The sequence below is a fragment of the Rhizobacter sp. genome (genome assembly GCF_046595475.1).
Lineage (GTDB): Bacteria > Pseudomonadota > Gammaproteobacteria > Burkholderiales > Burkholderiaceae_C > Rhizobacter.
Genome location: NZ_JBKJOQ010000113.1, coordinates 1 through 55445, shown reverse-complemented (window position 1 = coordinate 55445; position 55445 = coordinate 1). Strand labels below are relative to the sequence as shown.

Here is a 55445-nt window from a genome sequence, read left to right as displayed (position 1 = left end):
CGCATGGTGCGGCAGGTGGAAAAGCTGTTTCAAGTCAGTGTGAGCTTCTTCGAATGAACGGCCAGTTGGCGGTCATTGCGCTCGTCGGGCGCCTGGTGGTGCTGTTTTCCTTGCTGATGGGCGTGCCGCTGGCCTTCGCGGCCTGGCACCACGACTCGGCGCAGACGGCCTTTGCGGAGGCCATTGCATTCAGTGTGGTGCTGGGGCTGGTCATGAGCCTCGCGATGCGGCGTTTTCGCCATGAATTGCAGCTGCGCGACGGCTTTCTGCTGGTGGCGTTGACCTGGGTGATGCTGCCCGGCATAGGCTCGTTGCCGCTGTGGCTGGCCATTCCCGACCTGTCGTTCACCGATGCCTACTTCGAGGCCATGTCGGGCTTCACCACCACAGGCGCCACCGTGCTGAGCGGGCTTGACGCGCTGCCGGTGTCGATCAACGTATGGCGCTGCTTCATGTCTTTCATGGGGGCTGGGCATCATCGTGCTGGCCGTGGCCGTGTTGCCGCTGCTGGGCGTGGGCGGCACGCAGCTGTTCAACGCCGAATCTGCCGGGCCGATGAAAGACACCAAGCTGACGCCGCGCATTGCCGACACGGCGCGCGGGTTGTGGGGCGTGTATTTCGGCGCGGCGCTGCTGTGCTTTCTGGCTTACCGCGCTGCGGGCATGAGCTGGGACGACGCCTTCATGCACATGTGCACCACGCTCAGCGCGGGCGGCTTCTCGCCCTACGACGCCAACTTCGCGCACTGGGATTCGCCCTTGATCGAGGCGATCGCAATCGTCTTCATGATGGTGGCCGGGGCCAGCTGGGCGATCTACTTCGTGGCCCTGCGCCGTCGTTCGACGGCGGTGCTGTGGAAGAACATCGAGCTGCGTGGCTATGTGCTGACCGTCTTGGCCACGGTGCTGGTCGTGGCCGTCTACCTGCAGGTCAACGGCGTGTACCCATACTTCCCCACCGCGTTGCGCAAGGCGGCCTTCCACGTGGTGTCACTCGCCACCACGACAGGCTTTGCCACCACCGACTATGCGCAGTGGCCGGTGTTTGCACCGTGGGTCATGTTGCTGGTGGGCTGCTTTGCCACCTGTGCGGGCTCTACCGGGGGCGGCATCAAGATGGTCAGAATGCTTTTGCTGCTGAAGCAGTCGCGGCGCGAGATGGTGCGCATCTTGCACCCGAGCGTGGTCAACCCGGTCGTGATGTCTGGCGCGGTCGTGCCACCGCGCGTCATGCAGAGCGTCATCGCCTTCATGATGATGTACGGCGCTGCGCTGGTGGGGCTCACCATGCTGCTGCTGTTCAGCGGGCTAGACCCGGTGACGGCATTCACCGCGCTCTTGGCTTGCCTGAACAACATCGGCCCAGGGCTCGGCGGTGTAGGCCCGGCTGGCAACTTCCAGGGTTTGAGCGACTTTCAGACCTGGGTCTGCACGGCGGCGATGCTGCTGGGGCGGCTTGAGTTGTTGTCGATTTTGGTGCTGTTCACACCGCAGTTTTGGCGGCGGTAGGCGGCGGCGGTTTGGGCGCTTCAGTGCGCGTGAACTTCTCCGCCAGGGGCGATTCGGCTGGCACTGAAAGCGACCGCGATTGCAGGCAAAACGGCAAGGCCCACAAACGTAGGCCGTCCGACTTTGGAAACTCGAATACCGAGAGGGGCTCATTGAATGCGGCTGTCTTCGGGTAGATCAAAATCACGTCCCCCTTGCCGTCCAGGTAGCCTTGTCCGTAGGCTTGCAGCTGGTAAAAATCGTCTTGCGATAGACCGTACTTGTCTGTGCCATTCGATTTGAGCCCATCCAGCAGCTTCCATTTGGTGTCAAGCACCAGAACATCTCGCTCGGCATCTCGAACTAGCAGATCTGGCTTCAAGCGAAACCAATTCTGTTCGCGGTGGCGAACCAGGTGATGGCTGCGGGCCTGGGTCTTCAGCATCAGCGGCTGTGCCAGTTGTTTGGCCAGATGTTTGGCGACGAATGCCTCGAACACCGCCTCCATGGGGAACAGCAGCGACGGTGCGGCGTGGCTGCCCATGCCCGTCAGGGGTGATTCATCGCTCAGGATCAACTTCGCCCACGCCAAGACATCGCCGTAGTGGCCCATGCCTCGGTCCAGCCTCACGCGCTGGAAGTCGATCCGGGCTTGTCTGGAAACAGGGACGTCGGCGAACACGAAGTTCAGCTCGCGCGCCAGTTGCTGATTGGCCTGTGAGGCTGACAAGATCAAGACGCGCCGCAGCGCGGCACGAAGCAAGCGGTTCTCCGGTCGATCAATCGAAAACTCGTCGTGCTCGGTGAAAAATCGGTCTGCCCGAAAGAGGTTTTGCCGCAGGTGAGGCGCCACCAGAAGCTTGCCTCGCAGGGCAAACAGGTTGTCTTGCTTTTGGGTGTAGTCGCTGCGCAGCCCGCGTTTGACGATGTGCTCAACGGTGCGCAAGAACTCCGCAACAAACACCTCCAGCAAAGGCATGCGCGCCGCTGAAAGCTTGGCGCTTTCGGTCTGAACGTGTCGAAAGCCCTGAAGGCAGCAAAGCATCTCGATCAGAAGCTCTCGCGCCTCGACCGCACCGCCGCTTTGTCGTTTGCCGATCTTGGGCAGCACCTCGATCTGGTATCCGTCTGGCGCACGGATCACGCCTACATAGCTGGTGACTTGCACCACACGGCGCCCACGGCGCTGGGCGAGGCGCAGCCACGCGGCATCACCTTGCTCGCTCGCCCTTAGGCACTGAGTCTCCAGCCACGCACAAACGTGCTCAGGGATGGCGTGCAAGCCCTCTGCGCTCACGAAACCCGACCCCGCTGCCGCCAGCGCGTCGAACTCGTAGACCGTGATGCCGCTCATGGGCCGCGCTGCCGATCAGGCTGGCAGCGTTTGGTAGATGCCGATGTAGGCATCCGGGTTGGAGAACGCCGCCTCTTGAACAGCGTAGCGGCGCTGGGTGGCATAGGTGTCCAGACCGTGGCCGCTGCCGAACAGGCGCGCCAGATCATTCTCGTGATCCTGGCTTTCGACGACGAACTGCGCTGCTTCAGGCTTCTGGTTGTCCGCCAGCACGAGACGGATCTTCTGCCAGTCCTCGAAAAAGTATTCCTCCAGCAAGGGCAGGATGCGGGTGCTGAATACCTGTTGCAGCGCCACCATGCGCTCGTCACCGTCGGGCACCTTTGCCAAGGCGGTGAAGTAGGCGTGGCCGATGCAATGGTCACGGTCGTAGAGCGCTTCCACACGCTGGTTGATGGCACTCAGCAAGCGGGGGATGTCCACCACCTGTTCGCCCAGCGTGATGCGCAGGCCGGAGAGCGGGGCGCCCGCTTCGTTGCGCGCATCGGGCATCACCGGCACAAACTCGAAACGCCGGCGCAGCGCGGTATCGAGCAGCGCCAGAGACCGGTCTGCGGTGTTCATGGTGCCGATGATGTCGATGTTGGCCGGCACCGAAAAAGGCTCGCCCGAATACGGCAGCATCACAGACACCGCGTTCTCTGCCCCTTCGCGCTTGTCGGCCTCGATCAAGGTGATCAGCTCGCCGAAGATCTTGCTGATGTTGCCGCGGTTGATCTCGTCGATCACCATCGCAAAGCGCTGATCCGGCGCCAGGCGCGCCCTGCGGCACAGATCCTTGAACACACCCGAGCGGATCTCGTACTGGATGTCACCGGATTCGGTGTCACCTCCGAGGACAGGGCGCAGACCTTCAACAAGCTCCTCGTAGCCATACGACTGGTGGAAGGTGACAAAGCTGTAGCGGCTCACGGTTCCTGAAGCGGGAGCGCCCGCTCGATACGCTGCCGCTGTGTCGATCAAGTCTGCGCAGGATTCTTTCCAGTCACCAGCGAAGTGCCAAACCGAATCGGCCGTTTTGTCGAACACAGCCGGTGCCAGCCGAAGCTTGATGTTGACGGTGCTTGAGTCCTCCACGGCGTGATGCTGCAAAGTCCCCCAAAGTGTTTGCTTCACGTTCTGTGTGCGTCCCTTTGTCGCAGAGATCGCCTGGATGAACGGATGCTCGTAGAGCTGTGTGACCTTGGCCCTTCCGCCCAGGTCATGAAGCGCGGCGGCGGCACCTTCCCACCAAGTCAGGTTGGCAATGCGGGTGGCGATCAGCTGTTCGCGCCATTCCGCGTCAGAGACCGAGGTCATCGCTTGCTCGTACTCGCGCTTGAGCAGCTTCGACAACTCGTAGGTCTTCCCTGTGCCGGGTGGTCCGTAATAAATGCGATTGATTGGTTGCTTCACCGAATCTGAATCCATGGGTTCCTCGTTGTCGTCGTCGGCATCGTCTCCGGGTTCAACCGGGTCATCCCGCAACTCATCCGGCCACAAACCCGATCGCGGGGTGTCGAGCGTCAGCCAGTCGTCCAGGGAATCCCGCTCTGCGGCCAGTGCCGATTCAATTTGCGCTACCAGATCGTTCGTCAGTGGCTCCCGATTCAACTGGGGCACAGCGCCCACGGCACGAGCCCAGGTGATCTTGCGCGTGCGCGTGCCGCGGATGACACCGAGCACACCCACCGCTCGCTCGCTGCCGGGGTTCTTGCGCCCAAAGCGAACCTGAATACTTTTGCCCATGTGCCACCAATCGAGCCCGGCGGCGTGAACGGCCCGCGCCAGGCGGCAGAACACCGCGTTGTCTTGCGGCGACCACGCGGCCCTGAACGTCTTGAACGCAGGCTTGCCATCGAAATGCCTGAGCAGGTCTTCGTCGCTCAAGATCTTGCCCAGCTTGAGCTGCGCCACCACGTCGTCGTAGCGCAGCGTGAAGTGGCGAATGGCCTCCACGCTCCACGCCACCAACTCGGCGAATGACTTGGTCAACCCCTCGGCCGTTGGAAGGATGGCAACGATGGGCGACTGGTTGTTGGCGCCCCCGCGCACTGCCTCGTACCTGGCCCGCAGCGCCGGGTCAGCCTGCACCGTGTCGATCTTGACGACGAAGCCCGCCTCGGCGTCGATGCCCACCGTGTAGGCCAGTTCTTCGGGCGATTCGGCCGATGGGTAGATACGTGCCCAGTTGTAGGGCAAAAACGCGTTGGCTTGGCTTGTCGGTCGCTTGCGAATCTTCACCGTGCCGGTCGGGAACAGCCTCGCCTTGACTTCGCCCGCCCACGCCTCAGTTGCCTCGTAAGCCTTCTTCAGATCGTCGTACGCGCGGTTCTGTTCCGGGTTGGATTCATCGCGCTTCTGACCCTTCCACTTATTGAGCAGCTTGAAGTGGTCACTTGAAAAGTAGTCAGCCATTGCTCTCAGATCCCTTCGACATCCATGCCGTGCTCGGCCAGCCACGCCTTGCGTTGCGCAAAGTCAGGCATGGCGCGCTCCACCCGCAGCCAAAACGCCGGGGTGTGGTGCGGCTCGTGCAAGTGGGCCATCTCGTGCACCACCACGTACTCGGCAATGCGCGCGGGCAGCAGTACCGCCTTCCAGTGGAAGTACAGCCAGTCGCCCTTGCCACAAGACCCCCAGCGGTAGCCCAGGTCTTGTACTTTCACGCCAGCAGGCCGCACCTCCATGCGCGATTCGTACTCGGCCACGCGGCCAGAGAACCACACACGCGCCCGCTCGCTGTACCAGCGGATGAAATGCTCGCGTGCTGCGGCCACGCCGTCGTGGCGCAAGGCAAAGCGGCCATTCGCGAGCTTGAGCGGCGCATCTTGCTCATCCACCAACTTCAGCCGGTGGCTGCGCCCCAGGTACAGAAAACCCTCGCCACCCACAAACTCCTTGCGCAGCACCTTGCGCTGCAGCCTGTCTTTCTCGGCCAGCTTGGTGTAGATCCAGAAGCGCTTCGCTTGCACGAAGGCCCGCAGCTGCGCTTCGCCCGCCTCGGGCGGCACCGACAACACCAGCTCGCCCGAGCGCTCCACCGTGATCTGCATCGTGCGGCGCCGCGGGCTGCGGCGCACGCTCAACTGCAGCTCGTCTACCGCCAGCATGGCTGTCACACCTGCACCAGCTTGTCGTGGCTGGCGCGCGCCTGCTCGATCAGTTTGTCGGCCAGCGCGCCGGCCGTGTCGGCATCTACCAGCGGCGGGCGCAGGCGCATCAGGTGGTCAAACAACTGCCCGTTGAGTTCATCTTGTGCCGCGCGCTTGTGGGGGCTCCAGATGCTGCGGTTGCTTTGCAGCTCTTGCACCAGCAAGGCCACCAGCTCTAGCGTCACGTCTTTCAGGCGCAGCAACTCGGCAGGCGTTGGCGTTTGCCCGGCGCTCACCACATCGAGCACGGTGCGTAGAAACGGCGCGCAGTGTTCAGGCAGGTCATCGGGCAAAGCCTCATCGGCCGCCTGGCCTGCCAGCATCTCGCCGGCCAAGCCACGCAGCTGCTTGCAGATCTCGCCCCACTGCTCGCCCAGCGACTGGAGGATCTCGCGCAGCCGCTCCGAGAGCTTGCGGTACAGAACAGGGTCTTCATCCGTGTGCTGGCGGATGTGGGAGCGTATGGCGTGCTCCATCTCCGAAGCCTTGGCCCGGTCGTTCACGCTGCGGGCGAGATGGGTTTCAAACTCGGTGTCGGTCAGCTGGATCGGCGCCACCTTGGGGTCGATGCCCAGCGAGATCACGTGGTCGTCGATCAGCTTGCGCACCTTGGCGCCCACATCCTTGCCCAGCACCGGCGTGTCTTTGTAGCGGTTGCGTGCCCGGGCGTAGAGGTAGGCCAGGCGCTTCGCGTCGGCAGAGTAGGGCAGCCCCTCGGCGCGTGGCAGCACGGTGTCCAGCGAGGCCAAGAAGGCCTTCAACTTCACGGCAAATTCGGCACGCAGCTTCTCGCTGGCGAGCAGCCCGACACAGGCTTCCGTGTCGTCCAGCGATTCAATGCCCTGCCGGCGGAACAAATCCACCACGCGCAGGTGCCGGTCGCGCAGCACCGGCACTTCATCCTTCAGGCTGGCCAGCGCGCCTTGCACGTCTTCGTCGGCGTAGGCCGCGAGTGCTTCTTGCAAGTGATGCGCCACGCCGTAGTAATCGACCACGATGCCGCACCGCTTGCCGAAGCCGGTGCGGTTGACCCGCGCAATGGCCTGCAGCAGTTCGGCCTCGCGGATCGGCCGGTCGAGGTACATCACACCTTCGATGGGTGCATCGAAGCCGGTCAGCAGCATTGATTTCACGACCAGAAACGCCAGCGGGTCGGCCTTCTCGGGCTTCGCATGAAACAAGGGCTTCTTGAAGCGCTTGATCAGCTGCTCTTGCGCCGCGCTGTCGGTCCAAGGTTTCCAGGCCGGGTCGTCGTTGTTGCTGCCCGAGATGATGGGCGCGAACTCAAGGCGCGCCAGCAGCTCGCGGTAGCGCCAGGCTTGCACCACTGCCTGCACCTGTGGGTGCCGCTGGCACAGGGCCTCGTCGTCCAGCGCCTTGTCTTGTGCAGGCAGGGCTTGCGCCTCGGTCAGCAACTCATCACGGGCCACTCGCAGCGCGTCGAAGTAGCGTATGGCCGCCAAACGGCTGTAGGCCACCACCTGCGCCTTGTAGCCATTGGGCAAGATGTGCGTGACGTAGTGGCGCAGCATGTCGCGCGCCTTGTCGGCTATCAGCGCGGGCGCATCAAAAATGTGGCCCTTGGTGGCGTACTTTTGCTTGATCGCCTCCAGCTCTTCGGGCGAGTGCTGGCGGAACAGGTCTTCAAACAGCGCGTCGAGGCTGGCACCGTCTTTGATGGCCCCGTGGGCCGTGCGTCCCTCGTACAGCACCGGCACCGTGGCGCCATCGGCCTCTGATTGCCGGATGGTGTAGCGGTCAATGAACTCGCCAAAGATCTCATGCGTGCGCTTCTTGTCGCCCATGAGGATCGGCGTGCCCGTGAAGCCGATCTTGGCCGCATTGGGCATGCCCGCCATCAGCGCGGCGTGCGAGTCTTTGGTGTGGCTGCGGTGCGCCTCGTCTACGAGCACCAAGATGCTGTCGTCTTCGTTCAGCACCTCAAACTTTTCATCGGCCGCCTTGTAAGCGGCCTTAGGCTCTTCAACCCCCGCCGGAGCCGATGCAGGCAGGTCATCGGCCGTCAGCGGGGCATCGCCCGCGGTATCGGCATCACGGTATTTCTGGATGGTGGCGAAGATCAGCCCCGGCCCCTTGCGCCGCGCCAAGGCTTTCACGCCCAGCGTGCTGTCTGCTACCTCCACCACCTCGCCGGTGAGCGTGGCGGTCACGGAGAGCTGGCGTTGCAGGTCTTTGCGGTCGGTGACGACGATCACCTTGAAGCGCCGCAGCTGGGCATCAGCGCGCATTTTGCGCACCAGAAACACCATCGTCAGGCTCTTGCCCGAGCCCTGGGTGTGCCAGATGATGCCGCCGCGCTGGTCGTGCTCGCCATGCTGCAAGCGCGTGTGGCCTGTCTTCAAGCGCCGGATGGCCGCGTTCACCGCCCGGTACTGCTGGTAGCGGCACACCGTTTTGATGGTCTGGCCGCCCGTTTGCATGAAGAGCATGAAGTTCTTCACCACGTCGAGCAAATGCGCCGGCGTGAGCAGCCCCGCAATCAGGCGCTCTTGTTCCGAGAGCGTGGCCTTGCCCAGCGCCTGCGCCACCTCGATCTCGCTGCCCGTGCCCTCTGGGCCGGCCAGCGTTTTCCACTGCGCGTAGTGCTCAAAGGCCGCCCCCACACAGCCCACCCGCGCTTCATCGAAGCTGGTGGCCACCAGCAGTTGGTTGGTGGCAAACAGGGCCTCGTTGCCTTCGTTGTCGGCCACCTCAAAGGCGGCCTTGCGCTGGTTGCTGTAGCGGCGCAGTTGGTCTACAGCCGCGGCCAGCGGCTCGGGCACCGAGGGGCTTTTGCACTCCACCACCACCAGCGGCAGGCCGTTCACCAGCAGCACCAGGTCGGGCACGATGAAAGCCTTGCCCGAGTTGAAGCCCGGCGGGCAATCCACCCGGTACTGGCTCACCACGGTGTAGCGGTTGTTGGCCGGTGTCTCCCAGTCGATGTAGCGCAGCGTCTGGCCGCGCCCGCCATCCCAGCCCGGCAGGCCATCAACGGTGAGGCCGCGCACCAAGAGGGCCGTGGCTTTCTCATTGGCCTCCATCAGCTTGTGCGTGCCCAGCCGCGTGATGGCGGCCACGGCCTCAGACAGGCGGGCATCGTCTAGCCAGGCCTGGCCGTTGGGGCCGGGGTTGAGCGCGCTCAGGCGCTCGCGCAGCACACCTTCTTGTATGACTTCGGCAAAGCCCGTGCGGCCGGTGGCGGCGGGGGTGTCTAGGCCGCCTGCCGTGCTGCCGTCTAGGTAGTGCCAGCCCAGCGCTTGCAGCTGGGTGACGAAGGGCCGTTCAACGTCATCCAGCTCCCAACCCATCAGCCTTCTCCCTCTTCAGAGGCGCCCGCCCCGTTTGCCAGCTCTTGCTCGATCTGCGCGATGCTGGGCAGGCTGGTTTGCAGCTTGGCCGGCAGCGATTCGAGCAGCTTGTATTCGGCAATGCCCATGGGCTGGGTTTTGTCGCCCAGCGCGTATTCGGCCACCACCTTGTTCTTGCTCTTGCACAGCAGCAGGCCGATGGTGGGGCCGTCGTGTTCGTTTTTCAGCTGCTTGTCTACAGCAGTCAGGTAGAAGCCCAGCTGCCCCAGGTGCTCGGGTTTGAACTTGCCGCCTTTGAGCTCGATCACCACATAGCAGCGCAGCTTCAGGTGATAGAACAGCAGATCAATGAAGAACTCGTCGCCGCCCACGTCGAGCAGCACCTGGCGGCCCACAAAGGCGAAGCCAGCGCCCAGCTCTAGCAAGAACTGCGTCACGTGCTGCACCAGCGCGTCTTCGACCGCGCGCTCTTGAGCGTCATCTGCCAAGCCGAGAAAATCAAAACGATAGGGGTCTTTCAGCGACTCTCGCGCCAGATCCGAGTTGGGTTGCGGCAGTTGCTGCTCAAAGTTGGTCACCGCCTGCCCGGTGCGGCCTTGCAGATTCGATTCGATCTGCATCTCGAGCACATTGCGCGACCAGTTGTGTTCGGCTGCGCGGGCCAGGTACCAATCACGGGCCTCGCGGGTCTTGAGCTTGTCGATCAAGGTGCACAGGTGGAACCAGGGCAATCGTGCAGCAGCCTGCTGCACAAATTCAGCTTCCGGCCAGGCCAGGGCAAAAGCCCGCATGTATTTCAGGTTGCGCGGCGAGAAGCCCTTCATCGCCGGGAAGGCCACCCGCAGGTCATGTGCCAGCCGGTCTACCACCTTGGTGCCCCAGCCTTCGCGGCCTTGGCGCTCCAAGATGTCTCGCCCGATCTGCCAGTACAGCAGCACCAGCTCGCGGTTCAGCGCCAGCGTGGCGCTCTGCTGGGTGCTGTGGATGCGCGCCTTCAGCTCGGCCAGCCAATCGGCGTAACCGCTGGGGGCGGGGGTGAGGGAGGCTGGGCGCTGAGTGGTCATGCGGCGGCAGATTCCAGCAAGGGGGTGACGCGGACGCGGCCGGTGAGGAGGTCGTCTATGAGGCCGGATTTCAACGCTCTCAACTGCGCGAGATAGAAGGATTCGTCCTCGGACCGATGATCTATCGCTGCCTGCCGCTCAATGATCGCGTGTTGCTCCGTAAGCGAAGGCACACCGATCGGCATACCGACCAAGGCGCCCATATCTAGCTTCTTCGTCCCGTGGGTGGCTTCAGTTACCTTGCGTAGGAAGCGGTTTGAATTCGCGACGAACCAATGCGCTAAGAACCGACCGCTTAGCAATGGGCCTCCTGTCACTGCCTTGATATCTTGATTGAATGCCATAGGCTGGCTGCAGAGAACAACGGGAAACGAGTGGGCCAGGATCATGCCTCGCACCACGATAAAGACCGTTCCTGCGGGCATCTCCCGAGATCCGGTTTGGGCTGCCTTCACACTCATGTACTCAGACGTATCGCTGATCTCAAAAACCTTCATGTCTTTTGGCGTCAACAGCGGAACAGGCCCCACCCAATTGCTTGGAACCGCTCTGCTCGGGGTGCCTCCGCTCGCCCATTTGGTTACGGCGCCAAGGTTCGTGTCCTCCCACTCCTTCGGAATCCACCCCAGCGGCGACTGCTTGTAGAGATGCGGCGCCTCGGCCTGGGGCGGGCGCAGTTCGCCGTGGGTGTCGATGCCGCGCGTCAGCAGGTCGTGCAGCAGGCCCTGCTTGACGGCCTTGAGCTTGGCGATGACCGCCTCGGTTTCGTGGATGGCGGTGTCGAGGGTGTCGAGGATTCGCCCGACCGATGCTTGCTCTTTCGCACCGATAGACGGCATCGGAATGACGTACAGATCTTTTGTTGAGAGATGGCGCACCGTGGTTTGTGGTGTGCGTCGGTGAATCGCAGCGACCTGCGGCTTCAGGTACCAATACAGGAACCCAGAATCAACTTCATGCGTTGCAGCTTCGATCTTGCAAACACGCTGATTCAATAGTGCGTCGCTACCGCTCCAACGATGCACCTCAAAGTCGCCGTCCATCCCGATCAGGATGTCCCCGGTGTTGATCAGATATGCGGGGTCAAACGAGCCTCTGAAGCGCACCTCGGTCGTTGCGCCTGCCAGATCTCGAATTCGGATCAGCGGCATTCCTTCAAGCTGATTGAAGCCAGTCGATGAAAACGCAAATCCTGACAAGACCTTGATGTTTGGGCCAATTGAACGGGGCGCGGTGGCATCAGACATACCGCAACCCCTTCAAGAACCCCCGCAGCGCCAGCGCCGCCGCATCCCGCTTGACCTCGATCTCGGTCAAGGTCACCCGGTACTTGCTCCACCAGTTCTCGAACGCGGCCACCACCTGCTTGCGCTGCGCGGCCATGTAGCGCTCGACGATGGCGCTCATGTCGTTGTGCAGAATCGTCAGCAGCAGCTCGGCAGCGCTCTCGGGCGTGAGCCCTTCGACGGCGGCGTTGATGTGTTGCTTGAAGCTGTCGTGCCGGGCCTTGAGCTGCTTCTTGGTGGCGGTGAGCTCCGTCTTCCAGGCTTTGAGCTGGGCTTCGTCAACGGTGTTTTCTTCGTCGGCTTCTTCGCCCGCAGCGTCTCCTTCTTCAGGGCTTGACTTCGGGTCAGCCGCCTTGATCTGGCTGTCTAGCTCGGCCTTCTTGGCTTCTAGCTCGGTGATGGCTTCGACAAAGTCGCTCATCAAAAACTTGACCAGCTTGTGCTCCAGTGGGCTCTCTTTGCTGGCTTTGTCTTCGAGTGCGGTGACGATGCTGGTGCGCCAGGCGTCGGCCACGCCCTTGGCGCCGCGCGCCATGAGGGTCAGGAACTCGTACTTGGTCTGGTACCAGAAGCCGGCCACGATGCCACGCACCTGAAAGGGGTCGAGCAGGCCAATGGCCTCCAGGCTCTGGCTGAAGCTGGCCAGCAGATCGGTGCGCAGCGCCACCAAGCCGGTGGCGCCGTCTTGGCCCGCCTGCATTTGCCCGGCCAGCGCAGTGATGCGAGCGCTGTGCGCTGCCCACCACGCCTCGAAGGCGTTGCGAATAGAGGCTTCTTTGGCGAGCAGGCCAGGGTTGGTTTCGATGGCGGGCTTGAGGGCCTGCCGTGTGTTGAGGGCCGGCCCGAAATCGAAGTACTTGGCGTCTTTTTCAACCAGCAGATCCATCGGGTTCAGGCCGTGAGCGTTGAACAGTGCGGCCTGGGCCTGCACCTCGGCCTTGGGGATGCCTCCGACCAGATGCGCGCGCACATCGTGAGGCTCGGGCGGGGGCGCGTTGTCAGCGTAGCGGCGGATGTTGAGGTTGTAGTCGTTGGCCTTGAGCGTGGCGTTGTCCACGATGGCCGAGAAGCTGTTGATGGCGCGAAACTCGTCGAAGGTGGTCGAGATCTTTTCCATGTGCTCGGGCAGCAGGTGGTTTTGCGCGCGGCCCTCGAAGAACTCGCGATCGGCGTTGATGAACAGCACCTTACCCTGGCGTTTGGCGGGCTTGCCGCTCACACGCTTGGCGCCTTTTTGCACCCGCTGGCGCAGCACCAAGATGCAGGCCGGGATGCCGGTGCCGTAAAACAGGTTGGGCGCCACGCCGATCACGGCTTCGAGCAAGTCGTCTTGAATGATGCCGGCGCGTATGGCGCGCTCTTCACCGCCACGAAACAGCACGCCGTGCGGCATGACTGTTGCGACCATGCCGCCGTCTCGGGTGACGGCCAGCATGTGCTGCAAGAACATCAGGTCGGCCTTCTTGGCGCCCAGAGGCACCTGGCCGTAGGGGAAGCGCACGTCGGCTAGCTTGGGCTGCCAGGCCGGTGTTTTGCCGTCGGCCTGCTTGTCGGTGGTGCCCCAGTTGATGGAGAAGGGCGGGTTGGTCAGCACCCGGTCGAAGCGCCTCAGCTCGCCGCCTTCAATGTGCTGCGGCTCGGCCAGGGTGTCGTCGTTCTGGAGGTCGGCGCTGCTGATGCCGTGCAGCAGCATGTTCATCTTGGCGATCGACCACACGGTGCCGTTGAACTCTTGCCCGAAGAGGTTGGCTTTGCGGCCGTCTTCGCCGTGCTCGTCGATGTATTCCTTGGCGGCGATCAGCATGCCGCCCGAGCCGCAGCAGGGGTCGTAGATGTCATGCTTGAGCTCGGGCTTGATCAGCCGCACCATCATGCGCACCACCGAGCGCGGGGTGTAGAACTCGCCGCCTTTCTTGCCGGCCGAGTCGGCAAACTCCCCGATCAGGTATTCATAGGCGGCACCGAGCAGGTCGGGGAACTCAAAGTCTGCATCGCGCAGGCGGTGCACGCCAAAGTGCGTGATGAGCTGGCGCAGCTTGATGTCGGGGATCTTGCTCTGGCCCACCTTGCGCGTGAAGTCGATGTGCTCCAGCACGTCGTACAGCTTGGTGTTGGCGGTTTCGATGCCGGTGAGCGCCTTGTTGAGAAAGTCGCCCACGTTCTGGTGCGCGTCGTTCAGCAAGAAGGTGTAGCGCGATTGCGGGGGCACCCAGAAGGAGCCGTCTATCTTGTACCAGCGCGCGTTCTCGGCAGACAGCTTGGCTTGGGCTTGTGTCTTGCCTGCGCCGATCTCCAGTTGAATCACTTCTTCTCGGCGCTGGTCGAACACGTCGGAGCAGCGCTTGAGGAACAGCATCCCGAAGATGTATTCCTTGAATTCGGAGGCGTCCATCTTGCCGCGCAAGATGTCGGCGGCTTTGAACAGGTGGCGTTCGAGTTGGGGCAGGGTCAGTGGCATAGGTGCGATAGGTATGGAGCGAGTCTGGCCTGCTGTGTGTCGAGATGCCGCAAGAAGAAAGCCCATCGAGGACCTCGATGGGCTTTGCATTGGTGGAGAGGAGGAGGATCGAACTCCCGACCTTCGCATTGCGAACGCGACGGTCTCCCAGCTGAGCTACCCCGCCAACGCGGGTCAGTCTAGCAAAGGATGGGGCCGCGATATACCCCTGGTGCGCAAGCGCTGGGCAGGGTAGAAAGCAGCCTCGCCCACTTCACTGCGCAAGGCCCCCGATGAGCGCTCACGACCCTGCCTGGCTCGATCTTCAATACAACAACCGTGCCCGTGTGCCTGAGCACACCGAGCTCTTCGAGCGCTGGGCGCTTGCCTCGGCGCGGGTGCGTGAAGGCATGACGACTGTGCTCGATGTGCCCTATGGCGAGGGCCCAAACGAAACGCTCGATGTCTTTCCGGCCGCGCAAGGTGGCTCGCCGGTGTTCGTGTTCATCCATGGCGGTTGGTGGCGCAGCTCGGACAAGCGCGACGTGTCTTTCCTTGCCGCGAGCCTGGTGGTCGCGGGCGCGATGGTGGTCATGCCCAACTACGCCCTGTGCCCGGGCACCGGCGCGCAGCCGGTGAGCATAGAGACGATCACGCTGCAACTGGCGCGCGCCCTCGCCTGGACGTACCGCAACGCCGCGCGCTACGGCGGCCGCCCGGGGCGCATCGTGGTGGCAGGCCACTCGGCCGGCGGCCACCTGGCCGCGATGATGCTGTGCTGCGATTGGCAGGACGTGGCCTCTGACCTGCCGGCGCGCGTGGTGCACTCGGCGCTCGCCATCTCGGGTGTGTTCGACCTTGAGCCCATCCTGCACACGCCCTTCCTGCAGCGCGACCTGCGGCTCACGCCGGAGGCCGTCGACAAGCTCAGCCCCGCCTACTTCCGCGCGCCGCTGTACAAGCTGCATGCGGCCGTGGGCGCGCAAGAGAGCGAAGAGTTTCTGCGCCAGAACCAGCTGATCCTGCAGGCCTGGGGCGCTGAGGCCGTGCCGGTGTGCGAGGCCATAGCCAACGCCAACCACTTCACCGTGCTGCACGACCTCGCCGACCCCGACGGCCGGCTGCACAAGATCGCGCTCAGCTTGCTCGACCTGCCCCTCGTTAACCCTGAAAAATAGCGGAGCGCTATGGAGTCGAATTGATTCTTTGTATTGGCGCCACCCGCCGCACTGGGGTACGGTCGGTGGCGTTGGCTGGTTCCCCCAGCCATCACATCCACGCAACCCGAGGAGAGCGACATGGGCTTGAAAGGATCGAAGACCGAGCAGAACCTGAAGGACGCCTTTGCGGGCGAATCCCAGGCCAATCGCCGGTATCTGTATTTCGCAAACAAGGCCGACATCGAAGGCCAGAACGATGTGGCAGCGCTGTTTCGCTCCACGGCCGAAGGCGAGACCGGCCATGCGCACGGTCACTTGGAGTTTCTTGAAACCGTGGGCGACCCGGCCACCGGCCTGCCCATAGGCTCCAGCCGCCTGAACCTGCAGGCCGCCGTGGCTGGCGAGACGCACGAGTACACCGACATGTACCCGGGCATGGCCAAGCAAGCGCGCACCGAAGGTTTCGACGAGATTGCCGACTGGTTCGAGACGCTGGCCAAGGCCGAGCGCTCGCATGCCAACCGGTATCAGAAGGCGCTAGACGCGCTGGTGGACTGAGCGGCTCAGTTCTCTCTCGGCCCCGTGTTCTGCGGGGCCGATTTCTTTGCGAGCCACGCGGGCCGCGAGCGCCACGCAACCAGGAGTTGACATGACGACTCGAGAGGGCAACCTCGAAGCGCCCACGCGCCACCCGATCGCCTGGAAGATCCCCGACTTCTACGACGAAGACAAATGCCTTCACGAAATGGAGCGCATCTTCGACATCTGCCACGGCTGCCGCCGCTGCGTGAGCTTGTGCCAGTCGTTCCCCACTCTTTTTGATCTGGTCGACGAGAGCAGCACACAAGAGGTCGACGGCGTGGCCAAGGCCGACTACTGGAAGGTGGTTGACCAGTGCTACCTGTGCGACCTTTGCTACATGACCAAGTGCCCCTACGTGCCACCGCACCCGTGGAACCTGGACTTCCCGCACACCATGCTGCGCGCCAAGGCCATCAAGTTTAAAAAGGGCGAGGTGGGCGCGGGTGAGCAGCTGCTGGCGTCGACCGATGTGCATGGCCAGTTCGCCGGCATCCCGGTCGTGGTGCAGGTGGCCAATGCACTGAACAAGACCAAGCCCATGCGCAAGGTACTCGACAAGGCACTCGGTGTGCACCCTGACGCGTGGTTGCCTGATCTTGCGAGCAAGCGCTTTCGCTGGAGTGCAAACAAAACGGGCAGCGCCAGCGAGGTGAAGAACGGCGAGCGCACGCCGGGCAAGGTGGCGATCTATTCCACCTGCTATGTCAACTACAACGAGCCCGGCATAGGCCACGACTTGATCAAGGTGCTGGAGCACAACGCCATTCCCTACGAAATCGTGGAGAAGGAAAGCTGCTGCGGCATGCCCAAGCTGGAGCTGGGTGATCTTGATGCTGTGGCCAAGCACAAGGAAGCCAATATTCCCGTGCTCGCGCGCTATGCGAAAGAAGGCTGGGCCATCGTGAGCGCCATCCCGAGCTGCACGCTGATGTTCAAGCAAGAGTTGCCGCTCATGTTCCCGGGCGATGCTGACGTGGCCGCGGTGCAAGAGGCCATGTACGACCCTTTCGAGTACCTTGTGGCGCGCCACAAAGATGGCTTGCTCAAGACAGACTTCAAGCAAGGCCTGGGCAAGGTGAGTTACCACATCCCCTGCCACGGCCGCGTGCAGAAGATCGGCAAGAAGACCGAAGAGATGCTCAAGCTCATAGGCCAGGCTGTGAGCGTGCAGCTCAACACGGTAGAACGCTGCTCGGGCCATGCCGGCACCTATGGCGTGAAGACGCGCACACACCCGGTGGCCATGAAGATCGGCAAACCGGTGTTCAAGGCGATGGCGAAAGACGAGCCCGACTACATCAGCTCTGATTGCCAGCTGGCTGGGCACCACATTGCGCAGGGCATGGCGCAGCAAGGCGCGCCGGCTGCAAAACTCGCGCATCCGCTGAGCCTGGTGCGCATTGCGTACGGGCTTTGATATACATCCCGTGCGGGGCTCAGGGCGCACGGAGCTTGCTTGGAAGGAGAAACACAGACCATGACCCTCATCACCCGAGACAGCTTGATGACCCTTGAGGCCTACGCCAAGGTGCGCAAGGCCCGTGGCCCCGAGTTCATCGCCCACCGCAAGCTGCGCAGCGTGAGCTTGGGCGAGCACATCAACGTGCAGTTTGAAGACGAGACCACCATCCGCCGGCAGATCCAGGAAATGCTGCACATCGAAAAGATCTTCGAAGAAGAAGGCATCGCCGATGAGATCGCCGCCTATGCGCCACTCGTGCCCGACGGCAGCAACTGGAAGGCCACCATGCTGATCGAGTACCCCGACGTGCACGAGCGCAAGCGCGAGCTGGCGCGCCTGATCGGGGTGGAAGACCGCATGTTTGTCGAGGTCGAAGGCTACCCACGCGTCTACGCCGTTGCCGACGAAGACCTCGACCGCGAGACCGACGAGAAAACCTCAGCGGTGCACTTTCTGCGCTTCGAATTTCCCAAGCCCGCGCGTGAAGCGGTGCGTGCGGGCGCGCTGGTGAAGCTCGGCTGTGACCACACGCACTACCCAGCGCATGTGGTCATCGGCACTGAAACGCTGGCCAGCCTGGCCGGCGACTTGCGTTGAGCGACCTTTGCTTTTGCCTATGGGGGTCTTAGGCAGGCCAAATTGCGAATGATTCTCAAATAGGTACACTGCATGGTCCGAGGAGTTTTGATAGCTTCTCTTGCCGTTTCTTATCTCAACCAAGCAGGAATACCCAACATGAAAACCGTAGGCGACAAGGTCGAAGCATTCAGCGTCGTAGGCGTGAAGCCGGGCTTCAACAACCACGAAGAAAACGGCGTCTCGGCCTTCGAGACCGTCACCGAAAAGAGCTTCCCAGGCAAGTGGAAGATCATCTATTTCTACCCGAAGGATTTCACCTTCGTGTGCCCCACCGAGATCGTCGGCTTCGACAAGCTGGCCAAGCAATTCGAAGAGCGCGATGCGGTGCTGCTGGGTGGCTCCACCGACAACGAGTTCGCCAAACTCGGCTGGCGCCGTGAGCACAAAGACCTGAGCAAGCTCGGCCACTACAGCTTTGCTGACGTGACCGGCTCGCTGGTCGACCAGCTCGGTGTGCGCGACAAGGCTGAAGGCGTGGCACTGCGCGCCACCTTCATCGTCGACCCCGACAACACCATCCAGCACGTGAGCGTGAACAACCTCAACGTGGGCCGCAACCCTGAAGAAGTGCTGCGTTTGCTCGACGGCCTGCAAACCGACGAGCTGTGCCCTTGCAACCGCGGTGTGGGCGGCAACACGCTGTAAAAAGCAATGCGCTGCGAAAACCCGCCACGGCGGGTTTTCTTGGACTCAATCAATAGGAGAAGTCAATGGAATTCCTGAATTCGATTAAAGAACTCATTCCTGATTACGCCAAAGACATACGCCTCAACATTGACGGCGTGATCGCGCGCTCAAGCCTGGCGCCCGAAGACGCCTTGGGCGTGGCGCTGGCCGCAGCCTTCGCTGCCAAGAGCAAGCCGTTGGTCGACATCCTCAAGGCCAACACACCTGAAGCCGAGGCCAACGCGGCCCTCACGGCCGCAGCGCTGATGGGCATGAACAACGCGTGGTACCCCTTCGTCGAGATGGCCAATGACGAAGAGCTGAAGACCGTGCGCGCCGAGCTGCGCATGAATGCGTATGCCACCAGCGGTGGTGTGGACAAAAAGAAGTTCGAGGCCTATGCGTTGTCGGCTTCCATCGTCGGCAAGTGCCACTTCTGTGTGGGCTCGCATTACGCGCTGCTGAAGAAGGAAGGCTTGACCACGCAGCAGCTGCGAGACATAGGGCGTATTGCCGCGGTGATCAATGCGGCGTCGCAGGTGATCGCCATCAACTGACACTGACGCAGGGCCTTTGCCCCCTGAACGTGGTGCAGGGCCTTTGCCCCTGAACGTGGTGCAGGGCCTTTGCCCCTGCGTGGAAGGGCAGACTATTCCTACAGTCCTGCGGGGCGCTGACCGATGGTTTGCGCCCCGTTCGCTTTCTAAAGTCTCATTCAAGGCATGCATTGAACCGAGTGCGGGATCGCCCTTCACCGATGCGCTGCCCAACGAGAAGGAGAGACACATGGACTGGAATCGCATTGAAGGCAACTGGAAGCAGATCAAGGGCAAGGTCAAGGCGCAGTGGGGCAAGCTCACCGACGACGACCTCGACGTGATCGCGGGCCGCCGCGAAGAGCTGGCCGGCAAGGTGCAAGAGCGCTATGGCATCGCCAAAGACGGCGCCGAAACCCAGATCACCGACTGGGAACGCCGCTATGAAGACCAAGATCGTTTCTTCACCCATTGAGCCTGCGTGCTCTGATTTACTGAAGGAGTCAAAACCATGATGAAGCTACTCAACCCGACGACCCTCGCTTTGGCTGCTATCGCCGCCGCCCTGTCGCTTGGCGCCTGCCAGCGTAATGACGACGGCCGTACCGCCGGCGAAAAGGTCGACTCTGCTGTCGCCAAGGCCGACCAGAAGGCCGCTGAGATCAGAAGCGACATGAAGCAGGAATCGCGTGACGCCAAAGACACCATGAACCGTGCTGTCGACTCGGCCAGCGTCAAGATGAAAGACGCGTCGATCACCACGGCCGTCAACGCCGAGTTGGCGCGCGACTCTGAGTTGAGCGCTCTGCGGATCAACGTAGACACCGACTCGGGCAAGGTGGTGTTGCGCGGCACTGCGCCTAGCGATTCCTCGCGTGCGCGCGCCACTACGCTGGCCTCGCGAGTAGAGGGCGTGGTGTCGGTTGACAACCAGCTCAGCGTGGGCAAGGGCTGAGGGCGCTCAGCGCTTAAGCCACACCACGCGCAGCGCATGAGCGCTGCCAGCGGCTGCATCGTCAAGGTGCGGCCGCTTTTTTGTGAGCATCTATTGCAGAGACCTCATGTGGGCACGCCGTTCGCCATGGGATCGGGAATAACTCTCACGAGTAGGACCCCATGAAACGCGAAATCGATGGCCTCGCGCCACAGGAAGTGCTCTACGTCGAAGACCACCCGACCAACGTGCAGCTGATGCGCGCGTTGTTCAACCGGCGGCCACATCTGGAGCTGGTGGTGGCGGGCGATGGCCGTGAAGCGCATCGCATTGCCGAGCGGCTTGCACCCTCGTTGCTGCTGCTCGACCTGCGGCTGCCCGACTGCCACGGCGCCGCGCTGCTGGAGCAGCTTCGCCAGCGCGAAGGGTGGGGTGACATCCCTGCGGTGGCGGTTACCGCGGAGTCCGGCTTTTCGATGATGGACACGAGCTTTTGCGAGATCTGGCCCAAGCCGCTCGACCTCGCCTTCGTGCTGTCGCGGCTGGACGAGTTGGTGGCCTCGCGGGTGGCTGAGAGCGTGCCCGTGGCCGCGGCCTGGGCGCCCGTGGGTCTGGGAACGTGATTTGCCGCAGTGGGTGGTAGACCACGCGCTGCTGCGTGGCCGCGACCTCGCACTCACACCAGAGGAGCCAAGCACATGACCCACCTCACCCCTCGCCCTGCCGCGGCCTGCATTGCCATCTCGCTGGGGCTGATGGCATCGCTTGCAGGCTGTGACCCGCGCCCTCCCATCCCCAAGGCCACGCCTGGCGCGGGCATGGGCACGGGTGGCAGCATGACCACGCCACCGCCTATGCCGCAGGCCTCGGGCCCAAGCCAATGAGGCAGCACGCCCTGCAGCACTGCGACGCAGGCGGCGTGCCGCCACCGCCGCCCGTGCCCGACTTCGTTCCGGCCCCGCCAGGGCCGCTTCCACTGGGGCCTGATGTGGTGCCACCGCAGGTCATAGAGCCGCCGATGCCCGGGGGGCACGTGCCGGTTCGAGAACCCGGCCTACCCATTCCTGAGCGCACCGGCCTCCATTGAGGGCCTGGCCGGCGAGCGCGGCAACTCTTACGGGTAAGGCCCGCAGCTGTCGGTATTAATGGCAACGCGCGTGCCTGGCACCTTATTGCGGTGCAGCACATGCCCCTTGTTTGTAAAAGATCGTGCTCAGGCACCGCGTTTGCCCTTGGGTCGTATCGGGGCGTTCGGCACGGGGTGAAAGCCGTGTCATTCGCTGCGTGCAGACCTAGGCAAACAAGGGGCTCCACTTGGGAACATCACCGCCACCATTCCATCGGCACACACCACGTTGCACTGTCGCAGCCTGGGCCCGGCCGGTGCGGGTGTTGCCCTTGCTGGCGTTGATGACGCTTGCACTCTGCGCCTGCGACCGCGTGAAGCCGGGCGCTGCCACGCAAATTGCCGCCAAGATCAACAAGGAAGAGATCTCGGTTCACCAGGTCAACTACTTGCTGCAGCGCCAGACCGGTCTCACGCCCGATCAACTTGAAGACGCCAGCCGCAAGACGCTCGAAGCCCTGGTCGACCAGGAACTCGTCGTGCAAGCCGCGACCGACCAGCACCTAGACCGAGACCCCGCCGTGGTGCAGGCGCTCGAAGCCGCTCGACGTGAGCTGCTGGCACGTGCCTACACCGAGCGGCTCGCCGCCAGCGTGCCGCTGCCCACAGCGGGCGAAGTGCAGGAGTACTACGACAGCACGCCCGCGCTGTTTGCCAAGCGCCGTGTCTACACGCTGGTCGATACCGCCTTCGAGGCCAAACCCGCCCAGCAAAGAGCGGTTCGCGCGCAGCTGTCCAGCATGCACAACGCTGCCCAGGTGGCCGCGGTGCTGCGCCAGGCAGGGCTGCGCTTCGGGGCGCGGCGGTCCACCGTCGGCGCCGAGGCCTTGCCTTTGCAGTCGGTCGATGCGATGGCGGCCTTGCATGCGGGCCAATCGCATCTCATAGGCGGGACAAAAGACGCGCACGTGCTGACCGTGTTGGCAGCCGAGCCCGCCAGCTTGACCTTCGATGAGGCCCGTGCCTCGATCGAGGGCTACCTCACCGGCGAGCGCAAGCGCGAGCGGGTGCAGCAGCAGATCAAGTTGCTGCGCAGTGCAGCGCGCATCGAATACCGCGGCCGCTTCGCGGCACCGGCTGCGTCGCTCGCAAGCGTCACTCCTGCGCCCGCCGCCGCTTCAGGCCTCAGCGCGGTTTCGCTGCGCCAGGGCATGGCCGGCCTCAAGTAACCACGACGACAACATGATGCGCACCTCTTTCAGCTCAATCTGCCTCTACCTGCTGGTGGCCCTCACCGCCACCGCCTGCGCCCAAGGCGCGATCACCCAGCCGGTGGCCTCGCGGCCTGTGCTCGCGGCGCCTGTTTCGCTGCCTGGCCCGCCGGTGGCAGAGGCTGAGACGCCGCAAGCCGGCGCGGCCCCCACCACGCGGCGTGACTACGTGGTGGGCGCGGGCGATGTGCTGCGCATCAGCGTCTACCAGAACACTGACCTCTCAATCGATGCTCGCGTGTCCGAGAGCGGCGTTATTTCGTACCCACTGCTGGGCCAGGTGGTGGTGGGCGGCCTGTCGGTTGGGCAAGTCGAGGCCGCCATCTCCGAGGGCCTGAAGAACGGCAACTTCATCAAGCAACCGCAGGTGGCCGTGCTGCTGGTGCAGGTGCGCGGCAACCAGGCCTCGGTGCTTGGTCTGGCCGGCCGGCCTGGCCGCTACCCGATCGAGGTGAACGGCATGCGCCTGAGCCAGCTGCTGGCCCTTGCCGGCGGCGTGGCCCCGGGCGGCAGCGAGGTTGTCACCTTGAGCGGCGTGCGCGCTGGCAAGCCCTATCGGCACAAGGTAGACATCACCCAGCTCTTTACCGGTGACGCAGAGAAACAAGACCCGATCGTGCTGAACGGCGACACCTTGTATGTGGACCGCCTGCCCACTGTCTACATCTACGGCGAGGTGCAGCGGCCAGGCCCCATCCCGCTGATGCCCGACATGACGCTGATGCAGGCCGTGGCCAGCGGCGGCGGCCTCACCCAGCGCGGCACCGAGCGCGGCATGAAGATTCACCGCCGCGGCCCCGACGGCAAGCTCGAAGTGGTCTCGCCGCACATGGACGACGTCTTGCGCGCCGGCGACGTGATCTACGTGCGTGAAAGCTTGTTTTGAGCCGTCGAACCTAGCTGCCGAAAGCCCCGCCATGAACCTCTCTCAACTCCTGGGCATCCTCAGAGCGCGCTGGCTCGGGGCCGTGTTGGTCTTCGTGCTGATCGTTGCCACCGTGGTGGCCGTGAGCATGCTGCTGCCGCGCAAGTACACCGCCACGGCGGCCGTGCTCATCGACATGAAGTCGAGCGACCCCATTGCCGCTCTCGGCTCCCCCAACGGCATGCCCCTGGGCTACGTCGCCACGCAGGCCGACATCATCCAGAGCCCGCGTGTGGCACAGCGCGTGGTGCGCGACCTCAAGCTGGTCGAGAGCCCGCAGCTGCGGGCACAGTGGCGGGCTCAGACCGATGGCGTCGGCCCCTTCGAGGGCTGGCTGATCGAGGCGCTGCAGGCCAAGCTCGACGTGAAGCCCTCGCGCGAAAGCAGCGTGGTCAACGTGAGCTTCACCTCGCCCGACCCCAAGTTCAGCGCGGCGCTGGCCAACGCTTTCGTGCAGGCCTACCTCGACACCACGCTCGACCTGCGCGTAGACCCCGCCAAGCAATACAGCAGCTTCTTCGACAGCCGCTCCAAGGAGCTGCGCGAGGCGCTGGAGAAAGCCCAGTCCAAGCTTTCGGCCTACCAAAAAGAGCACGGCATCACCGCCAGCGATGAGCGCTACGACGTGGAGAACACGCGCCTGGCCGAGCTGTCGTCGCAGATGGTGGCGCAGCAGGCCATGAGCGCCGAAGCTTCGAGCCGCGACGAGCAGGCCCGCAAGTCGTCGAGCCAGCTCGGTGATGTGATCAACAACCCGGTGGTCGCGGGCCTGCGCGCCGACCTTTCGCGCCAGGAAGCCAAGCTGCAGGAGCTCAGCTCGCGCCAGGGCGACGCGCACCCACAGGTGATCGAGATGCGCGCCAACATCGACGAGCTGCGCGCCCGCCTGGAGGCTGAGAGCCGTCGGGTGCGCAGCAGCATCGGCATCAACAACACCATCGTGCAAGCGCGCGAGACTGAGCTGCGCGGCTCGCTCTCGTCGCAGCGCGCCCGCGTGATGCAGATCAAGCAGCAGCGCGATGAGGCCATGGTGCTGCAGCGCGATGTAGACAGCGCACAGCGCGCCTACGACGCCGTGGCCGCGCGCCTCACGCAGAGCAGCCTGGAGAGCCAGACCAAGCAGACCAACACCACCTTGCTTGCCGCCGCCACAGAGCCCACGCGCCACTCGTCGCCTAACCTCACACTGAACTCGCTGCTCGGGGTGTTCGTGGGCGCCATGTTTGCGGTGGCCTTTGCGCTGCTGCGCGAGCTGCGCGACCGCCGCCTGCGCGGTGTGCAAGACGTGGCCCAGATGCTGGGCATCCCGGTGCTGGGCCACCTGCCCAGGCCCATACGCAAGCCATTGCTGGGCAAGCAGCGCTTCGTGCTGCCGCAGCAAGTCATGTCGCGCCTGCCCGGCATCAACACACCCGAAGCCAACAGCCTGGGAGCACGGCCATGAGACGCGACCGACACGACGAACCGAGCTTCGAGCCCGATATGCAGTCGGTGATGCCGCCCGAGTGGGGCGAAGAAGTAGAGCCCGCCGTGCGCGACCGGCCGATCGGCAGCATCCTCACCGAGACCGAGCGGCTGGCCGCCGGCGATGTGCAGTCCGTGCTCGACTACCAGCGCAAGAAGGGCCTGCGCTTCGGCGAGGCGGCCATTGCCCTGCGGTTGGTCACCGAAGACGACGTGCTGTTTGCGCTGTCGCAGCAGTTTCACTATCCCTATGCGCCGCACCATCGGCGTGACCTGAGCGGCGAGCTGGTGGCCGCGGTGCAGCCTTTTGGCGAGCAGGCCGAGGCGTTTCGGGCGCTGCGCAGCCAGCTCACCATGCGCCAGGTGGTGGGCGCTGGCGTGAACCGCGCGCTTGCAGTGGTGAGCCCCGAGCGTGGTGACGGCAAGACCTTTTTCGCCGCCAACCTGGCCATCACGCTGGCCCAGCTTGGTGGCAGCACCTTGCTGATCGACGCCGACCTGCGCGCCCCGCGCCTGCACCAGGTGTTTTCCATTCCCGGCTCATCGGGCCTGTCGGGCGTGCTCAACGGCAAGCAGCAGCCCAACGTGATCCACCAGGTGCCCGACCTCAAGACCTTGTTTGTGCTGCCCGTGGGCGTTACACCGCCCAACCCGCTTGAGCTGGTGGAGCGCCCCGCCTTCGGCCGCCTGCTGGGCGAGCTGCTGCGCAAGTTCGACAACGTCATTGTCGACACGCCGGCCGCACAGCGCGGGTCTGATGCCGGCGTGATCGCGTCGCGCTGCGGCGCCGCTCTGGTGGTGGCGCGGCGGCACCAGAGCCGCATGGGCGCGCTGCAAAAGCTGGTGGCCGCCGTCAACCAGGGCTCGGCACAACTGGCCGGCCTGGTGATCAACGAGTATTGAGATGGTGCGGTCGCTGCAGCCCCTGAACCGCACCATGGCGCCGGTGCGTGCTGCCGCTCCCGAGCTGCCGTCGCAGTGGGTCGTGCCCGCGCTGCTGGCGCTGGGGCTGGCCGTGCTGTACCTGCCCACCTACTGGAACCTCTTCCACACCGTGTGGGCAAGCGATGAGCAGGGCCATGGCCCGCTGATCGTGGCCTTGTGCGTGTGGCTTGCGGTGCAGCGCAGGTCGCGCTTTACCGCCTTGCCCGATGCGGGCGCGCCGGTGTGGGGCGGGGTGCTGCTGGCGCTGTCGCTTGCAGGCTATGTGCTCGGCCACTCGCAGAACGTGCCAGGCCTGGAAGCCGGCACGCAGATCGGCGTGCTGGCGGCGCTGGCCTTGTGCTTCAAAGGCGTGGCGGGCGTGCGCGTGATGGCCGTGCCGCTGGCCTTCTTGCTGTTTGCCGTGCCACTGCCGGGCATCTTGGTGCAGACGCTCACCATGCCGCTGAAGCTGGCCGTGTCGACCAGCGCCGAGTGGCTGCTGCACCAAGCCGGCTACCCCGTCGCGCGCACCGGCGTGATGCTGATCATCGGCCAGTACCAGCTGTTGGTGGCCGATGCCTGCGCGGGCCTCAACTCCATGTTCACGCTTGAAGCGCTGGGCTTCTTGTGGATGAGCCTGCGCCCACGCAGTGCCGCCGTGCGCGACATGCTGCTGGCGCTGGTGATTTTGCCGATCTCGTTCGCCGCCAATGTCATACGTGTGATGGCGCTGGTGCTCATCACCTACCACCTGGGCGACGCCGCAGGGCAGGGTTTCGCGCACAGCTTTTCGGGCATCGTGCTGTTCGTGGTGGCGGTGCTGATGATGATGGCGGCTGAAGCGCTGATCCGCCGCCCACTGCGGCGCAGGAGGCCCGCATGACGCGAGTGGTAAGCGTGGCGACGCCCCCTGCCAGGCTGACGCGCCGGCGCATGCCGGCCTACGCGCGTGCCGCGTGGCTCGTGGTGGCGATGCTGCTTGCCGCCTACTTGGCCGACCTGCTCAAGCCCAGGCAGCAGCTCGCCGAAGAGCTGCCAGAGATTCAGCTGGCCCGGCAAGTGCCTCTGGCCTTTGCCGGCTGGCAGCTTGACGAAACCACGGTGCCGCTGCTGCCCGACCCCACGTTGCAAGCGCGGCTTGATTCGGTGTACGACCAGACCCTGGCTCGCTCCTACGTCAACGCCAGAGGCGAGCGCGTGATGCTCACCATTGCCTACGGGCGCGACCAGAGCTCCGAGGCCACAGCCGTGCACCGCCCCGAGTTTTGCTACGGCGCGCAAGGCTTTCAAGTGCGCGGCAACGGCGTGGAGCGTGTGGCGCTCGGCGCTGGCGCGGTGTCGGTGCAGCGCTTGGTGGGCACCCTGGGCCAACGCGTGGAGCCCATCAGCTACTGGGTCACGCTGGCCGACCAGGCCACGCTGCCCGGCATCAACCGCAAGTGGACGCAGATGCGCCTGGGCCTGGCGGGCTACGTGGCCGACGGCATGCTGGTGCGCGTGTCGACCCTCGGCATGCCGGCGTCTGGCGCTTACGCCGCGCAAGACCGCTTCCTGCAAGACTTGGCCCGTGCACTGCCTGGCGACGTGCGCGCGCGCTACTTCGGCACCTGAGCCACTCGCAACTCCCATGGCCGCCAGCACACTCGCCTTCGCACCGACCCAACCGGGGTCCTATGAAGAGCCGCGTGCCAAGCCCGCCGCGTCGTCGCTTGACTCCACGGGCTACGCCACCTTCTTGCTGCTGGCCGTCACCGCCCACCACTGGCTTCTGTGTCTGCTGCACTCGCAGGGCCTGGGCGTGTCGGTGGGCAAGGTGGCACTGGCCGAGCTGCTGATCTACGCTGCCTGCGTGCCGCTTCTGCTGCACCGGCTGTCGCTGCGCTCGCTGATCGCGGTGTTCGTCGCGCTCGGCATCTCGGGCTTGCTGGCTTTGCTGCGCGGTGGCTACTTCGACCCCAAGGCCGCGCGTGATCTGCTCATCCCGCTGGTGTTCGTGTGGGCGGGTCGCAGCTTCGGCAGCGGCGCCCGCTCGCTAGACCGACCGCTCCTGATCGTGACGGCCGTCATCGTGGCCATCGGCCTCATCGAGGCGGCGCTGCCTTCGCTCTACAACCGCTTCTTCAACACCTTCAGCTACTACGTTGACCTGGGCGGCATACAAGCCAGCTCGGCGCAGGTGGCGGGGCAGAGCGTCACGCTGAACGGCATGCGCCCCGAGGGCATAGGCCGCACGCTGTTGCCGCAGTTGCTGGGTGCGCAGCGGGTGTCGTCGGTGTTTCTCGAGCCGGTGTCGCTGGGCAACTTCGCGGTGATCCTGATGGCCTACGGGCTGACCAAGCCCTGGCGCGAGTGGCGCATCAGCGTGTGGTTGGTGCTGGCGGCGATGGTGCTCATCACGCTGGCCGATTCGCGCTTCGGGCTCTACATGCTCGGGCTGCTGGTGGTGCTGCGGCTCGCGCTGCACGGCCGCGCGCATGTGTTGGCCATCCTCTTCCCGCTGCTGGGTGCGGGCGTCTTGCTGACGCTTGCCAACTACGCGCCCGGCACCGGTGACAACCTGACAGGCCGCATGACGGTGAGCGGGCGCTACCTGCTCACCTTCGACGAGCTGAACCTGCTGGGCCTGCGCGACTTCTCTACCAATTTCGGCGACATGGGCTACGCCTACGTCATCAGCCGCTTCGGCTTGCTGGGCGTGGCGCTGATGTGGCTTTGCGTCTTCATGCTGCCACTGCCCAACGAGGCCGCGCGGCGCTTTCGCACCTTCTTGTCGGCCTACGTGACCCTGATCTTGTGCGTGAGTGGCACTTCGCTGTTTGCGCTGAAGACGGCCGGTGTGCTGTGGTTCATCTTCGGCGCCCTGTCGATGCGCGAACCCACAACACCCAAAGGAGAAAACACATGAGTGGATTGAGAGTCGTGCACGTGGTGAGGCAGTATTTGCCTTCGCGTGGCGGCATGGAAGACGTGGTCTCCAACATTGCGCGCATGCAGCAAGAGCTGCATGGCCACCGGCCGAGCATCGTCACGCTGGACCGCGTGTTCCGCCAGCCCGACACGCTGCCGCACGACGAGGTGCTCAACGGCGTGCCGGTGCACCGGCTGGCGTACTCGGGCTCCGAGCGCTACCCGCTGTTCCCGGCGGTGCTTCGCCACCTGGGCGCGGCCGACGTGGTGCATGTGCACGGCATCGATTTCGCTTTCGACTACCTCTCGCTCATGCGCTGGTGGCACCGCAAGCCCATGGTGGCTTGCACGCACGGCGGCTTCTTTCACACCAGCTTTGCGCAGCGCGCGAAGAAGATGTTTTTCCACTCGGTGACGCGCTGCACTGCGCGCGGCTACCGCCGCATCTTGGCCAGCAGCGCCAACGACGGCGAGATGTTTCGCCAGGTGGTGCCCGACGAGCGCGTGCGCGTGATCGAAAACGGGGTTGACATCGACAAGTTTGCCGGCGCCTCGTCGCCCGTGCTGCAACCCACGCTGATCTACGTGGGCCGCTGGACGGCGCACAAGGGCCTGGGGCGCACGCTGGACCTGCTGGTGGCGCTGCGCCGCATCGACCCGAGTTGGCGGCTGATCGTGGCGGGCCGCGAGTACGACCTCGACCAGCACGCGCTCGCGCAGCTGGCACAAGACAAAGGCGTGGGCGGGGCTGTGACCCTGCTGCCCAACCCCAGCAACGCCGCCATACGAGACGCCATGGCGCAGGCAAGTTATTCGGTGTGCCTGTCGCGCCACGAGGGCTTTGGCCTGGCGGCCATTGAGGCCATGAGCGCCGGGCTGGTGCCGGTGCTGAGCGCCATACCGCCCTTCGAGCGGCTCGAAGCCGAGAGCGGCGTGCCGCTGATCGTGGCCGAAGATGCAGACGACGCCGCAACGGCGCTCGCCGAGCGCCACCACCAGCTTCAGCATCGCCATGCTGCCGTGCGCGCGCAGGCGCAAGCGGTGGTGCAGCGCTACAGCTGGCGCCGGGTTGTGGGCGCGTACGTCGAGGAGTACGAGCGCGCCATGCATGAAAAAGGAGTGGCGGCTTGAAGCGCGCGCTCGCCTGCTTGCTGCTGCTCCTCATGGGGGTGGCTGCCCATGCAGCGCGGGCGGCGCATCCGTCAACCGCGACCTGCCTGGGCGACAAGCCTCTGCGTGGCGTGAACATGGCGGGTGCCGAGTTCAACCCCTTGCGCCTGCCGGGCAAGTTGCACAAGGACTACACCTACCCATCGGCGGGCGACCTGCGCTACTTCGCCGAGCAAGGCGCCAACACCATACGCCTGCCCTTTCGCTGGGAGCGCGTGCAGCGCACGCCGGGCGGTCCGCTAGATGCTGGTGAGGTGGCCGAGCTCGCCCAGGTGGTGGCCAGCGGGCACGAGCTGGGCATGTGCGTGATTCTCGATGCCCACAACTTCGGCACCTATGCGCAGCAGAAGCTGGGGTCGGCCGACATGCCGCTGTCGGCGCTGAGCGATTTCTGGCTGCGCATGCGCGAGGCCTTTCCGGCACCCGATGACGTGGCCTTCGGGCTGATGAACGAGCCGGCCAAGGCCACCACACGGGCCGACTGGGCGCGCGCCGCACAAGAGGTGGTGACTGCGCTGCGCGCGGCGGGCTCCCAGCATTTGCTGCTGGTGTCGGGCGCCGGCTGGAGCGGGGCGCACGACTGGGCGGTGCGCCAAGACGGGCTGTCCAACGCCGATGCCTTTGCCGGCCTGGCCGACCCGCTGGGCCGCAGCGTGATCGAGGTGCACCAGTACGCCGATCGCAACCACTCGGGCACCAAGGGCGACTGCATGGAGCCGCAGCGCATCAGCGCCATCATGAAGCGCGTGGCCGACTGGGCGGTGGCCCACCGCCAGCGCGTGTTCCTCGGTGAGTTTGGCGTGGCGCCTGTGCCGGCCTGCCTCGACACCCTGAAGGCCCAGCTCGAAGCCGCGCGCGAGGCGCCCTGGGTGGGCTGGACCTACTGGGCTGCAGGCGCCTGGTGGGGCCCAGGCTATGCCTTCAGCGTGCACCCGATTGATGGGCTGCCGCGCGCGCAGCTGGCGGTGTTGCGAGAGGAATGGTGAGCCGCATGGCCGCTGCTTCGTCCACCATGTCATCCACGCCTGCGCAGGGCCAGATCAAGGCGCTGAATGCGGTGCGTGGGCTGGCCGCTTTGCTCGTCGTCTTCTCGCACCTGCACGATTACGCCGGTGTGCGCTTCGGCCCCGAGCGTGAGGGGCATCTCGGCGTGATGATCTTTTTCACGCTGAGTGGCTTCTTGATGGGCCTGCTCTACCTCAGCAAGCCTGCCAGCGCGCGCAACGTGTGGGGCTATGCGGTGGCGCGCCTCTCGCGCATTGCGCCGCCTTACCTCATCGTGGTGCTGCTGTCGTTTGCGGTCTACACGCTGGTCGACCCCGGGTTTCCGTACGCCATCGACAGCCACAACTTGCTGCGCCACCTGCTGTTCTCGGGCAACGTGAGCGTGTTGTGGAGCATTCCGCCCGAGGTGCAGTTTTATGCGCTCTTCGTGGTGCTGTGGTGGGCCGTGCAGCGCACGCCGCGCGGCGCGGGTGCTTTGATCGCGGTGCTGGTGCTGGCCGTGGTGGCCATCTGCTGGCGCGACGCCGTGCCCGGCACCTTCGTTGGCTCCAAGCTGCATTACTTTCTGATGGGCAGCTTGCTCGGTGGGTTGCACACGCGCTTGCGCGCCTTGCCGGTGAGCACCGCGGCGCTCACCGTGCTGCAAGCCGGCTTGCTGGTGAGCCTGGTGCTCTTCATGCTGGGTGCCATCAACCTGCACGCCGACTACTGGAACGACCTTGCGCCCGCGCTGGTGTGCGGGCTCGCCGTGTATGCCTACTCGCACGACCGCACCGCCATCGACAGCGCACTCGCGGCCCGCCCGCTGCAGTGGTTGGGCGACTGGAGCTTCTCGCTTTACCTGCTGCACGTGCCCGTGCTTTACCTGCTGGGCCAAGCAGGTTTGCCGCGCAGCCCCGCCGGCGCCGCAGCCGGCGTGCTGGGCGTGCTGGTGGTGACGGCAGCGTTCAGCGTGCTGGTCGAGCACCCCGCCTGCGCGGCCAGCAAGCGCTTTCTGGCTGCGCTGGTGCAGCGTACCCAGCGTCGCTTCGGGCGGCACACCGAAGGGCCACGGCCCACTCCTGTGTTCAACAACGACTTCGCCACTGACCGGAGGCCCCCACCATGAGCAAGCCCTCAGCCGCAAGCCTGCCCTCGCTGATCGATGATTTCAGCGCCTGGGATGGCCTGTGCGACACCCTGCGCAGCATGGTCACGCGCCGCAACGGGCGCCTGAAGTACGTGCCCAACGAAGGCAATGCGGGCGATGCGCTGATCGCGGCGGGCACCTGGCAGTTTTTCGATGACATCGAGCTGCACCCCGAGTACGGCACCGTGCGCGGCCTGAAGTGCGGCGACGCCGCCATCTATGGCGGCGGTGGCAACCTGGTGCCCGAGTACGGCAGCTGTGCGGCTTTTCTCGAGCGTTGCCTGGCGGTCGACGTGGCCTCGGCGCTGGTGATGCCACAGACCATCCGTGGGCACGAGGCCTTGCTGGCGCGGCTCGATGAGCGCTACACGCTCGTGTGCCGCGACACGGCCTCGATGCTGCGCGTGCAGGCCAGCGGCTGCCGCGCGCGCCTGGTGTATGCACCCGACATGGCCTTGTATGTCGATGTGGCGCGCTTGTTTGCCAAGTGCGAAACCTACAGCGGGCCACGCATTTGGGCGCGCTTTGCGCACATGGACAGGTTGCTTCCCTACCTGCGCTGGCGCTGGGCGCTGAGCCGCCGCACGCCACCACTGGGCGGGCACATCAACATGATGCGTGTCGACATGGAAGCCACGCTGGCCCAGCCCGGCGACCCGCGCTGGGACATGTCGCACCTCTACGGCTCCAAGCTGCGCTTTCGAGAAGAGTCTGACCTGGTGTCGCGCGACTTTCTTCATTTTTTCTCCAAGGTGAGCAGCGTGCGCACCAACCGCCTGCACGCCGGCGTGGCCGGTGCGCTGATGGGTTGTGACGTCACCTACCTCGAAAACTCGTACGGAAAGATAGGCGCCGTGTACGACTCGTGGCTGAGCCACCTGCCGTTCGTGAGCTTCGAGGCCGCGAGGGTTCGCGCATGAAGTTTTCTCTCATCATGGGCACGCTCGGCCGCACCGAAGAGGTGGGAGCCTTTCTCGCCTCGCTGCGCCGCCAGGACCACACCGACTTCGAGCTGCTCATCGTCGACCAGAACCCCGACGAGCGGCTGGCTCCTTTGATCGACGAGTACCGCCAGCACTTTCGCGTGCTGCGCTACCGCAGCGCACCCGGGCTCTCGCGCGCACGCAACGTGGGGTTGCGCTACGCCACCGGCGACGTGATTGCCTTCCCCGATGACGACTGCTGGTACCCCGACGGCCTGCTGTCGCATGTGAACGCCATATTGCAGGCGCGTCCCTCACTAGACGGCCTGACGGGCCGCTTCGTTGACGGGGCCGGGCGCTCTGAGGGGCGGTGGTTGGCCCGCTCTCAGCCGCTCAACCGATACAACGTGTGGCGCGGGGCCATCTCGTTCAGCATCTTCCTGCGTCGCCCGCTGGTCGAGCGCATTGGCGGCTTCGACGAAGCCCTGGGCGTGGGCGCCGGCACGCCCTGGGGGGCCGGTGAAGAGACCGATTTCTTGCTGCGGGGCATGCAGGCCGGCGGTGAGATCAAGTACGACCGTGACCTGGTGCTGCGCCACCCGGTGAAGACCGCCGACTTCGGCCCGGCGGCCATCGAGCGGCAAACGCGCTACGAAGCTGGCTTCGGCCGCGTCATCCGGCGCTCGGGCTTCCCCGGTTGGTACTTTCCGCTGGTGTGCGCGCGCACGCTGGCTGGCTTTGCCTTGGCGCTTGGCCGTGGCCGCACCGCGCAGGCCCGCTTCAAGTGGCGCAGCCTGCTCGCCCGCGTGCGCGGCTGGCGCACCGGGATCGACACAGCGGCGCAGGCCAGGTCCGCTCGGCATTCATCCCACAACGCGTGAGGCTCCCATGACGACCTTGTCCCAGACTTTGAAGATAGGCCCGTTCAGCGTGAAGTCGTTCGGCTCGCAGGCGCTCATGGGCCAGATCTATCGGCGCCTGGCGCTCGGCCGCCACACCGAGCTCTTCTTTGCCAACACCAACTTCGTGGTGACCTGCCAAGACTTTGCGGCGCGCTTCAATGAGCCGGGCATCACGCTCGTCAACGATGGCGTAGGCATGGACCTGGCCGCGCGCATGATGCACGGCCAGCGTTTCCAGGAGAACCTGAACGGCACCGATTTCATCCCGCGCCTGCTGCGCGGCAGCCCGTTGCCGTTGCGCGTCTTCTTGTTTGGCGCGCGGCCCGAGGTGGTGCGCGACGCCTCGCGCGCCATTGAGCGACGCTTCGGCCAAGAGGTTGTGGGCGTGTGCTCGGGGTACGACATCGATGACAAGGTGGTGTGCGCGCGCATACGCGCCGCGCAGCCCGACGTGGTGTTGGTGGCCTTGGGCAACCCGCTGCAAGAGCGCTGGATACTCGACCACGCGAAAGACATGCCGCCTGCGCTCTATGTGGGCGTGGGGGCCTTGTTTGACTTTCTGGCGCAGCGTGCGCCGCGTGCGCCCATCTGGATGCGCAGGCTGCGCCTGGAGTGGCTGTTTCGCCTGTGCCAGGAGCCCGGCCGGCTGTGGAAGCGCTACACCATCGATGCCGTGCGCTTCTTCCGCATCTGCAGCAGCGGGCGGGCTTGAATGAACTCTGCCGTGCAGAGGCTGCGCAAGCAATTGGCGCGCCGCGCAGCCAGCGGCTGGGCGGCGAAGTCGATGTGGTCGATCGGCGACAACGTGATCCAGCAGGCGCTGTCGTTCATGATCTTCGCGGTGCTGGCGCGCTGGCTCACGCCGCACGAGTTTGGCTTGCTCGCCATCGCCCACTTGATGGTGCTGTTTGTGCGGGTGTCGCTGCTAGACGCGCTGGCCATGCCGGTGGTGCGCGCCCCTGGCGCCGACGCTCATCTTTTCAACTGGCTGTTTACCGTGTGCACGGTGGTGTCGGGCGCCATGGCCTGCCTGATGGCCTTGCTGGCCTGGCCGCTGGCGAGCTTCTTCAAGTCGGAGGGGTTGGTGCCGGTGCTGCTGGGCATGAGCCTGTCGGTGCTGCTTTTCGGGCTGGCACGCGCGCACGAGGCGCGGCTGCTGCGTGAAGGCAACTTTCGTCTGCTGGCCATACGCTCGCTGTGCGCCGTGACGGCCGGGGGCGTGGTGGCGCTGGTTCTCGCCTGGCGCGGTGCAGGTGCCATGGCGCTGGTGGCGCAGCAGCTGGTGACAGGGGCCGTGGGCCTTGCCATTGCGGTGCTGGCCGAGTGGCGCACGTGGCGGCCGCAGTGGCTGTGGTCGAACCAGCTGATTCGCGAGCACGCACCCGAAGCGCGGCGTATCGGCCTGAGTGCACTGGTCAGCTACACCAACAACAACGGCGATGCGGCGCTGGTCAGCGTGCTGTTCGGGCCGTCTGCCACGGGCTTGTACAACCTGGCCAAGCGCGTGCTCTCGGCGGCCTACCTGGTGGTGGCCGCATCGCTCAGCCGGGTGGGTGTGGCGCTCTTCGTGCAGCGCCAGCACGACCCAGTGGCGCTCGGGGCCAGCTACACCCGCATGCTGAGCTGGACGCTGCTGCTGCTGGCCCCCATCTATGCCATCGTCACCATGGTGGCCGAGCCGATGGTGGTGGTGGTTTTCGGCGAGAGGTGGCGTGCCAGTGCGCCGCTCTTCGGCTGGCTGTCGGTGGCTTGCGTGAGCCAGGCCGCGTTCATGCTGGGGCAAAGCCTCTCGTACACCACGCGGCGCAGCAGCCGTGCGCTCACGCTTTCATCGTTGCAGCTGATGGCCTCGCTGGTGCTGGCGATTGCCTTGTCGACCTGGTGGGGCATGGTCGGCGTGGCAGCGGGCTTTGCGCTGGGCAGTGTGGCGGGCTGCGTGGCGATGCAGGTGGCCATCAAGCGGCAGCTTGGGTTTGCGTGGGGCGCCCTCGCGCGCACGGTAGTGCCGGCATTGCTGGGCACGGTGGCCACTTGGCTTGCGCTGTGGGTGTCGCCTCGCGCCGGGCTTGATGCCTGGCATTGGCTGGGGTTGGCGCTGGCCCTGGGCTTGGGGCTGGTTTGCTACACCGCCATCGCGACCTTGGTGCATTGGTTGATGCAGCGGCGGGAGGTGGCGCCTTGAATCACGGTCGGCTCAGGGACCGCTGCGCCGCCTGCGCCGCCTGCGCTCTAACAGTGCCCGAAGTCAGTTGTTGAGGGTCGGGGCAACTGCCACAGGTCAAAGCCGGCGGCGTCGGCTCACAAACAGAATCGCGCCGAGGCCGGCCAGCAGCATGGCGTAGGTGGCGGGCTCTGGCACGGCGGCGACCTGGATGTTTTGCAAGCCCATGCCGAAGTTCTGGCCCGGCACGCCACGCAGCGCAAACAAGAGGCCGGCATCGCCTGCGGCTTGCGTCACGAAGGAATAGGTATTCCAGCCTGGCGTGGCGGTCGAATCTCCAAAAACCCCGCGGCTGAAGCTGCCGCCCGCGCTGTCGAACAAGAAGCCGACGTTGAGGTTTTTGTCGTGATTACCGGCAAACTTTTCAGCTTGGTATTCAAAGCTGACGTTGTAGGCGCCGGGGCTCAAGTTGTCGAACTTCTCAAAGCAGAAGCGACCGCCGATGGCGCTGGTCAGCGGGTCGTCGCAGCTGAGAAAAGCTGCGTTGGCGCTGGTGGCTCCCAGTGAGAGCGTGGCCAGGGCCAGGCCAGCAAGCATTTTTTTGTTCATGGGCGGTACTCCGGTTGATGGTGAGCAAGCAATTCGAAGTTGGTGGGGCAATCGGCGTTCCCGCGCGCATGCGCGTTGACCCTGAGTGGTCAATAGGCATTGCGGTCGAACAAAAGGACGCGCACGGTGCGCATGATGATTTTCAAATCGAGCAAGAGAGACCAGTTGCGCAGGTACTCAAGGTCGTAGTGCACGCGCGCGGCCATCTTGTCGACGGTGTCGGTCTCGCCGCGGTAGCCGTTGACCTGTGCCCAGCCGGTGATGCCGGGGCGCACCTTGTGGCGCAGCATGTAGGCCTGGACGATCTTGCGGTACTGCTCGTTGTGAGCCACTGCGTGCGGGCGCGGGCCCACCAGGCTCATGCTGCCTTCGAGCACGTTGAAGAGCTGGGGCAACTCGTCGAGCGAGGTCTTGCGGATGAAGGCGCCGAAGGGCGTGATGCGCAGGTCACCGCGCGTGGCCTGCTGCACCACGCCGCCGTTGTCTTGAGTGGTCATCGAGCGAAACTTGTAGACCAGGATCTCTTTGCCATCGAGCCCGGTGCGCCGCTGCTTGAAGATCACAGGCCCCGGCGAGCTGCGCTTCACGCCGAGGGCCACCAGCAGCAGCACCGGGAAAATGAGCGCCAGTATGGCGAGCGCCAGCACGATGTCGGTGCCGCGCTTCACGAGGTGGTTGGTGCCGGTGATGGGCGATTCGAGCAGGCTCACCACCGGCACGCCCCTTAGGTCTTGCAGCTGGCCTTGAATGATGTTGATGCCGAACACATCGGGTGCGTAGTGCACCGACGAGGTGGTGTCTTGCAGCTGGGCCAGCAGCTCCATGATGCGCGGCTGGGCGGTGAGCGGCAGGGTGATGTACACGTGGTGGACGCCGTATCGCTTCACGTGCTCGGCCACGTCGTCCACCCGGCCCAGCACCTTGCCGGCGGCGTCGGCGTGCACGCGGTCGGCGCCGCGGTCTTCGAAGAAGCCGATGAGCTCGTGGGCGCAGTCTTGCTGGTCGGCCAAGGCATGCGCCACGCGTACACCGTTGTCACCCGCACCCACCACGATGCTGCGGCGGCGAAACTCGGGCCTCTGGGTGATGCGCTGCAGCCAATGGCACACCAAAAGGGCCGAGCCCCATTGCGCCAGCGGCGTGATCACGGCCCACCACAGCAGCACGGGCTGCGAGAAGAAGCCGAAGCTGTCGGTGGCGTAGGCGCACAGCATCAGGATGGCGAGCACCGCCATCCAGTCGCTCACCACGTTCAGCGCGGCGCTGAGACGGCTTTGCTTGAAGCGGTCGACGCCGGGAAAGGTGAGCATCACGACCAGCATGCTCAAGACCAGCTGCGGCCTCTCGATGGGCTCGCCTTGCCACAGCGACACCCCGAACAGGCACAGCAGCGTAACGGCAGGCTCAAGCACCGCCGCGACGAAGGTGTGGATGGAAGGTGGGGCGCCCGGAAACAGGCGCGAAGGCGCATCAGCACTCATGATGGCCTCATAGGGCAAACCGCATGCCGCAGTGCAACATGTCTTTTGACGCACGCGCGTCTCGTCTCCCCCTGGGAGAGCGCGCTATACCAAGGCTTTCAGGGCGAGGGCCGCAGGCGCCGCCATTCGGTGCGCAGGTCTTCTTCCACCCAACCGATCAACACGCCTTGGGCATGGCTTTCCAGTTGTGCAAGTTGCAGCACGGCTTGCCGATCGCGGCACAGCGTGAAACGTGCGTCGCCTTGCCAGCCCAGGTGTTGGCTCACCGCGGCCAGCATCTGGCTGGGTTGGCTTTGCATGAAAGTGAAGGGCAGGGGCACACTGGTGCGGGCTTGCTCGACGATGGCGTGCGTGGCGCTGCGCGGGCCGCTGAGGCTGGCAATGCGCAGCTGGGCGCCGGCGGGCAGGGTTTCTTCTTGTGCGGCATCCAGGCACAGGCGCGCGCCGTAGAGCGCGAGTTCGGCCCAGGGGCCGATGCGGCGTGGGCGTGTGCCCAGGCGTTTGGCGAGGTGGTCGCGCCAGTCAGCCGGCAGTGGGTCGATCGCGACATGCGCCACGGTTTGCCAGTGCGTCATGACGCGAGATCCTCAAGCACCACCGCGGCATGGCCGCCACCAAAACCGAGGATGCTGGCGAGCACGTGGCGTGCCTTCGCCGGTGGTTGTGCAGCAAGCGCGGCATTCAGTGCAGCGTCTTGTGCGTAGTCGAGTGCCGGCCACACACCCGATTCAAGGCATGTCATGAGCAGCGCCAACTCGGCAGCACCTGAGGCACCCAGCGTGTGACCGATGGCGGTCTTCAGCGAGACCAGCGCAGGCACGGGCGCGAACACCTGCTGCAGCGCATGGGCTTCAGTGCTGTCGCTGGCCACACTCCCCGCAGCCTGTGGCTTGATGAGTGCAATGTCGTGTGGCCGCAAGCCGCTGTCGGCGAGAGCTTGCTGGCACATCGCGACCACTGCACTCGGCACCGGTCCGGCGGGGTCGCGGCCGTCGACGACATTGGCACCACCGGCGACTCGCCAGCGGCCGGGTGTTGACGACAAATAGAGTGCTGCCACCGCCTCGCCCAGCACCAGCCCATTGCGCGCTTCGCCAAAGGGTAGGGCGCGCGTGGGGCTCAAGAGCTGCATGCCACCGAAGCCGCCCACGGTCACGCTGTTGCGCAGCTCCAGGCCCAGTACCAAGGCGTGGTCGGTAAGACCGTGGCGGATGAGCGTGCGCGCGCTGAGCAGGGCGTTGAGCGCCGAGGTGCAGGCGGTGGACACAGTGAACACCGGGCCTCGCCAAGCCAGCCAGCCCGCCACGGTCTCGGCGAAGCTCGGGTACTCGCGGTAGGCGCTGATGTCGGTTGCCAGCAAGCCGATGTCGAGCGATGACGAGGCCACGAAGAGCGGGCCTTCGCGCGGGCCGGCCAAGGCACCGCTCTCAGCGGCGACACGCTCGACGATGCGGCGCGCGCGCGCCGACCAGTCGGGGTCTTCTTCTGCGATGCCGAGAAACGGCCATGACGAGCCATCGGCCAGAGCGAAGCGTGAAGGCGCCATGCCCCCGTGCGCCAACGTCGTCAGCCCCGTCGCGAGGTCGGGCCCCAAAACCGATGCGAGCCCGCGACCGGTGAGGTAGGCCTCGTTCATGCCTTACGGTGCAGTGCCGGGTGTTGCGCAAGATGCTGCGCAAGGTGGGCGATGGACGTGAGCGCGCGCCGGGTGTCTTTGCTGTCGGGCATGCGCACGCCGTAGCGCGCCTGGATCGCCATCGACACCTGCAGCGCATCCAGCGAATCGAGCGCCAGGCGGGTGTCGGGGCCAAACAGGGCTTCGTCGTCGGTCAGGCCACCTTCGGGCATGGGCTTCTCGGCGGCGTCGAGCACCAGGGTCTTCAGCTCGGCAATCAGGTCTTCAGGGCTCATCGGGCGGGGCGTTGAAACAGCAGCACGGCAATGGCAAACATCAGCGCGGCAAAACCGCCCAGGCGCAACACCTGGGGCAGGGTGCTGGCGACATCGCCCCCGCGCAGCAGCACGTTGAGCAAGGCTTCCAGCCCCCAGTTCATGGGCGACCACTCGGCCAGCCGCTGCATGGCTGCAGGCATTACAAATTTGGGCACCATGATGCCGCCGATGGCGGCCATCAGCACGTTGGCAATGGGCCCGATGGCGGCGGCTTGCGCATGGGTGCGCACGGCGCAGGCCAGTGCGAGCGCCATGCCCACGGCGGCCAGTGCGATGGCGGTGAGCGCAACGAGCAATGCACCCCAGTGGATGCCGGCGAGCGCGAGCGCGTCGCCACCCAGCAGCGGCATCAGCCACACGCCCACGGCCAGCATCAGCGCAGCCTGTACGGCGTTGACGCCGAGATAGGGCAGGGCTTTGGAGGCGAGCTGCACGCTGCGTGGCACCCCCAGGCTGTGCAGGCGCGCGAGCGTGCCGCTGCTGCGCTCATTCACCACCAGGCCGCACAGCGAAGCGATCACGAAGAACATGCCGAACACCAGCCACGCCGGCACGTTCTGCTGCACGGCGCTGGGCCGCGGGCCGCTGCCGCCGTAGCGCTCGGCCTGCACCAGCGTCTGCATCGACGCGCTCGGTGGCGGGGGCGGTGCGTCGGTGTTGGCAAGCGCCGTGCGGGCCTTCAGCTCACCGGCAGTGCCGGCCAGCTCGGCCGTGAGCGAGTTGTACAGGTTGCCGTCGAGGCCGGGCTCGGCCAGCAGCTGGATGCGCGCGGTGGTGGGCAGCGAAGGCAGGGCCAATTCTTCTGACAGGCCCGGTTGCAGCACCAGCACGTATTTGAGTTGACCTGCACGCAGCTGTTGCTGCCAGTCGGCGGGCAGCGCGCCGGGTGCGCCGTGCTTGCGTTCCCACGAACGCAGCAGCGATGTTGCCAACGGGCCTTGGTCGCGTGCGTCGACCGCGTAGCTCAGGCTGCGCTGCGGCGGGCTGTAGTAGTCCTTCAGCGCGAGCGACATGATGATGATGAACAGCACCGGCATCACGAAGAGCGCCGCCAGGCCGTGCGGGTCGCGCAGCAGGGCCAGCACTTCTTTGCGGATGAGGGCGGTGAGCATCAGTCGTCTCGCAGCGAGCGTTGGGTGAGCGACATGAAGAGCTGCTCGAGGTTGCCGCGGCCAAACTCGGCGTGGCGCACGTGGGCACCGGCGGCGTCGAGCGCGGCCAGCACGGTCGCAGGTGTGGTGTTCAGCTGCAGGCGCAGGCGGTCGCCCAGGGATTCAACCGTGCCGTAGTGCGCCAGCAGCGCCGTCAGTGCATCTGGCGCGATGCCGTCGGCCGCCAGCGTGAGCACCGCGGTGTCTTGTGCCAGCAGCTCGTGCAGCGTGCCGGCGCGCAGCACGCGGCCGTGGTCAAGTATCACCACGCGGTCGGCGATGGCCTCGATCTCTTCCATGTAGTGCGAGGTGTAGATCACCGCGGCACCTTGCGTTGCCAGCGTCTTGATGGCGTCGAGCATAAAAGCGCGCGATTGCGGGTCTACGCCCACGGTGGGCTCGTCGAACAGCATCAGCTCGGGCTCGGGCAGCAACGCAATCGCCAAGTTGAGCCGGCGCTTCAGGCCACCCGAGAGCTGCTCGGCGCGCGTGCTGGCAAAGCGCTCTAGCTGCGCGAAGGCGAGGCTGGCGGTGATGCGCTGGTCGCGCTTGGCACCACGCAGGCGCGCCGCGCCGGCAAAGCAGGCGAGGTTTTCGGCCACGCTGAGCATGGGATAGAAGGCGTACTCCTGCGGTGCCACGGCAATGCGCGTGGGCGCCTTGGCGCGCGACGCGGCGAGCGGCTCGCCGTCGACCAGAATCTGCCCCCGCTGCAAGGCGAGCAGGCCGGCGATGTGTGAGATCAGCGTGGTCTTGCCCGCGCCGTTGGGGCCCAGCAAGCCCAGCACTTCACCGCGTTTGGCCTGCAGCGAAACCCCCTCGAGCGCAGCGCTGGCAGCGCCCCGGTAACGGTGCCCCAGCTGCTCGATCTCAAGCATCAGGCGACAGCGGCCTTGAGGTCGCGAAAGAAGGCTTCTTCCTGGTCTGCCTGCTCGCGCAGCTTGGTGGCGATGGCGGGCGGGTCTACCGGCTCGCGGCCCTTGACCATGCGTGCGGCCTTCAGTGCCAGTGCCCGCCAGCCATCGCCGATGGTGGTCAGGCGCTCAGAGAATTCGCTCAGCACGGGCAGCTGTGCGAGCTGCGCAGCTTCCTGTAGAAAAGCGGCGTAGATGAAGCGAAAGCCCGCCCCACCGGTGCCTATTTCTTCTTGCATGCGCACGATGTGGCCGATGAAGTCGGCGCTGTGCTTGTCGCCCGCGGGCAGCTTCTGCACCTTGTTGGCCAGCAGGCGCATGCCGCGCACGCCGGCAATGGGCACGGGGGGCAGCATGGCGCGGCAGTTCTTGCGGATGGCCTTGCGCACCGCTTCGGCCGTGACGTTCTTGCGCCCTATCGACTCCGGGTAGTACAGCAGGCCCTTGGGCGCGAGCGCACCCTTGGCGAAGCGGGCGCGCGACAGGTCGGCGCTGGCGCAGCGCACCGGCGCTTCGAACACCGGGTCGCTGATGAGGTAGTCGTCACCCTCTTTGCCGTACACCAGCAGGTTGTGCGCGTTGAAGTGAAAGCGCATGTCGGGCGGGAAGTAGGGCAGCCAGTAGACCGAGGTCTGCATGCCCACGATCTGGCCGCTGGCCAGCAGCGCGTCGAGGCGCTGTTGCCCCGCCAGCGGCGTGCGGAAGGTTTCGAAGCGAAAGCGCGCAGCCAGCGGCCCGATCATTCCCTTGATGATGGCGCGCGGCAGCGAGCGGTAGGCGATCAGCGGCAGGCCGTTGATCTTGACGAAGGGCAGGTAGGCAAAAGCGAGGCCGCCCGACAGGCCGAAGGCCAGGCTTTCCGACATGGGCACGCCGTGGTGGCGCAGCAGATTGGAGATGACGCCGCTCTCGCAATGCGCGGCGTGCTGGTGCTGGAAGCTCATGGCAGTGTCTTGAGGGTGTCGGGCGGCAGGCCGAGCGCGTCGGCATAACGCTGCAGTTGCGTGGCCGACAGCGTGGCGAATACCTCGGGGCGCAGGTGGCGCTTCACGCGCCACTGCCAGAAGCCGCTGGTTTGCGAGAGCAGGGGCACGTCCATGCGGCGCTCGTACATCCAGAACTCGAGTGGTGACGTGAGGCCGGCAATCACGCGTTCGCGTGCTTCTTCGGCTTGTGCATGGATCGTCTCGACCGCGTGCGTGGTGACGATCTCTTCGGCTTCCCAACCGGCGCTGGGTGCGATCACCATGCGGCCGTTGGCGTCCTTGGCGTAGATGGCTTTTCGGTGGCCGCCCAGCGTGGCGTTACCTTCCTGTGGGACGGCGTCCAAATTCATCTAGACGGCTTCCATGTAGACGAAGCCGCTGGAGAATCTGCCGCTTTCCGGCACGAACATCAGCAGCTTGTGGCCCGGCTTGATGCGCCCTGAGCGGAACAGCTCGTCGAGCATGATGTACGGCGAGGCCGAGCCGGTGTTGCCCTTGCTCGTGAGGTTGCTGAACCAGCGCTCGCGCGGGATGGGCAGGCCCACTTCGACCAACGAGTCGAGCATGGGCTGCACGAAATACTGGGACGACAGGTGCGGCAGGAACCAGTCGATCTGGTCGGCGCGCAGCTTGCGTTTTTCCATGATGTCGGCGAGCGGCTCGCGCAAGGTGGCGCGAGCGATGTTGTCGTTGAGCAGGCGCACGTCTTGCTTGACCGCGAAGACCGACTTGGCCTGCCAGTCATGCGTGGAGAAACGCAGCCAGCCGCGCAGCGATTCGTCGTCGTTCTTGTCGGCGCCGGCGTACATGCAGGCCGGCAACTCGTGGGCGGCAGACGAGAGCTCGATCCAGTCGACGCGCAGCGACAGCGGGCCGCGGGCTTGGGCCTCAAGCAACACCGCACCCGCGCCGTCAGACAGCATCCAGCGCAGGAAGTCTTTCTCGAAGGCGATCTCCGGGCGCTCTTCCAGCGCCTGCACCTTGCGCTCGACCTCGAGGTCGAAGTTGCGCGCCAGCAGGATGGGCGAGGCCAGCTCCGAGCCGGTGGCCACCGCGCGCTGCGCTTCGCCTGCGCGCACCGAGAGCCAGGCGTGCTTGAGCGCGGCGGTGCCCGCCAGGCAGATGCCGGCACACGACACCACTTCCAGGCGCGGCCAGCCGAGCTCGCCGTGCACCATCACGCCGTGGTTGGGCATCAGCTGGTCGGGCAGCGAGGTGCCGGTGACGAGGCAGTCGACGTGGCCGATGTCGCCCATGGCGCGTATGGCGGCAGCCGTCATTTGCGCGTTGCTCATGGCGGGCTCGCCGGTGGTTCGGTCTATTGCGTAGTGGCGCGACTGGATGCCGTTGCTGCGCAAGACGATGCGGCGTGCGCGTGAAGGCTTGCCGCCGACGCGGCCGAGCACGTCTTCGATCTCTTCGTTGCCAACGGGCGCGAAGGGCAGAAAGGCACCCGTGCGCGTGAGAAAAACTTCAGTCCTCATGGATGTGGCTGCGTTCTGTGGACGAGCCCGAGGGCTGCTCATATTGGGTCTTGATTTTAGATAACCACGCTCCCATGAACGGCCGCAACAGCGCCTGCAGCGCGAGGCTGGTGGGCACTAGCGTGACGATCATCACGATAAGGAAGGCCACGTAAAGCGCCAGCAGCGGAATACGCTGCCAGCTGCCCGGCTTGCCTGCTGCGAGCAGCAGCTTGCCCCAGACGAAGAAGCTGCGCGTGCCGGTGCGTTCGCTGAAGTAGAGCGTCGGGTCGACCACGGCGGCGCCCAGGCCGGCGAGCAGCGGGGCATTGCCCTTTTCTTTGCCGCTCAGCAAACCGTCGCGCAAGGCCAGACCGAAGCGGCGCGAGCCTTTGATTTGTGCATCGCTCAGGCCGGCTGCGGGCATGCCCCAGAAGCCGGCCTTGTTGCCGCTCAGCAGCCAGCGCGGGGTGGTGATGAAGGTGGCGAGCGTGGGGCCCGGGTCTGTGAGCACCACGTTGTCGATCAAGCGTGCGCCCGCGGCGGCCAGCATCGCTTTGAGCTTGTCTTGTGCCGACAGCCACATGTTGCGGCAGGCGATGACCGTGACCACGGGCTTGCCGCGCAGCACACGCTGGCCGATCGGGTGCTTGAGAAAGGCGGTGATGGGCTGCGAAGGCGCGAGAAACCACACCTGGTAGGGCAGCACGATCAAGTCGAAGTCTTCATCGCCGGTGAGTGACAGCGGCGCGAGCGGAGGCGGCACCAGGTGGGCCGACTCGGGGAAGGCGTCGAGAAAGCGGAAGAAGCCCCAGGGGAAGGGGAAGGGCTTTTGCAGCACCAGGGTTTCGGTGTGCACGGCGATGCGCGGGTCGGCGCGCAGCGGCTGAACGAGCTGCTGGGCCAGGGCCGTCAACTGGCCGGTTTGCGAATACTGGATGACCAACACCTTTTTCAGGGGGCCAGATGCGTCGGAGGTGCCGGTATTCACAAGGAGGTGCAATCAGTTTTCAAAACCCCCAATGGTAGGTGACGCAGCGAGCGCCAGGGCCCTGCAAAAAGCGGAGCTGAGTCAAGCCGCCGCAACTGCCGCGGTACGCGACGACCACCAACCTTCGGCGCTGTAGACCGCCAGCGCCAGCCATATCAGCGCAAACCCCATCAACCGATTGGCCGAGAAGGGCTCGTGGAACAGCCACAGCCCGAGCGCCAGCTGGATGGTGGGGCCTATGTACTGCAACAGGCCCAGGGTGGTGAGCGAGATGCGGCGGGCACCGGCGGCAAACAGCAGCAGGGGAATGGCGGTGATGGGGCCGGCGGCCACGAGCCAGGCGTTGGTGCTGGCGTCGGGCGCGGGGAAGGTGCTGCTGCCGTTGGCCATCCACACGCCCAGCACCAGCGCGGCGATGGGGGCGAGCAACAGGGTTTCGAGCGTCAGCCCTTCCAGCGCACCCAGCGTGGCCACCTTGCGCAGCAAGCCGTAGCAGCCAAAGCTGACGGCCAGCACCAGGGCAATCCACGGCAGGTGGCCGGCCAGGATGGTGAGCCACAGCACGCCGGCTGCGGCCAGGCCGAGTGCCACCCATTGCATGCGGCGCAGGCGCTCGTGCAGCACGGTGTAGCCCAGCAGCACGTTGACCAGCGGGTTGATGAAGTAGCCCAGGCTGGCGTCGATCACATGGCCGTTGTTGACGGCCCAGATGTAGGTGAGCCAGTTGACCGACAGCAGCACCGCGCTGGCGGTGAAGGCGGCCAGCACCCGAGGCTGGCGCAGCACCGGCTTGAGCCACGCCCACTGGCGGCGCGCGCTGAGCACGACCAGCACGAACACCAGCGACCAGATGATGCGGTGGATGAGAATTTCGCCCGGCGGCACCGAGGCGATCTGGCGGAAGTAGAGCGGGAAGATGCCCCACAGTGCAAAGGCAAGGGCGGCGTAGACGGCACCAGTGGACATAGGCGGGGCGTAAGCGGGAGGACGGGCATTGTCCCAGCGTCTTTGTGCCGCCGCCCGGCACTGGTCATTCGTGCACAGCAGAGGCATCATCGCCGCCGTGGCACGCATCGTTTTCACCCAGCAGCTCAAGCGCTTCACCGAGACCCCCGAGTTCGACGCGCCCGTGGCCAGCCTGCGCGAAGCCTTGCAGGCTGCGTTCGACATCAACCCGCGGTTGCAAGGCTATGTGCTCGACGAGCAAGGCCATTTGCGCGCCAACGTGGTGGTGTTCATCGATGGGCAGCGCAGCCGCGACCGGGTGGTGCTGAATGATTCACTCAAGCCTGACAGCCAAGTTCACGTGCTGCAGGCTCTCTCTGGAGGCTGACCATGAGTTCAAGTCGTGCCTGGGTGGCGACGCGCAAAGGTTTGTTCGAGTTGGGCCGCAAGGGCAAAAGCTGGGAGATCGCTCGCGTGAGCTTCCTGGCCGAGCCGGTCTCGATGCTGCTACCACCCACGACAGAGGGCCGCATGCTGGCGGCGCTGAACCTGGGGCATTTCGGCGTGAAGGTGCATGCGTCGGATGACGCCGGCGTCACTTGGCGTGAAGTGGCCACACCCGCTTACCCGCCGCAGCCGGCCGAGGCGAAGGGCGCGCCGTGGAAGCTGGTGCAGATCTGGGCCCTGCAGTCCATAGACGGGGCGATCTGGGCCGGCACTTTGCCGGGGGGCTTGTTCAAGAGCATCGACGGCGGCGACTCGTGGCAGCTGGTCGATGCGCTCTGGTCACGCCCCGAGCGCGAGGAATGGGGTGGTGGGGGCTACGACGTGCCGGGCATTCATTCCGTCTTGCCCCACCCCACCCGCCCTGGCGAGGTGCTGGCAGGCGTGAGCTGCGGCGGCGTGTGGGGCAGCCGCGCCGGTGCCACGCAATGGGAGCTGCAGGCCAAGGGCATGCGGGCCGAGTACATGCCGCCCGACCAAGCCTACGAACAGAACGCGCAAGACCCCCACCTCATCGCCCAATGCGCGGCTGTGCCGACCGTGCTGTGGTGTCAGCATCACAACGGCATCTTCCATTCCACCGATGGCTCGGCCAGCTGGCAGGAGTTGAAAGCGCCACTGTCGAGCTTTGGCTTTGCGGTGGCGGCGCACCCGCGCGAGCCGGGTACCGCCTGGTTCGTGCCGGCCGTGAAAGACGAGAGGCGCGTGCCGGTCGACGGCGCGTTGGTGGTCAACCGCACGCGCGATGGCGGGCGCAGCTTCGAGACTTTTCGGCAAGGCCTGCCGCAGCAAGATTGCTACGACCTCATTTACCGCCACGGCCTGGCGGTAGACGACAGTGGCAGCGCGCTGCTGATGGGCAGCACCACCGGCAACCTGTGGGCGAGCGACGATGCTGGTGAGTCGTGGGCCAGCGTCAACGGCCACCTGCCGCCGATCTACGCGGTGCGCTTCGGCTGAGAAACGTTTGCAAGCAAGGTGTGGCAAATGACGCACACACCGCCCCCTTCAACGTGGGGGCTCCCCCGTGCAAGGGAATGACATCGCACGCAAGGCTCCAGACAATTCAAGCACCCTGTGCAGGAGCTGCGCCATGCCTACCACCATCACCGTCGGATCCCGCTCGTTGTTCGTCACCGCGACGGCCTGGGTGTTCATCCTGCTCGGTGTGATGACCAGCCTCTCGGCGCTGGTGCAAAACGCGATGCTCGCCTCGTTGCTGCCGGCCCCGGCTGTCTCGGGTGTGGTGGGCTTGCTGATCGGCTACCTGCCCTGGGTCGTGGGCACCGGCGTCGTGATGTCACTGGCCACGCTGGCCTCGGCCATCGGCCTCTTGATGCGCCTTGATTGGGCGCGCCGCACCTTCATTGCACTGCTTGTGGTGGCCATCGTGGCCAACCTGCTGGGCCTGTGGCTGCAGCAAGAAATGATGCAGTCGGTGGTGAGCAGCACCCTGGTCAACGTGGCTCTGCCGCCGCAAGCGCTGGGCGTGTTCGGCGGCTTCGTGACCGCGGCACGCGTGATGGCGGTGGTGGTCACGCTCGGTGCATGTGGCCTGCTGGGCTGGATCATCCGCCGCTTGATGTCGGCTGGTGTGCGGCAAGAGTTCGCTTGATTTAGGCCCCCCAGTCGCGTTGCTCCTGCCCCCAGGGGGCCGAGCCCGGACACCTCTCGTCCTGAGGACGAGAGGTGCCTGGCGAGGAGCCGGGCGTCCTCAACCGGCGCGGCCTGCAAGGCCCGCCTGGCGGCCCGGCAAAGCCGGTTCCGCGGGCGCTGCTTGAGGGTCACCTCGCTTCGCGGGTGTACGGGCTAACACATCTTCCCGTCTACATAAAACCACTGGCCAGCTTCGCGCACGAAGCGGCTGGTTTCATGCAGCCGCTGCGCGCGCCCGCCGAGCTTGCTGCGGGCCACGAACTCCACCGTGGCGTGGTCGGCGTCTTGCTGGCTGTGGCCGCGCACCTCCAGCCCCAACCAGCGCAAGCCCTCGGGGTTGGGCTCGAGCGCTGAAGGGCGCGTACTTGCGTGCCAGGTGGCGAGCAAGTAGCCGGTGAGGTCGCGCACAAAGGCGCTGTAACGCGAGCGCATCAGCGCCTCAGCCGTGGGCGCTTGCAAGTGCAGCGGGCCAGCGTGGTAACGACCGCAGCACGCCGCATAGGGCGCAGGCGCACCGCAATCGCAGGGCGCATTCATGTCAATTCCTTTCCTGATTCGCGACGAACCTCAGCTCCCAATACTGTTCGGCTGGTTCCGTTCGGCCTGAGGTTCGTCGCTAATCAGGATTCCTTTTGCCAGATTCATCGGCTCGATAGTGCCCGAAGCTGGGCGAGACCTTCATCAAGGCATCTCTGGTATTTGCATAAATAACTGTATGGGCATACAGTATTCTCATGGATGTGCAGCTCAGCCTTGCCCCGCCTTCGGCCTCTGCGCCGGTGGCTCGCCTGCCGCGCGCGCCGCTGGTGCCCGAGACCCTGCACCCCAGCCTTTGGCGCGCCCACCAGCTGGGCCGCAGCGCTGACAACACCCTGCCCAGTGGCTTCAGCCTGCTCGACACGCAGCTGCCCGGTGGTGGCTGGCCACGCCGCGTGCTCACCGAGCTGCTGCTGCCGCACCCCGGCATCGGCGAGATCCGCTTGCTGGCCGCCAGCCTCGCGGCCATCCAGCGCGCCGGCCGGCTGGTGATGATGTTTGACCCGCCCGCTGCCATTTCGGCGCTAGCCCTGGGTGAGCTGGGGCTAGACGTGAACCAGCTGCTGGTGATCCACACCCACTTGCAGCTGCGCCCCGGTGCCGACCGCCTGTGGGCGCTGGAGCAGGCACTCAAAAGCGGCCGCGTGGGGGCGGTGGTGGCCTGGCTGCCGCAGCGGCTGCGTTCGGAACGTTTGCGTCGTCTGCAGCTCGCTGCGCATGCCCACGATGGCCCGGCTTTCGTGCTGCGCGAGGTGGCGGCGCAAGCCCACGCCAGCGCGGCACCGCTGCGGCTGTCCCTGCGCCCGGCCGGAGCCGACCAACTGGCGCTGCGCGTGCTCAAGCGCCGCGGGCCGCCTTTGCTTGAGCCCTTGCACCTTGCCTTGCCGCCGGTGCTCTCGGGCGCAGCGCTGCGCCGGGCCCAGGTGGGCGACGAGCTGCTGCAGCACTCGCTGCGCGCGGCCACGTTCATCAATCTGGCGTGACGGCCGTGGCCACGCATGCTCTGGGTTGCGCTGTACCTGCCGCTGCTGTCGCTGGAATCCTTTGCCGCGACCTTGCCGCCCGACCCCGTAGGGCCAGGTGGGCAGGGGCTCGCCCTGATGGATGCGCACTGCATCGTGAGCGCCAATGCCTGCGCGCGGGCCGTGGGCGTGCAGCCGGGCATGAAGCGGGCCACGGCGTTGTCTCTGGCGCCCCGGCTTGTGCTGGGCCAGGCCGATGAGCGGCGCGACCTGGCCGAGCTGACCAGCGTGGCGCATGCGGCGCTGGCGTTCACGTCGGCGGTCAGCTTGTCGGGGCCGGCGGGGGTGCTGCTGGAAGTGCAGGCCAGCCTGCGCTACTTCGGTGGGCGCGAGCGGCTGATCGAGATGCTGCGGGCCACCCTGGCGCCGCTGGGCCACCGGGTGCATTGCGTGAGCGCCCCTACGGCGCAGGGGGCGGCGCTGCTGTCGCGCTTGCATGACGGTCTGCATTGCGCCGACCGCCCGGCCTTGCTGCGCGCGCTGGCGGCCGCGCCGGTGGGCCTGCTGGCCGCTGGGGCCGAGCACGAAGAGGCTTTGCAAGGCATGGGCTTGCGCTGCGTGGGCGATGTGCGCCGCCTGCCGCGCACAGGCCTGGCGCGGCGCTTCGGCCAGGCGCTGCTCGACGAACTCGACTGCGCGCTCGGTGAGCGGCCCGACCCGCGCGAGCCCATCAGCCTGCCGCCGGTGTTTGGCAGTGAGCTCGAGCTGTTTGCACGCGCTGACAGCACCGACCAGCTGCTCTATGGCGCGCAAGTGCTGCTGGCGCGCCTGGTGGCGTGGCTGTCGGCCCAGCATGCTTTTGTGCGCCGCTTCAGCCTGCAAATGAAGCACGAGCCGCGCTGGGGCCATGCGCAATCGATGACGGTGCTTGAGATCGCGCTGGCCGAGCCTTCACGCGATGCACCGCACATGCTTGCGCTCTTGCGCGAGCGACTGGCCGCGCTGCAACTGCCTGCACCCACCTTGGAGCTGGGCCTGGTGTCAGACGACATCTCGCGCCAGCCACCGCCCAACGCCGAGCTCTTTCCCACACCGCAAAGCGAGCACGACGGCCTCACGCGCCTGATCGAGCGCTTGCAGGCCCGGCTGGGCCGCGAGCAGGTGCAGCGCCTTCTGCCGGTGGCCGACCATCGCCCTGAGCGGGCCACGACCTTGGAGCCGGCAGACCCGCTCATGCTGCGCGCCGGCGAGCAAGGTGTGCATGCCTATAACGAAGCACACCTGCCGACGCCGCCCGCCGCCATCACCCGCCCGCTGTGGCTGCTGCCGCAAGCCCAACCCTTGCAAGAGCTGCACTCACGCCCTTTGCTCGATGGGTGCGCGCTGCACCTGCTGGCGGGCCCCGAGCGCATCGAGACGGGCTGGTGGGACCACGCCCTGGCAGAGCGCGATTACTTCATTGCCCAGACGACCGAGGGCGCGCTGGTGTGGCTGTACCGCGGGCGCTTCCCGCTCTCTGAGAAAACCCAGGGAGACCGCTGGTATCTGCACGGGCGCTTTGCCTGAGCGCGGGCCGCTCTTACCTCAAGTTCAACGGCAGCACGCCGATATCTTGTGTGCCCAGGGGCGCCAAGAGCCTCAGCATTTCGTGTTATTCGTCACCCACCTCCATTCGTTCAGGAGTCGATATGAACATCGATAACTTGACACTGCGCTCTCGCCTGCTGATGGGCTTCGGGCCCATGTTGCTCATTCTCGGCATCAACACGGCTGTGGCGGCCAGCCATGTCGAAGGGCCTGCCAAGACCTGGATCATTCTGTGCGGCAGCGCGGCCATCTTGATCGGCGCCGCCTCGGCCTGGTGGCTCACCCGCAGCGTGGTTCAGCCCCTGCGCCAGGCACTCGACGTGGCGAAGAAGATCACGGCCGGTGACCTGACCTCGCAATACGAGGTCAAGCGCAGCGACGAATTCGGCCAGCTGATGCTGGCGCTGGGCGGCATGAAAGAACAGTTCTTCAAGGTCGTGAGCGACGTGCGCGCCGGCACCACCACCGTGGCCAGCACCTCTTCGCAGATCAGCCGCGACAACGTGTCGCTGTCCGACCGCACCACCGCCCAGACCGACACGCTGCAGCAGACCGCCGCGTCGATGGAGCAGATCACCATCACCGTCAAGCAGAACGCCGACAACGCCGAGCAAGCCAACAAGCTGGTGCTGCAGGCCTCCGACCACGCGGTGAAGGGTGGCGAAGTGGTGACCCAGGTCGTCACCACCATGGGCTCCATCAAGGACAGCTCGCGCAAGATCTCCGACATCATCGGCGTGATCGACGGCATTGCCTTTCAGACCAACATCCTCGCGTTGAACGCGGCCGTAGAGGCCGCACGTGCTGGCGCGCAGGGGCGCGGTTTCGCCGTGGTGGCCGCCGAAGTGCGCAACCTGGCGCAGCGCTCGGCCACGGCCGCCAAGGAGATCAAGTCGCTCATCAGCGACTCGGTCGAGAAGGTTGACGCAGGCAGCAAGCTGGTCGACGACGCGGGCAAAACCATGACCGAGATCGTCTCCTCAGTGAAGCATGTGGCCAGCATCATGAAAGAGATGGCCTGCGCCAGCCATGAGCAGAGCACAGGCATCCAGTCAGTGAATCAGGCCATCGTCGAGATCGACGGCGCGGTGAAGATGAACGCGCGGTTGGTGAAAGACGCAACACAGACCGCCGCCGGCCTGAACGAGCAGGCCGTGACGCTGCTCAAATCGGTGTCGGGCTTCAACCTGGGCACGCGTGAACACGGCAACGCCGATGAAGCGGCCGCCCTGGTCAAGCAAGGCCTCGCCTTCTTCAAGGAGCATGGCAAGGCCGCCTTTGTGGACGAGATCAACAAGCTCGGCAAGGGCCGGTTCGTTGATAGAGACCTCTACCTCATGGCCATAGGCTCCAATGACGCGATTTTCTATGCCCATGGCAACAACCCGCGTGTGCTCGGGGTAGGCCCGACCAGCAAAGACATCGACGGCAAGTTCTTCGTCAAAGACATGGCCAATCTGGCCAAATCGGGCAGCCAAGGCTGGGTTGACTACAAGTGGGCCCACCCCGTGACCAACGAGGTCAAGCTCAAGTCGTCTTACGTTGAACGGGCTGGCGACCTCGCCATCGCCTGCGGCATCTACAAAGGCTGACGGCCTTTCAAGGGCGTGGCAAATGCCACACCACCTGGGACGCAAGCGGTGTCCAGGCGCTGACCTTCACGCCAGCCTGCCGCAGGCCACGCCCCACCCACACATTGCAAGTGGTGAACGCGTCGTAGGAGCCGCGCGCTTCGTAAAACGCGTCATGCGCACCATAGTGCTGGCCGGGCACGCTCACGCCTTGCCCCGTGCCGGCACGCACCAGTGCCGTGTCGACATGCTTCACCAGCGAGGCGTATTGCTTAGCCGACAAGGGCAGGGCATAAGTGCCTTCCTGCAAATCAGACGGGCGCAAATAGCTCACATGCAGCAAGGAGCGACCGCTGCCCGACAGAGCCTGCAGGGCACGCATCGCCGTGAGGTCTCGCCAGCGCGGCGTGTTCAGGTAGAACTCGCGGTCGCCCCAACCGATTGCGACATAGGTTGCTCCGACAGGTGCTTGGGCCAGATGCTCTGCCGGAAAGGCCAGCGACCAGTCCACACCTTCAGCGCGCAGCGGGAACACGAAATCGGTGTGCACGCCGTTGGAGTGCACATAGGCGTTCACCGCGATCGTGCCCGCTTGTGGCGCCGTGTTGGCGGGCAGCAGCAGCAGACCGTAGGCGATTGAAAAGTATGCGGCCGCCAAGACGATGGGAATGAGCAAGAGTTTGGCCAACTGCTTCGATGCATTGCCGATAGAGAGGGCGGCCATCATGTGATAAAGATGAGGCGCCTTACACCGCACGCCAAACAAGTACGCCGGCAAGTGCAAACAGAGACGCGTAAGTGCCGATCGCGCCCAGAAAGCGAAGGCGGCTGCGGGGTGTGGCGCTCTGCACAAGAAGCATGGCGACGGCATGGAGAACCCTGCTTGCTGTGGCGACGACAGCGGCGACGCTCAGAAAGAAGCTTGGAGCGGTGAAGTCCAGGTACAGCAAAAGCGCCACCAGCAGCGGGATGTACTCAGCCGCATTCCCGTGTGCCCTAACGGCTTGTGTCAGCTGCGTTTCGGCGACCCTGAGAGACTCGTTCCTCCACAGCCTCACCCTTGAAACATTGACGCTCAGAGCGCCGTAGAGGATGACCAAGATTGCCGAGCAGAGTAGAGGCATATTCATGCTCGGCATTCTGCGACAGGTCACCCCCTTTTTCGGTTGACGTTCGACGTGAGCTGATTCCAGGCATCAGTTGCTTTGGGCCTGCGGGTTCAGCGATTGGAATGCGAAGGGACTTCCCCAGTCCTGCAACGGCGACGAGGCGCCTAGATTGGTGGGTAGTCATCAATCTGCAGTTTATACAGGCCTGTGACACGCCGCAATGTAGCCGCTGCCCGTGGCTCAAGCAACGACTGGCAGAGCCTGCAACGGGCAGCGGCCCCACTGACTGACCCAGCAGCGCAAGCAGAAGAACGAGCTTGCGCAGGAAACCTAGCCCGATGAACTTCAGAACGACGCAAGCGAGCAGGCGCCGATGCCAGAGACTGAAACGAAGCCAAGCTGCTCAACATGTAGTTCCATGCGGCGCTTGAAACACCGAGGCCTCGACAAGCCGCCTAACGTGGAGATGAGAGGCGGCGCCCGGCTTGCCGGGTGACGTCCTCTCGATTGAAGGGTTGGGCGGCGGCTCTGCATGCAAAAGCTGCGGCGCCCGAGCGTGCACAGCCTAGCAGCCGCTGAGTGCGAAAGCCACAGGGCTCGTGCGAGAGCCAAAGCCGGTGACCGCGTGTGCTAGCGGCTGCCCGTGACCCTGATACCCGCACCAAGCCACGTGAGTGCAGGGCGGTGGTTGCGCAGAAGGGCTTTGCAGAGAAGCACACCTTCATTGGCCCGGCACTGAAGCCGACCCGTCGAGCTACACCGATGGTTCGACAGATACGGCGCAGGGGCGGCTCAACCTTCTGACCTGGCAGCGTTGATCGAAGCACAAGAAAGCACCGCATGCGGCCAGCCGCTCAACGTTTGAGATGAGAGGCAAACACCGGCTTGCCGGTGTTTGTCCTCTCGATTGAAGGGTTAGGCCGCATGTTGGACTGGCCGTAGCCAGCTACGTGATGCCGACTTCTCGAAGTACTTGCACTGCGCCGCCAAGCGATGTGCGTTCATTACGTTCAGCTGCGCACCAAACTTCTTCGAGAAGGCGTACGGCTTCTACCGAAAGTACTGTCCGGGTGGGTACGGCCTGAACCGTTCGGCCGCAGCCGGTGGCGGGCTAGAGACCGCGAAC

The 55445-nt window shown here is 65.2% G+C and carries 54 protein-coding genes and 1 pseudogene (1 of these 55 running past the window's edge); 33 read left to right on the top strand and 22 right to left on the bottom strand.

The annotated features are described in order from the left end of the window. Both trkA and AC30QB_RS20760 read left to right on the top strand, forming a co-directional pair. Positions 1 to 57, top strand: the end of a protein-coding gene (gene trkA, locus AC30QB_RS20765; protein WP_489548174.1) for a Trk system potassium transporter TrkA. It extends 1374 nt beyond the left edge of the window; only the last 57 of its 1431 coding nucleotides appear in the window; its start codon lies off the left edge, out of view; its stop codon occupies positions 55 to 57. Further along, a pseudogene (locus AC30QB_RS20760) lies at positions 54 to 1509 on the top strand (TrkH family potassium uptake protein). The gene trkA and the pseudogene AC30QB_RS20760 overlap by 4 nt, the downstream one beginning before the upstream one ends. Here AC30QB_RS20760 and AC30QB_RS20755 read toward each other — a convergent pair. Further along, entirely contained in the window at positions 1484 to 2842 is a 1359-nt protein-coding gene (locus AC30QB_RS20755; protein WP_489548173.1) for an McrC family protein, read from the bottom strand. The pseudogene AC30QB_RS20760 and the gene AC30QB_RS20755 sit on opposite strands and share 26 nt — an antisense overlap. A gap of 15 nt (positions 2843 to 2857) precedes the next feature. Beyond that, a complete protein-coding gene (locus tag AC30QB_RS20750) occupies positions 2858 to 4738 on the bottom strand; it encodes an McrB family protein (protein ID WP_489548172.1) in 1881 nt (626 codons plus the stop codon). Positions 4739 to 4769: 31 nt separating this feature from the next. On the opposite strand from AC30QB_RS20750, the gene AC30QB_RS20745 reads away from it, so the two are divergent. Continuing rightward, on the top strand, positions 4770 to 4967 hold the full coding sequence (locus AC30QB_RS20745; protein WP_489548171.1) for a hypothetical protein: 198 nt from the start codon (positions 4770 to 4772) through the stop codon (positions 4965 to 4967). Positions 4968 to 5244: 277 nt separating this feature from the next. On the opposite strand, the gene AC30QB_RS20740 is transcribed toward AC30QB_RS20745, so the two are convergent. The 5 genes from AC30QB_RS20740 to AC30QB_RS20720 are packed head-to-tail and all read right to left on the bottom strand — an operon-like array spanning position 5245 to position 14095. Further along, complete coding sequence (locus AC30QB_RS20740) at positions 5245 to 5934, bottom strand: M48 family metallopeptidase (RefSeq protein ID WP_489548170.1); 690 nt, start codon at positions 5932 to 5934, stop codon at positions 5245 to 5247. Between the two features lie 5 nt (positions 5935 to 5939). After that, positions 5940 to 9287 carry a type I restriction endonuclease subunit R gene (locus AC30QB_RS20735; RefSeq protein WP_489548169.1) on the bottom strand — a complete coding sequence of 1116 codons (3348 nt, stop codon included), beginning with the start codon at positions 9285 to 9287 and terminating at the stop codon, positions 5940 to 5942. After that, the gene (locus AC30QB_RS20730) at positions 9287 to 10351 is read right to left on the bottom strand and encodes a PDDEXK nuclease domain-containing protein (RefSeq protein ID WP_489548168.1); all 1065 of its coding nucleotides are present in this window, start codon (positions 10349 to 10351) and stop codon (positions 9287 to 9289) included. Before AC30QB_RS20730 ends, AC30QB_RS20735 begins: the two co-directional genes overlap by 1 nt. After that, positions 10348 to 11598 carry a restriction endonuclease subunit S gene (locus AC30QB_RS20725; RefSeq protein WP_489548167.1) on the bottom strand — a complete coding sequence of 417 codons (1251 nt, stop codon included), beginning with the start codon at positions 11596 to 11598 and terminating at the stop codon, positions 10348 to 10350. The genes AC30QB_RS20730 and AC30QB_RS20725 overlap by 4 nt, the downstream gene beginning before the upstream one ends. Beyond that, positions 11591 to 14095 (bottom strand): type I restriction-modification system subunit M, encoded by a 2505-nt coding sequence (locus AC30QB_RS20720; protein WP_489548166.1) that lies wholly within the window; start codon positions 14093 to 14095, stop codon positions 11591 to 11593. The genes AC30QB_RS20725 and AC30QB_RS20720 overlap by 8 nt, the downstream gene beginning before the upstream one ends. A 272-nt stretch (positions 14096 to 14367) precedes the next feature. On the opposite strand from AC30QB_RS20720, the gene AC30QB_RS20715 reads away from it, so the two are divergent. From AC30QB_RS20715 to AC30QB_RS20600, 24 genes are all read left to right on the top strand, one after another. Continuing rightward, positions 14368 to 15252 (top strand): alpha/beta hydrolase, encoded by an 885-nt coding sequence (locus AC30QB_RS20715; protein ID WP_489548165.1) that lies wholly within the window; start codon positions 14368 to 14370, stop codon positions 15250 to 15252. A gap of 120 nt (positions 15253 to 15372) precedes the next feature. Further along, positions 15373 to 15792, top strand: a complete 420-nt coding sequence (locus AC30QB_RS20710) for a rubrerythrin family protein (protein WP_489548164.1) — start codon at positions 15373 to 15375, stop codon at positions 15790 to 15792. A 91-nt stretch (positions 15793 to 15883) separates the two neighbouring features. After that, the gene (locus AC30QB_RS20705) at positions 15884 to 17233 is read left to right on the top strand and encodes a (Fe-S)-binding protein (RefSeq protein ID WP_489548163.1); all 1350 of its coding nucleotides are present in this window, start codon (positions 15884 to 15886) and stop codon (positions 17231 to 17233) included. Positions 17234 to 17293: 60 nt separating this feature from the next. Then, a complete protein-coding gene (locus AC30QB_RS20700) occupies positions 17294 to 17875 on the top strand; it encodes a DUF3501 family protein (RefSeq protein ID WP_489548162.1) in 582 nt (193 codons plus the stop codon). A 138-nt stretch (positions 17876 to 18013) separates the two neighbouring features. After that, complete coding sequence (locus tag AC30QB_RS20695; RefSeq protein WP_489548161.1) at positions 18014 to 18562, top strand: peroxiredoxin; 549 nt, start codon at positions 18014 to 18016, stop codon at positions 18560 to 18562. 65 nt (positions 18563 to 18627) lie between these two features. Next, positions 18628 to 19140: a carboxymuconolactone decarboxylase family protein gene (locus tag AC30QB_RS20690; RefSeq protein WP_489548160.1), complete on the top strand. Its 513-nt coding sequence runs from the start codon at positions 18628 to 18630 to the stop codon at positions 19138 to 19140. A gap of 229 nt (positions 19141 to 19369) precedes the next feature. Next, the gene (locus tag AC30QB_RS20685) at positions 19370 to 19594 is read left to right on the top strand and encodes a CsbD family protein (protein WP_489548159.1); all 225 of its coding nucleotides are present in this window, start codon (positions 19370 to 19372) and stop codon (positions 19592 to 19594) included. A gap of 36 nt (positions 19595 to 19630) precedes the next feature. Beyond that, positions 19631 to 20074 carry a BON domain-containing protein gene (locus AC30QB_RS20680; RefSeq protein WP_489548158.1) on the top strand — a complete coding sequence of 148 codons (444 nt, stop codon included), beginning with the start codon at positions 19631 to 19633 and terminating at the stop codon, positions 20072 to 20074. A 161-nt stretch (positions 20075 to 20235) separates the two neighbouring features. Continuing rightward, positions 20236 to 20676 carry a response regulator gene (locus AC30QB_RS20675; protein ID WP_489548157.1) on the top strand — a complete coding sequence of 147 codons (441 nt, stop codon included), beginning with the start codon at positions 20236 to 20238 and terminating at the stop codon, positions 20674 to 20676. Positions 20677 to 20751: 75 nt separating this feature from the next. Then, entirely contained in the window at positions 20752 to 20937 is a 186-nt protein-coding gene (locus AC30QB_RS20670; protein WP_489548156.1) for a hypothetical protein, read from the top strand. Between the two features lie 526 nt (positions 20938 to 21463). Continuing rightward, positions 21464 to 22348 carry an EpsD family peptidyl-prolyl cis-trans isomerase gene (locus AC30QB_RS20665; protein ID WP_489548155.1) on the top strand — a complete coding sequence of 295 codons (885 nt, stop codon included), beginning with the start codon at positions 21464 to 21466 and terminating at the stop codon, positions 22346 to 22348. A 13-nt stretch (positions 22349 to 22361) separates the two neighbouring features. After that, the gene (gene epsE / locus AC30QB_RS20660; RefSeq protein ID WP_489548154.1) at positions 22362 to 23276 is read left to right on the top strand and encodes a polysaccharide export protein EpsE; all 915 of its coding nucleotides are present in this window, start codon (positions 22362 to 22364) and stop codon (positions 23274 to 23276) included. Between the two features lie 31 nt (positions 23277 to 23307). Continuing rightward, the gene (gene epsF / locus AC30QB_RS20655) at positions 23308 to 24759 is read left to right on the top strand and encodes a chain length determinant protein EpsF (protein WP_489548153.1); all 1452 of its coding nucleotides are present in this window, start codon (positions 23308 to 23310) and stop codon (positions 24757 to 24759) included. Next, on the top strand, positions 24756 to 25682 hold the full coding sequence (locus AC30QB_RS20650) for a polysaccharide biosynthesis tyrosine autokinase (RefSeq protein ID WP_489548152.1): 927 nt from the start codon (positions 24756 to 24758) through the stop codon (positions 25680 to 25682). The genes epsF and AC30QB_RS20650 overlap by 4 nt, the downstream gene beginning before the upstream one ends. A gap of 1 nt (position 25683) precedes the next feature. Then, positions 25684 to 26586: an exosortase B gene (gene xrtB, locus AC30QB_RS20645; protein ID WP_489548151.1), complete on the top strand. Its 903-nt coding sequence runs from the start codon at positions 25684 to 25686 to the stop codon at positions 26584 to 26586. Continuing rightward, positions 26583 to 27314, top strand: coding sequence for an exosortase-associated protein EpsI, B-type (gene epsI, locus AC30QB_RS20640; protein ID WP_489548150.1), 732 nt, complete (start codon positions 26583 to 26585; stop codon positions 27312 to 27314). The genes xrtB and epsI overlap by 4 nt, the downstream gene beginning before the upstream one ends. Positions 27315 to 27330: 16 nt before the next feature. Beyond that, on the top strand, positions 27331 to 28608 hold the full coding sequence (locus AC30QB_RS20635; RefSeq protein WP_489548149.1) for a polysaccharide polymerase: 1278 nt from the start codon (positions 27331 to 27333) through the stop codon (positions 28606 to 28608). Continuing rightward, positions 28605 to 29741, top strand: a complete 1137-nt coding sequence (locus AC30QB_RS20630; RefSeq protein WP_489548148.1) for a glycosyltransferase family 4 protein — start codon at positions 28605 to 28607, stop codon at positions 29739 to 29741. Before AC30QB_RS20635 ends, AC30QB_RS20630 begins: the two co-directional genes overlap by 4 nt. Then, positions 29738 to 30766, top strand: a complete 1029-nt coding sequence (locus tag AC30QB_RS20625; protein ID WP_489548147.1) for a glycoside hydrolase family 5 protein — start codon at positions 29738 to 29740, stop codon at positions 30764 to 30766. The genes AC30QB_RS20630 and AC30QB_RS20625 overlap by 4 nt, the downstream gene beginning before the upstream one ends. 5 nt (positions 30767 to 30771) lie before the next feature. Beyond that, on the top strand, positions 30772 to 31893 hold the full coding sequence (locus AC30QB_RS20620; protein ID WP_489548146.1) for an acyltransferase family protein: 1122 nt from the start codon (positions 30772 to 30774) through the stop codon (positions 31891 to 31893). Beyond that, positions 31890 to 32834, top strand: coding sequence for a polysaccharide pyruvyl transferase family protein (locus AC30QB_RS20615; RefSeq protein ID WP_489548145.1), 945 nt, complete (start codon positions 31890 to 31892; stop codon positions 32832 to 32834). The genes AC30QB_RS20620 and AC30QB_RS20615 overlap by 4 nt, the downstream gene beginning before the upstream one ends. Then, a complete protein-coding gene (locus AC30QB_RS20610) occupies positions 32831 to 33718 on the top strand; it encodes a glycosyltransferase family 2 protein (RefSeq protein WP_489548144.1) in 888 nt (295 codons plus the stop codon). Before AC30QB_RS20615 ends, AC30QB_RS20610 begins: the two co-directional genes overlap by 4 nt. 7 nt (positions 33719 to 33725) lie before the next feature. Then, on the top strand, positions 33726 to 34451 hold the full coding sequence (locus tag AC30QB_RS20605; RefSeq protein ID WP_489548143.1) for a WecB/TagA/CpsF family glycosyltransferase: 726 nt from the start codon (positions 33726 to 33728) through the stop codon (positions 34449 to 34451). Continuing rightward, a complete protein-coding gene (locus AC30QB_RS20600) occupies positions 34452 to 35921 on the top strand; it encodes an oligosaccharide flippase family protein (protein WP_489548142.1) in 1470 nt (489 codons plus the stop codon). Between the two features lie 96 nt (positions 35922 to 36017). Here AC30QB_RS20600 and AC30QB_RS20595 read toward each other — a convergent pair whose 3' ends face one another. The 12 genes from AC30QB_RS20595 to rarD form a co-directional block, all read right to left on the bottom strand. Then, the gene (locus AC30QB_RS20595) at positions 36018 to 36509 is read right to left on the bottom strand and encodes a PEP-CTERM sorting domain-containing protein (protein ID WP_489548141.1); all 492 of its coding nucleotides are present in this window, start codon (positions 36507 to 36509) and stop codon (positions 36018 to 36020) included. 89 nt (positions 36510 to 36598) lie between these two features. Further along, positions 36599 to 37990, bottom strand: a complete 1392-nt coding sequence (locus tag AC30QB_RS20590; protein WP_489548140.1) for an undecaprenyl-phosphate glucose phosphotransferase — start codon at positions 37988 to 37990, stop codon at positions 36599 to 36601. 98 nt (positions 37991 to 38088) lie between these two features. Next, a complete protein-coding gene (locus AC30QB_RS20585) occupies positions 38089 to 38565 on the bottom strand; it encodes a hypothetical protein (RefSeq protein WP_489548139.1) in 477 nt (158 codons plus the stop codon). Next, positions 38562 to 39626, bottom strand: coding sequence for a beta-ketoacyl synthase N-terminal-like domain-containing protein (locus AC30QB_RS20580; protein WP_489548138.1), 1065 nt, complete (start codon positions 39624 to 39626; stop codon positions 38562 to 38564). The genes AC30QB_RS20585 and AC30QB_RS20580 overlap by 4 nt, the downstream gene beginning before the upstream one ends. Beyond that, the gene (locus AC30QB_RS20575) at positions 39623 to 39901 is read right to left on the bottom strand and encodes an acyl carrier protein (protein WP_489548137.1); all 279 of its coding nucleotides are present in this window, start codon (positions 39899 to 39901) and stop codon (positions 39623 to 39625) included. The genes AC30QB_RS20580 and AC30QB_RS20575 overlap by 4 nt, the downstream gene beginning before the upstream one ends. Beyond that, positions 39898 to 41055, bottom strand: coding sequence for an ABC transporter permease (locus tag AC30QB_RS20570; protein ID WP_489548136.1), 1158 nt, complete (start codon positions 41053 to 41055; stop codon positions 39898 to 39900). Before AC30QB_RS20570 ends, AC30QB_RS20575 begins: the two co-directional genes overlap by 4 nt. Beyond that, positions 41055 to 41972 (bottom strand): ABC transporter ATP-binding protein, encoded by a 918-nt coding sequence (locus AC30QB_RS20565; protein WP_489548135.1) that lies wholly within the window; start codon positions 41970 to 41972, stop codon positions 41055 to 41057. Before AC30QB_RS20565 ends, AC30QB_RS20570 begins: the two co-directional genes overlap by 1 nt. Next, a complete protein-coding gene (gene darH, locus AC30QB_RS20560; protein WP_489548134.1) occupies positions 41972 to 42952 on the bottom strand; it encodes a BtrH-related acyltransferase DarH in 981 nt (326 codons plus the stop codon). The genes AC30QB_RS20565 and darH overlap by 1 nt, the downstream gene beginning before the upstream one ends. Then, positions 42949 to 43344 carry a DarG family dialkylresorcinol biosynthesis protein gene (locus tag AC30QB_RS20555; RefSeq protein WP_489548133.1) on the bottom strand — a complete coding sequence of 132 codons (396 nt, stop codon included), beginning with the start codon at positions 43342 to 43344 and terminating at the stop codon, positions 42949 to 42951. The genes darH and AC30QB_RS20555 overlap by 4 nt, the downstream gene beginning before the upstream one ends. Beyond that, positions 43345 to 44478, bottom strand: coding sequence for a beta-ketoacyl-ACP synthase III (locus tag AC30QB_RS20550; protein ID WP_489548132.1), 1134 nt, complete (start codon positions 44476 to 44478; stop codon positions 43345 to 43347). Next, entirely contained in the window at positions 44468 to 45460 is a 993-nt protein-coding gene (locus AC30QB_RS20545; RefSeq protein ID WP_489548131.1) for a dialkylresorcinol condensing enzyme, read from the bottom strand. Before AC30QB_RS20545 ends, AC30QB_RS20550 begins: the two co-directional genes overlap by 11 nt. Positions 45461 to 45529: 69 nt before the next feature. After that, positions 45530 to 46414, bottom strand: coding sequence for an EamA family transporter RarD (rarD, locus tag AC30QB_RS20540; RefSeq protein WP_489548130.1), 885 nt, complete (start codon positions 46412 to 46414; stop codon positions 45530 to 45532). Positions 46415 to 46511: 97 nt separating this feature from the next. Between rarD and AC30QB_RS20535 the strand changes: the two genes are divergently transcribed. The 3 genes from AC30QB_RS20535 (at position 46512) to AC30QB_RS20525 (ending at position 48512) form a co-directional block, all read left to right on the top strand. Next, positions 46512 to 46781, top strand: coding sequence for a MoaD/ThiS family protein (locus AC30QB_RS20535; protein ID WP_489548184.1), 270 nt, complete (start codon positions 46512 to 46514; stop codon positions 46779 to 46781). A gap of 2 nt (positions 46782 to 46783) precedes the next feature. After that, on the top strand, positions 46784 to 47857 hold the full coding sequence (locus tag AC30QB_RS20530; RefSeq protein WP_489548129.1) for a WD40/YVTN/BNR-like repeat-containing protein: 1074 nt from the start codon (positions 46784 to 46786) through the stop codon (positions 47855 to 47857). Between the two features lie 133 nt (positions 47858 to 47990). After that, entirely contained in the window at positions 47991 to 48512 is a 522-nt protein-coding gene (locus tag AC30QB_RS20525) for a hypothetical protein (RefSeq protein ID WP_489548128.1), read from the top strand. 194 nt (positions 48513 to 48706) lie between these two features. Here AC30QB_RS20525 and AC30QB_RS20520 read toward each other — a convergent pair whose 3' ends face one another. Next, the gene (locus tag AC30QB_RS20520) at positions 48707 to 49090 is read right to left on the bottom strand and encodes a YchJ family protein (protein ID WP_489548127.1); all 384 of its coding nucleotides are present in this window, start codon (positions 49088 to 49090) and stop codon (positions 48707 to 48709) included. Positions 49091 to 49287: 197 nt separating this feature from the next. Between AC30QB_RS20520 and imuA the strand changes: the two genes are divergently transcribed. From imuA to AC30QB_RS20505, 3 genes are all read left to right on the top strand, one after another. Continuing rightward, positions 49288 to 50073 (top strand): translesion DNA synthesis-associated protein ImuA, encoded by a 786-nt coding sequence (imuA, locus tag AC30QB_RS20515; RefSeq protein ID WP_489548126.1) that lies wholly within the window; start codon positions 49288 to 49290, stop codon positions 50071 to 50073. Positions 50074 to 50088: 15 nt separating this feature from the next. After that, a complete protein-coding gene (locus AC30QB_RS20510; protein ID WP_489548125.1) occupies positions 50089 to 51618 on the top strand; it encodes a Y-family DNA polymerase in 1530 nt (509 codons plus the stop codon). A 122-nt stretch (positions 51619 to 51740) separates the two neighbouring features. Continuing rightward, positions 51741 to 53231: a methyl-accepting chemotaxis protein gene (locus AC30QB_RS20505; protein WP_489548124.1), complete on the top strand. Its 1491-nt coding sequence runs from the start codon at positions 51741 to 51743 to the stop codon at positions 53229 to 53231. 7 nt (positions 53232 to 53238) lie between these two features. Here the strand turns inward: AC30QB_RS20505 and AC30QB_RS20500 are convergent, their stop codons facing one another. Both AC30QB_RS20500 and AC30QB_RS20495 read right to left on the bottom strand, forming a co-directional pair. Beyond that, positions 53239 to 53934, bottom strand: coding sequence for a TIGR02117 family protein (locus AC30QB_RS20500; protein ID WP_489548123.1), 696 nt, complete (start codon positions 53932 to 53934; stop codon positions 53239 to 53241). 22 nt (positions 53935 to 53956) lie between these two features. Next, on the bottom strand, positions 53957 to 54340 hold the full coding sequence (locus AC30QB_RS20495; protein ID WP_489548122.1) for an MAPEG family protein: 384 nt from the start codon (positions 54338 to 54340) through the stop codon (positions 53957 to 53959). Between the last annotated feature and the right edge of the window lie 1105 nt (positions 54341 to 55445).

Bases quoted from the DNA above. Each gene is read 5' to 3' on its own strand.
- AC30QB_RS20720 (WP_489548166.1), bottom strand. From the start codon at position 14,095: ATGCCACTGACCCTGCCCCAACTCGAACGCCACCTGTTCAAAGCCGCC.
- AC30QB_RS20590 (WP_489548140.1), bottom strand. From the start codon at position 37,990: ATGAGTGCTGATGCGCCTTCGCGCCTGTTTCCGGGCGCCCCACCTTCC.
- AC30QB_RS20735 (WP_489548169.1), bottom strand. From the start codon at position 9,287: ATGGGTTGGGAGCTGGATGACGTTGAACGGCCCTTCGTCACCCAGCTG.
- AC30QB_RS20670 (WP_489548156.1), top strand. From the start codon at position 20,752: ATGACCCACCTCACCCCTCGCCCTGCCGCGGCCTGCATTGCCATCTCG.
- AC30QB_RS20510 (WP_489548125.1), top strand. From the start codon at position 50,089: ATGCTCTGGGTTGCGCTGTACCTGCCGCTGCTGTCGCTGGAATCCTTT.
- AC30QB_RS20705 (WP_489548163.1), top strand. From the start codon at position 15,884: ATGACGACTCGAGAGGGCAACCTCGAAGCGCCCACGCGCCACCCGATC.
- xrtB (WP_489548151.1), top strand. From the start codon at position 25,684: ATGGTGCGGTCGCTGCAGCCCCTGAACCGCACCATGGCGCCGGTGCGT.
- epsI (WP_489548150.1), top strand. From the start codon at position 26,583: ATGACGCGAGTGGTAAGCGTGGCGACGCCCCCTGCCAGGCTGACGCGC.
- AC30QB_RS20575 (WP_489548137.1), bottom strand. From the start codon at position 39,901: ATGAGCCCTGAAGACCTGATTGCCGAGCTGAAGACCCTGGTGCTCGAC.
- AC30QB_RS20615 (WP_489548145.1), top strand. From the start codon at position 31,890: ATGAGCAAGCCCTCAGCCGCAAGCCTGCCCTCGCTGATCGATGATTTC.
- AC30QB_RS20585 (WP_489548139.1), bottom strand. From the start codon at position 38,565: ATGACGCACTGGCAAACCGTGGCGCATGTCGCGATCGACCCACTGCCG.
- AC30QB_RS20555 (WP_489548133.1), bottom strand. From the start codon at position 43,344: ATGAATTTGGACGCCGTCCCACAGGAAGGTAACGCCACGCTGGGCGGC.
- AC30QB_RS20680 (WP_489548158.1), top strand. From the start codon at position 19,631: ATGATGAAGCTACTCAACCCGACGACCCTCGCTTTGGCTGCTATCGCC.
- AC30QB_RS20690 (WP_489548160.1), top strand. From the start codon at position 18,628: ATGGAATTCCTGAATTCGATTAAAGAACTCATTCCTGATTACGCCAAA.
- AC30QB_RS20695 (WP_489548161.1), top strand. From the start codon at position 18,014: ATGAAAACCGTAGGCGACAAGGTCGAAGCATTCAGCGTCGTAGGCGTG.
- AC30QB_RS20740 (WP_489548170.1), bottom strand. From the start codon at position 5,934: ATGCTGGCGGTAGACGAGCTGCAGTTGAGCGTGCGCCGCAGCCCGCGG.
- AC30QB_RS20635 (WP_489548149.1), top strand. From the start codon at position 27,331: ATGGCCGCCAGCACACTCGCCTTCGCACCGACCCAACCGGGGTCCTAT.
- AC30QB_RS20530 (WP_489548129.1), top strand. From the start codon at position 46,784: ATGAGTTCAAGTCGTGCCTGGGTGGCGACGCGCAAAGGTTTGTTCGAG.
- AC30QB_RS20665 (WP_489548155.1), top strand. From the start codon at position 21,464: ATGACGCTTGCACTCTGCGCCTGCGACCGCGTGAAGCCGGGCGCTGCC.
- AC30QB_RS20650 (WP_489548152.1), top strand. From the start codon at position 24,756: ATGAGACGCGACCGACACGACGAACCGAGCTTCGAGCCCGATATGCAG.
- AC30QB_RS20500 (WP_489548123.1), bottom strand. From the start codon at position 53,934: ATGGCCGCCCTCTCTATCGGCAATGCATCGAAGCAGTTGGCCAAACTC.
- AC30QB_RS20745 (WP_489548171.1), top strand. From the start codon at position 4,770: ATGGCCTCCACGCTCCACGCCACCAACTCGGCGAATGACTTGGTCAAC.
- epsE (WP_489548154.1), top strand. From the start codon at position 22,362: ATGATGCGCACCTCTTTCAGCTCAATCTGCCTCTACCTGCTGGTGGCC.
- AC30QB_RS20675 (WP_489548157.1), top strand. From the start codon at position 20,236: ATGAAACGCGAAATCGATGGCCTCGCGCCACAGGAAGTGCTCTACGTC.
- AC30QB_RS20630 (WP_489548148.1), top strand. From the start codon at position 28,605: ATGAGTGGATTGAGAGTCGTGCACGTGGTGAGGCAGTATTTGCCTTCG.
- AC30QB_RS20505 (WP_489548124.1), top strand. From the start codon at position 51,741: ATGAACATCGATAACTTGACACTGCGCTCTCGCCTGCTGATGGGCTTC.
- AC30QB_RS20710 (WP_489548164.1), top strand. From the start codon at position 15,373: ATGGGCTTGAAAGGATCGAAGACCGAGCAGAACCTGAAGGACGCCTTT.
- AC30QB_RS20730 (WP_489548168.1), bottom strand. From the start codon at position 10,351: ATGACCACTCAGCGCCCAGCCTCCCTCACCCCCGCCCCCAGCGGTTAC.
- epsF (WP_489548153.1), top strand. From the start codon at position 23,308: ATGAACCTCTCTCAACTCCTGGGCATCCTCAGAGCGCGCTGGCTCGGG.
- AC30QB_RS20605 (WP_489548143.1), top strand. From the start codon at position 33,726: ATGACGACCTTGTCCCAGACTTTGAAGATAGGCCCGTTCAGCGTGAAG.
- AC30QB_RS20570 (WP_489548136.1), bottom strand. From the start codon at position 41,055: ATGCTCACCGCCCTCATCCGCAAAGAAGTGCTGGCCCTGCTGCGCGAC.
- AC30QB_RS20600 (WP_489548142.1), top strand. From the start codon at position 34,452: ATGAACTCTGCCGTGCAGAGGCTGCGCAAGCAATTGGCGCGCCGCGCA.
- AC30QB_RS20595 (WP_489548141.1), bottom strand. From the start codon at position 36,509: ATGAACAAAAAAATGCTTGCTGGCCTGGCCCTGGCCACGCTCTCACTG.
- AC30QB_RS20550 (WP_489548132.1), bottom strand. From the start codon at position 44,478: ATGAGGACTGAAGTTTTTCTCACGCGCACGGGTGCCTTTCTGCCCTTC.
- AC30QB_RS20525 (WP_489548128.1), top strand. From the start codon at position 47,991: ATGCCTACCACCATCACCGTCGGATCCCGCTCGTTGTTCGTCACCGCG.
- AC30QB_RS20685 (WP_489548159.1), top strand. From the start codon at position 19,370: ATGGACTGGAATCGCATTGAAGGCAACTGGAAGCAGATCAAGGGCAAG.
- AC30QB_RS20725 (WP_489548167.1), bottom strand. From the start codon at position 11,598: ATGTCTGATGCCACCGCGCCCCGTTCAATTGGCCCAAACATCAAGGTC.
- AC30QB_RS20565 (WP_489548135.1), bottom strand. From the start codon at position 41,972: ATGCTTGAGATCGAGCAGCTGGGGCACCGTTACCGGGGCGCTGCCAGC.
- darH (WP_489548134.1), bottom strand. From the start codon at position 42,952: ATGAGCTTCCAGCACCAGCACGCCGCGCATTGCGAGAGCGGCGTCATC.
- AC30QB_RS20700 (WP_489548162.1), top strand. From the start codon at position 17,294: ATGACCCTCATCACCCGAGACAGCTTGATGACCCTTGAGGCCTACGCC.
- imuA (WP_489548126.1), top strand. From the start codon at position 49,288: ATGGATGTGCAGCTCAGCCTTGCCCCGCCTTCGGCCTCTGCGCCGGTG.
- AC30QB_RS20610 (WP_489548144.1), top strand. From the start codon at position 32,831: ATGAAGTTTTCTCTCATCATGGGCACGCTCGGCCGCACCGAAGAGGTG.
- AC30QB_RS20495 (WP_489548122.1), bottom strand. From the start codon at position 54,340: ATGAATATGCCTCTACTCTGCTCGGCAATCTTGGTCATCCTCTACGGC.
- AC30QB_RS20520 (WP_489548127.1), bottom strand. From the start codon at position 49,090: ATGAATGCGCCCTGCGATTGCGGTGCGCCTGCGCCCTATGCGGCGTGC.
- AC30QB_RS20715 (WP_489548165.1), top strand. From the start codon at position 14,368: ATGAGCGCTCACGACCCTGCCTGGCTCGATCTTCAATACAACAACCGT.
- AC30QB_RS20580 (WP_489548138.1), bottom strand. From the start codon at position 39,626: ATGAACGAGGCCTACCTCACCGGTCGCGGGCTCGCATCGGTTTTGGGG.
- rarD (WP_489548130.1), bottom strand. From the start codon at position 46,414: ATGTCCACTGGTGCCGTCTACGCCGCCCTTGCCTTTGCACTGTGGGGC.
- AC30QB_RS20620 (WP_489548146.1), top strand. From the start codon at position 30,772: ATGGCCGCTGCTTCGTCCACCATGTCATCCACGCCTGCGCAGGGCCAG.
- AC30QB_RS20755 (WP_489548173.1), bottom strand. From the start codon at position 2,842: ATGAGCGGCATCACGGTCTACGAGTTCGACGCGCTGGCGGCAGCGGGG.